The organism is Streptomyces sp. KL109B (assembly GCF_030766935.1).
Taxonomy (GTDB): Bacteria; Actinomycetota; Actinomycetes; order Streptomycetales; family Streptomycetaceae; genus Streptomyces.
The window spans coordinates 157,046-214,716 of record NZ_JASERL010000005.1; the positions used below are offsets into that span (position 1 = coordinate 157,046).

General features: G+C 71.4%; 44 protein-coding genes and 2 pseudogenes (2 of these 46 running past the window's edge). 24 read left to right on the forward strand and 22 right to left on the reverse strand.

Going from position 1 to position 57,671, the window contains the following annotated elements:
* Positions 1-1,406, reverse strand: partial view of a carbohydrate binding domain-containing protein gene (locus tag RBJ65_RS18855; RefSeq protein ID WP_306317628.1) — the 5' end (the start) only. Its footprint begins 1,525 nt before the window's first position; 1,406 of the gene's 2,931 nt are visible here — the first part of the coding sequence; it begins with the start codon at positions 1,404-1,406; its stop codon lies off the left edge, out of view.
* A 210-nt stretch (positions 1,407-1,616) separates the two neighbouring features.
* Positions 1,617-6,920 carry a pullulanase-type alpha-1,6-glucosidase gene (pulA, locus tag RBJ65_RS18860; protein WP_372341202.1) on the reverse strand — a complete coding sequence of 1,768 codons (5,304 nt, stop codon included), beginning with the start codon at positions 6,918-6,920 and terminating at the stop codon, positions 1,617-1,619.
* 171 nt (positions 6,921-7,091) lie between these two features.
* On the opposite strand from pulA, the gene RBJ65_RS18865 reads away from it, so the two are divergent.
* Positions 7,092-8,495, forward strand: coding sequence for an alpha-amylase family protein (locus tag RBJ65_RS18865; protein WP_306317352.1), 1,404 nt, complete (start codon positions 7,092-7,094; stop codon positions 8,493-8,495).
* A 57-nt stretch (positions 8,496-8,552) separates the two neighbouring features.
* Here the strand turns inward: RBJ65_RS18865 and RBJ65_RS18870 are convergent, their stop codons facing one another.
* The 4 genes from RBJ65_RS18870 to RBJ65_RS18885 all read right to left on the reverse strand — a co-directional run bounded on the left by RBJ65_RS18870 (position 8,553) and on the right by RBJ65_RS18885 (position 13,579).
* Positions 8,553-10,217 carry a glycoside hydrolase family 13 protein gene (locus RBJ65_RS18870; protein WP_306317353.1) on the reverse strand — a complete coding sequence of 555 codons (1,665 nt, stop codon included), beginning with the start codon at positions 10,215-10,217 and terminating at the stop codon, positions 8,553-8,555.
* Between the two features lie 24 nt (positions 10,218-10,241).
* A complete protein-coding gene (locus tag RBJ65_RS18875; protein ID WP_306317354.1) occupies positions 10,242-11,171 on the reverse strand; it encodes a sugar ABC transporter permease in 930 nt (309 codons plus the stop codon).
* Positions 11,172-11,190: 19 nt separating this feature from the next.
* Positions 11,191-12,183 (reverse strand): carbohydrate ABC transporter permease, encoded by a 993-nt coding sequence (locus RBJ65_RS18880; protein ID WP_306317355.1) that lies wholly within the window; start codon positions 12,181-12,183, stop codon positions 11,191-11,193.
* A 121-nt stretch (positions 12,184-12,304) separates the two neighbouring features.
* A complete protein-coding gene (locus tag RBJ65_RS18885; protein ID WP_306317356.1) occupies positions 12,305-13,579 on the reverse strand; it encodes an extracellular solute-binding protein in 1,275 nt (424 codons plus the stop codon).
* Between the two features lie 263 nt (positions 13,580-13,842).
* On the opposite strand from RBJ65_RS18885, the gene RBJ65_RS18890 reads away from it, so the two are divergent.
* The 6 genes from RBJ65_RS18890 to RBJ65_RS18915 all read left to right on the forward strand — a co-directional run bounded on the left by RBJ65_RS18890 (position 13,843) and on the right by RBJ65_RS18915 (position 20,814).
* Positions 13,843-14,928, forward strand: coding sequence for a LacI family DNA-binding transcriptional regulator (locus RBJ65_RS18890; protein ID WP_306317357.1), 1,086 nt, complete (start codon positions 13,843-13,845; stop codon positions 14,926-14,928).
* 625 nt (positions 14,929-15,553) lie between these two features.
* Positions 15,554-16,750, forward strand: coding sequence for a hypothetical protein (locus RBJ65_RS18895; RefSeq protein WP_306317358.1), 1,197 nt, complete (start codon positions 15,554-15,556; stop codon positions 16,748-16,750).
* The gene (locus tag RBJ65_RS18900) at positions 16,747-18,954 is read left to right on the forward strand and encodes a tetratricopeptide repeat protein (protein WP_306317359.1); all 2,208 of its coding nucleotides are present in this window, start codon (positions 16,747-16,749) and stop codon (positions 18,952-18,954) included. The genes RBJ65_RS18895 and RBJ65_RS18900 overlap by 4 nt, the downstream gene beginning before the upstream one ends.
* Entirely contained in the window at positions 18,951-19,526 is a 576-nt protein-coding gene (locus tag RBJ65_RS18905; RefSeq protein ID WP_306317360.1) for a flavin reductase family protein, read from the forward strand. The genes RBJ65_RS18900 and RBJ65_RS18905 overlap by 4 nt, the downstream gene beginning before the upstream one ends.
* 53 nt (positions 19,527-19,579) lie before the next feature.
* The gene (locus RBJ65_RS18910; protein WP_306317361.1) at positions 19,580-20,065 is read left to right on the forward strand and encodes an Lrp/AsnC family transcriptional regulator; all 486 of its coding nucleotides are present in this window, start codon (positions 19,580-19,582) and stop codon (positions 20,063-20,065) included.
* Between the two features lie 32 nt (positions 20,066-20,097).
* A complete protein-coding gene (locus RBJ65_RS18915; RefSeq protein WP_306317362.1) occupies positions 20,098-20,814 on the forward strand; it encodes an HAD family phosphatase in 717 nt (238 codons plus the stop codon).
* Here RBJ65_RS18915 and RBJ65_RS18920 read toward each other — a convergent pair.
* Together RBJ65_RS18920 and RBJ65_RS18925 are read right to left on the reverse strand one after the other, a co-directional pair.
* On the reverse strand, positions 20,762-22,444 hold the full coding sequence (locus tag RBJ65_RS18920; protein ID WP_306317363.1) for an AMP-binding protein: 1,683 nt from the start codon (positions 22,442-22,444) through the stop codon (positions 20,762-20,764). The genes RBJ65_RS18915 and RBJ65_RS18920 overlap by 53 nt on opposite strands.
* An 11-nt stretch (positions 22,445-22,455) precedes the next feature.
* Entirely contained in the window at positions 22,456-23,151 is a 696-nt protein-coding gene (locus RBJ65_RS18925; protein ID WP_306317364.1) for a TetR/AcrR family transcriptional regulator, read from the reverse strand.
* A 39-nt stretch (positions 23,152-23,190) separates the two neighbouring features.
* Here RBJ65_RS18925 and RBJ65_RS18930 point away from each other — a divergent pair, with 39 nt between their 5' ends.
* Positions 23,191-26,418 (forward strand): carboxyl transferase domain-containing protein, encoded by a 3,228-nt coding sequence (locus RBJ65_RS18930; protein WP_306317365.1) that lies wholly within the window; start codon positions 23,191-23,193, stop codon positions 26,416-26,418.
* Between the two features lie 29 nt (positions 26,419-26,447).
* Entirely contained in the window at positions 26,448-27,431 is a 984-nt protein-coding gene (locus tag RBJ65_RS18935; RefSeq protein WP_306317366.1) for a Ppx/GppA family phosphatase, read from the forward strand.
* Positions 27,432-27,604: 173 nt separating this feature from the next.
* Here the strand turns inward: RBJ65_RS18935 and RBJ65_RS18940 are convergent, their stop codons facing one another.
* The 3 genes from RBJ65_RS18940 to RBJ65_RS18950 all read right to left on the reverse strand — a co-directional run bounded on the left by RBJ65_RS18940 (position 27,605) and on the right by RBJ65_RS18950 (position 29,767).
* Entirely contained in the window at positions 27,605-28,651 is a 1,047-nt protein-coding gene (locus RBJ65_RS18940; protein WP_306317367.1) for an LLM class flavin-dependent oxidoreductase, read from the reverse strand.
* Positions 28,651-29,163 (reverse strand): SRPBCC family protein, encoded by a 513-nt coding sequence (locus RBJ65_RS18945; RefSeq protein WP_306317368.1) that lies wholly within the window; start codon positions 29,161-29,163, stop codon positions 28,651-28,653. Before RBJ65_RS18945 ends, RBJ65_RS18940 begins: the two co-directional genes overlap by 1 nt.
* 106 nt (positions 29,164-29,269) lie before the next feature.
* The gene (locus RBJ65_RS18950) at positions 29,270-29,767 is read right to left on the reverse strand and encodes a helix-turn-helix domain-containing protein (RefSeq protein WP_306317369.1); all 498 of its coding nucleotides are present in this window, start codon (positions 29,765-29,767) and stop codon (positions 29,270-29,272) included.
* A 168-nt stretch (positions 29,768-29,935) separates the two neighbouring features.
* Here RBJ65_RS18950 and RBJ65_RS18955 point away from each other — a divergent pair, with 168 nt between their 5' ends.
* The 6 genes from RBJ65_RS18955 to RBJ65_RS18980 all read left to right on the forward strand — a co-directional run bounded on the left by RBJ65_RS18955 (position 29,936) and on the right by RBJ65_RS18980 (position 37,201).
* Positions 29,936-30,793 (forward strand): MoxR family ATPase, encoded by an 858-nt coding sequence (locus tag RBJ65_RS18955; RefSeq protein ID WP_306317370.1) that lies wholly within the window; start codon positions 29,936-29,938, stop codon positions 30,791-30,793.
* A complete protein-coding gene (locus RBJ65_RS18960; RefSeq protein WP_306317371.1) occupies positions 30,790-32,142 on the forward strand; it encodes a VWA domain-containing protein in 1,353 nt (450 codons plus the stop codon). Before RBJ65_RS18955 ends, RBJ65_RS18960 begins: the two co-directional genes overlap by 4 nt.
* A gap of 38 nt (positions 32,143-32,180) precedes the next feature.
* Entirely contained in the window at positions 32,181-33,251 is a 1,071-nt protein-coding gene (locus RBJ65_RS18965) for an acyltransferase family protein (protein WP_306317372.1), read from the forward strand.
* A 171-nt stretch (positions 33,252-33,422) separates the two neighbouring features.
* Complete coding sequence (locus tag RBJ65_RS18970) at positions 33,423-34,793, forward strand: uracil-xanthine permease family protein (protein ID WP_306317373.1); 1,371 nt, start codon at positions 33,423-33,425, stop codon at positions 34,791-34,793.
* The gene (locus RBJ65_RS18975; RefSeq protein WP_306317374.1) at positions 34,790-36,124 is read left to right on the forward strand and encodes an amidohydrolase family protein; all 1,335 of its coding nucleotides are present in this window, start codon (positions 34,790-34,792) and stop codon (positions 36,122-36,124) included. Before RBJ65_RS18970 ends, RBJ65_RS18975 begins: the two co-directional genes overlap by 4 nt.
* Positions 36,125-36,220: 96 nt before the next feature.
* The gene (locus RBJ65_RS18980; protein WP_306317375.1) at positions 36,221-37,201 is read left to right on the forward strand and encodes an isopenicillin N synthase family oxygenase; all 981 of its coding nucleotides are present in this window, start codon (positions 36,221-36,223) and stop codon (positions 37,199-37,201) included.
* A gap of 21 nt (positions 37,202-37,222) precedes the next feature.
* Here the strand turns inward: RBJ65_RS18980 and RBJ65_RS18985 are convergent, their stop codons facing one another.
* Positions 37,223-38,737 (reverse strand): aminotransferase class I/II-fold pyridoxal phosphate-dependent enzyme, encoded by a 1,515-nt coding sequence (locus tag RBJ65_RS18985; protein WP_306317376.1) that lies wholly within the window; start codon positions 38,735-38,737, stop codon positions 37,223-37,225.
* Positions 38,738-38,761: 24 nt separating this feature from the next.
* Between RBJ65_RS18985 and RBJ65_RS18990 the strand changes: the two are divergent.
* The 3 genes and pseudogenes from RBJ65_RS18990 to RBJ65_RS19000 all read left to right on the forward strand — a co-directional run.
* Positions 38,762-39,484: pseudogene (locus RBJ65_RS18990) on the forward strand (catalase-related domain-containing protein); the annotation flags it as partial.
* 108 nt (positions 39,485-39,592) lie between these two features.
* Positions 39,593-39,957, forward strand: a pseudogene (locus tag RBJ65_RS18995) (FAD-dependent oxidoreductase); the annotation flags it as partial.
* Positions 39,958-40,019: 62 nt separating this feature from the next.
* A complete protein-coding gene (locus RBJ65_RS19000; protein WP_306317377.1) occupies positions 40,020-41,006 on the forward strand; it encodes a YihY/virulence factor BrkB family protein in 987 nt (328 codons plus the stop codon).
* 117 nt (positions 41,007-41,123) lie between these two features.
* Here RBJ65_RS19000 and RBJ65_RS19005 read toward each other — a convergent pair whose 3' ends face one another.
* Genes RBJ65_RS19005 through RBJ65_RS19020 form a run of 4 tightly spaced genes read right to left on the reverse strand, consistent with a single transcriptional unit; the run spans position 41,124 to position 45,979 of the window.
* Positions 41,124-42,239 carry an XdhC/CoxI family protein gene (locus RBJ65_RS19005; protein WP_306317378.1) on the reverse strand — a complete coding sequence of 372 codons (1,116 nt, stop codon included), beginning with the start codon at positions 42,237-42,239 and terminating at the stop codon, positions 41,124-41,126.
* A complete protein-coding gene (locus RBJ65_RS19010; protein WP_306317379.1) occupies positions 42,232-44,364 on the reverse strand; it encodes a xanthine dehydrogenase family protein molybdopterin-binding subunit in 2,133 nt (710 codons plus the stop codon). The genes RBJ65_RS19005 and RBJ65_RS19010 overlap by 8 nt, the downstream gene beginning before the upstream one ends.
* Positions 44,361-45,383: a xanthine dehydrogenase family protein subunit M gene (locus RBJ65_RS19015; RefSeq protein WP_306317380.1), complete on the reverse strand. Its 1,023-nt coding sequence runs from the start codon at positions 45,381-45,383 to the stop codon at positions 44,361-44,363. The genes RBJ65_RS19010 and RBJ65_RS19015 overlap by 4 nt, the downstream gene beginning before the upstream one ends.
* On the reverse strand, positions 45,380-45,979 hold the full coding sequence (locus tag RBJ65_RS19020) for a (2Fe-2S)-binding protein (RefSeq protein WP_306317381.1): 600 nt from the start codon (positions 45,977-45,979) through the stop codon (positions 45,380-45,382). The genes RBJ65_RS19015 and RBJ65_RS19020 overlap by 4 nt, the downstream gene beginning before the upstream one ends.
* 222 nt (positions 45,980-46,201) lie before the next feature.
* Here RBJ65_RS19020 and RBJ65_RS19025 point away from each other — a divergent pair, with 222 nt between their 5' ends.
* On the forward strand, positions 46,202-46,816 hold the full coding sequence (locus RBJ65_RS19025) for a TetR/AcrR family transcriptional regulator (protein ID WP_306317382.1): 615 nt from the start codon (positions 46,202-46,204) through the stop codon (positions 46,814-46,816).
* A 197-nt stretch (positions 46,817-47,013) separates the two neighbouring features.
* On the opposite strand, the gene RBJ65_RS19030 is transcribed toward RBJ65_RS19025, so the two are convergent.
* Positions 47,014-47,766, reverse strand: a complete 753-nt coding sequence (locus RBJ65_RS19030) for a LysR substrate-binding domain-containing protein (RefSeq protein WP_306317383.1) — start codon at positions 47,764-47,766, stop codon at positions 47,014-47,016.
* Between the two features lie 59 nt (positions 47,767-47,825).
* Here RBJ65_RS19030 and RBJ65_RS19035 point away from each other — a divergent pair, with 59 nt between their 5' ends.
* The gene (locus tag RBJ65_RS19035) at positions 47,826-48,245 is read left to right on the forward strand and encodes a DUF5997 family protein (RefSeq protein WP_306317384.1); all 420 of its coding nucleotides are present in this window, start codon (positions 47,826-47,828) and stop codon (positions 48,243-48,245) included.
* A 171-nt stretch (positions 48,246-48,416) separates the two neighbouring features.
* On the opposite strand, the gene RBJ65_RS19040 is transcribed toward RBJ65_RS19035, so the two are convergent.
* Both RBJ65_RS19040 and RBJ65_RS19045 read right to left on the reverse strand, forming a co-directional pair.
* Positions 48,417-49,721, reverse strand: a complete 1,305-nt coding sequence (locus RBJ65_RS19040; RefSeq protein WP_306317385.1) for an MFS transporter — start codon at positions 49,719-49,721, stop codon at positions 48,417-48,419.
* Positions 49,718-50,302, reverse strand: a complete 585-nt coding sequence (locus tag RBJ65_RS19045; protein ID WP_306317386.1) for an XRE family transcriptional regulator — start codon at positions 50,300-50,302, stop codon at positions 49,718-49,720. Before RBJ65_RS19045 ends, RBJ65_RS19040 begins: the two co-directional genes overlap by 4 nt.
* Here RBJ65_RS19045 and RBJ65_RS19050 point away from each other — a divergent pair.
* Positions 50,301-50,822, forward strand: coding sequence for a GNAT family N-acetyltransferase (locus tag RBJ65_RS19050; RefSeq protein WP_306317387.1), 522 nt, complete (start codon positions 50,301-50,303; stop codon positions 50,820-50,822). The two genes, RBJ65_RS19045 and RBJ65_RS19050, sit on opposite strands and share 2 nt — an antisense overlap.
* 90 nt (positions 50,823-50,912) lie before the next feature.
* Here RBJ65_RS19050 and RBJ65_RS19055 read toward each other — a convergent pair whose 3' ends face one another.
* Positions 50,913-51,305, reverse strand: coding sequence for an ANTAR domain-containing protein (locus RBJ65_RS19055; protein ID WP_372341203.1), 393 nt, complete (start codon positions 51,303-51,305; stop codon positions 50,913-50,915).
* 216 nt (positions 51,306-51,521) lie between these two features.
* On the opposite strand from RBJ65_RS19055, the gene RBJ65_RS19060 reads away from it, so the two are divergent.
* The gene (locus RBJ65_RS19060; protein ID WP_306317388.1) at positions 51,522-52,478 is read left to right on the forward strand and encodes a helix-turn-helix transcriptional regulator; all 957 of its coding nucleotides are present in this window, start codon (positions 51,522-51,524) and stop codon (positions 52,476-52,478) included.
* A gap of 220 nt (positions 52,479-52,698) precedes the next feature.
* Complete coding sequence (locus tag RBJ65_RS19065) at positions 52,699-54,300, forward strand: carbohydrate-binding protein (RefSeq protein ID WP_306317389.1); 1,602 nt, start codon at positions 52,699-52,701, stop codon at positions 54,298-54,300.
* 43 nt (positions 54,301-54,343) lie between these two features.
* Here RBJ65_RS19065 and RBJ65_RS19070 read toward each other — a convergent pair whose 3' ends face one another.
* Positions 54,344-54,808, reverse strand: coding sequence for a Crp/Fnr family transcriptional regulator (locus tag RBJ65_RS19070; RefSeq protein ID WP_306317391.1), 465 nt, complete (start codon positions 54,806-54,808; stop codon positions 54,344-54,346).
* A 170-nt stretch (positions 54,809-54,978) separates the two neighbouring features.
* Here RBJ65_RS19070 and RBJ65_RS19075 point away from each other — a divergent pair, with 170 nt between their 5' ends.
* Positions 54,979-57,360 carry a phosphoketolase gene (locus RBJ65_RS19075; protein ID WP_306317392.1) on the forward strand — a complete coding sequence of 794 codons (2,382 nt, stop codon included), beginning with the start codon at positions 54,979-54,981 and terminating at the stop codon, positions 57,358-57,360.
* Between the two features lie 18 nt (positions 57,361-57,378).
* On the opposite strand, the gene RBJ65_RS19080 is transcribed toward RBJ65_RS19075, so the two are convergent.
* On the reverse strand, positions 57,379-57,671 hold the 3' end of the coding sequence (locus RBJ65_RS19080; protein WP_306317393.1) for a response regulator transcription factor. The gene runs 394 nt beyond the window's last position; only the last 293 of its 687 coding nucleotides appear in the window; its start codon lies beyond the right edge, outside the window — the gene reads right to left on this strand; its stop codon occupies positions 57,379-57,381.

A 57,671-nucleotide genomic window follows, 5' to 3' on the forward strand; every position in this document is an offset into this window, starting at 1 on the left:
ACGGTGGGGGTGAACAGGCCCTTGGCGCCCCAGCGCGAGGAGTGGTTGTAGACGACGTCCTGGTAGATCTTCATGCCCTTGGCGTGCGCGGCGTCGATGAGGTCCTGGTAGGAGGCGCCGGCGGATTCGAGGCGCGGGTCGACCTTGTAGAAGTCGTAGCCGTGATAGCCGTGGTAGTCGTAGTCGGAGCGGTTGAGGACGACCGGGGTGATCCAGACGGCGGACATGCCGAGGCCCTTGATGTAGTCGAGCTTGTCGACCAGGCCCTTGAAGTCGCCGCGGAACATGGGGTCGTTATTCGCTTCGTTGCCGGTCTTCTTGTGCTGGCTGCCGCCCCGGTTGTTGCTGCTGTCACCGTCGTAGAAGCGGGCGGTGAGCACGAAGTAGACGGGGTCCTTGCGGGGGTCGCCGCCGAGCGGAGTACCTGTCGTCTGGGCCGGCTTCTCGCCGGTGGTGGCCCTGGCCTCGGCGCTCGCGGTCGATGTGTTCCCTGCGGCGTCGAGTGCCTTCACCGTGTACGTGTATGTGGTCTTCTCCTCAAGTCCCGTGTCGGAGTACACGGTTGAGGTGACGGGGATGACGGCCGCGCCCTTCGTGCCTCCGGTGCGGGTGACCTGGTAGCCGGTGACACCCGTGTCGTCGGTGGCGGCGTCCCAGGTGAGGACGGTGGCGGTGCCGGTCGCCGTGGCCTTGACGTTCTTGGGCGCTGAGGGCGCGGTGGTGTCGGGGGCGGTGGCCGCGCACGGGTCCTTGGCGGACTTGGTGGCCGTGCCGCCCTTGACGGTGTTGAGGCCCTGGCCGAGCTGGTAGTTGGCGCCCTTGTTGTTGTCCCAGGTGCCGTTGCCGTTGTTGAAGGTGGCCTGCCAGGTCGTCGCCGCACCGAGGTCGACGGTCCGCTTCACCCACCCCGTGCACGCGGCCTCCATGCCGACGCCCGGGGCGGTGGTCCAGGAGCCGCCGGTCGGCGCCCAATGCAGGTTTGTCACCGGCCAGTTGATGGTGGTCGTGTCGTAGTAGACGGTGGCGGAGTTGCCCTCGGCGGGCGGGGTGTCGGCGCACGGGTCGCTGTGGGCCACGACGCCGTCCTTGACCGTGATCAGCCCTGTGCCCAGCTGGTAGTTGCGGCCCCCGTTGTTGTCCCAGGTGCCGTTGCCGTTGTTGAAGGTGGCCTGCCAGGTCGTCGCCGTACCGAGGTCGACGGTCTTCTTCACCCACCCGGTGCACGCGGCGTCCATGGTGACGCCGGGCACGGTGGTCCAGGAGCCGCCGCTGGGGGCCCAATGCAGCTTGTACGTCGACCAGTTGGTACTGGTCGTGGAGTAGTAGACGGTCGCCGTGTTGGCGGCGGCGTCGGCGGCGCGCGCCGTCGAGGTGCCCAATGGGGCGCCGGGCAGGAGGGTCACCACGAGTGCGGCGATCAGGGAGAGCACCGCGACCGCCGGATTGCTGCGCGGTCCGCGGCGCGTGCTTCTTCGTAAGAACAGGGAGCGGCTCAAGGTGACTCCTCGGTCGGGGCCGCGATGGTGTGTGCGGCCGGAAGGGGGTGGAGCGCGTCCGGCCGCCCCCTCGTGCTCCTGACAGGGGACGGCCGGACGGGTGGGTGGACGGGGTTCCGGTCAGCGGGTGAAGACCGCGACCGAGCGGGCGGGCACCTCGAAGGTGCCGGAACTCCTGTCGTACGTGGACGACTTGACGGCCCCGTCCGCGCCCTCGGCCTGCACCGGGTGCAGCCGGTAGCCCGCACCGGACGCCGCGGCGACCGTCTGCTTCTGCCGCTGCGGTGTCGCGTTGAACACGATCACGAGGTCGCCGAGGCGCATGGTGACGACGCCGGGTGTCTCGTCCTTGCCGGCGAGCGGGAAGGAGAGTTCCCGCTGGACCTGCGCGGACGTGGACAGGTGGAAGGCGGGCTCGGCGGTGCGGATCTTCAGGAGGTCCTGGTACGCGGCCGTGGTCCGCTCGATGTCCGGGCAGCCGGGCACCTTCACCGACGCCAACAGGGGCTTCGCATACGGCCACTTGGCCTTGTTGTCGGCGGCCATCGGCAGCCCGCGCCCGAAGCCGTTGCCGTCCCGGCAGTCCCAGTGGATCGCGTTGAACCAGTCGCCGCTGTCGAACGAGTTGCGGTCGAGGGACTTCGAGCGCAGCAGGTCGGTGCCCGCCTGTGAGAGTGCCGGCCCCTGGGAGAGCGCCGCCGTCGCCATGGCCAGGACCTGCATGCGCGAGCGGTCCGCCGTGCTCGTCGACGCGGGCAGCTTGTACGTCAGCGCGTCGTACAGCGACTCGTTGTCGTGCGCGTCGGCGTAGGCGAGGGCGTCGCCGGGGGCGTCCGCGTACCCGGCGGGCGCGCCGTTGTAGTCGACGTCGGAGCCCTTGACCTCACGTCCGCCGGTGTCGGTGAAGCGGTAGTCGGCGAGGTTGCCCGACAGGCCCACCTTGAGGAGGTCCTGGTAGTGCAGGAGGCGGGCCTTCTGTTCGGCGGAAGTACCGTTCGCCTTGGAGGAGTTGGGGTCGGTGTAGAGGCCGGAGGCGAAGCCCTGGACGCCCGGGTCCTCGTCGAACGGGGAGCCGCCGCGCACCGCGTCGCGCGCCCGGTCGGAGAACGTGGCGATGCCGGTGCCCGCCATGTTCTTCTGCGTGGCCTGCTCGAAGCGGGCGTCGTCGGCGACCTCGCCGAAGTTCCAGCCCTCCCCATAGAGGATGATCTTCTTGCCGTCGACGCCGTCCTTGTCGAGGGTGAGCGCGTCGAGGGCCTTGCGGACGGCGAGGATGTTGGCCTTCGGGTGGTGTCCCATGAGGTCGAAGCGGAAGCCGTCGACCTTGTACTCCTTCGCCCAGGTGACGATCGAGTCGACGACGAGCTTGCCCATCATGGTGTTCTCGGGCGCCGTGTTGGAGCAGCAGGTGGAGTCGGCCACCGAGCCGTCGGCCATGAGCCGCTGGTAGTAGCCGGGCACGATGCGGTCCAGGACGGACGTCTTGTCCTGTCCGGCGGCCGCCGTGTGGTTGTAGACGACGTCCATGACGACCCGCAGCCCGTCCTCGTTCAGCGACTTGACCATCTGCCGGAACTCGACGGTGCGCCGGGTGCCGTCGGGGTCGCTCGCGTACGAGCCCTCGGGGACGGTGTAGTGGTACGGGTCGTAGCCCCAGTTGTAGGCGTCCTTGCCGGCCGCTTTGCCGACGCACTCCTGCTGCTTGTCGCTGTCGGGCGCGTAGGACTTCAAGTCGCAGCCGGGGGTGGCCTGTTCGGACTTATTCTCCGGGATCGTCGCGATGTCGAAGGCCGGGAGGAGGTGCACGTAGGACGTGCCGGACTTCGCGAGCGCGCGCAGGTGCTTCGTCCCGTCGGTGTTGTGGTCGGTGAAGGCGTTGTACGTTCCCCGGTCCTTCGCCGGTGTCGTGCCGTCCTCCGCCGAGAAGTCCCGGACGTGGAGTTCCTGGATCTGCGCGTCCTTCATGGGTACGGCCTTGGGCTTGGTGAGGCCCGACCAGCCGTGCGGGGCGAGGGACTTGTCGGCGAGGTCGACGACGAGGCTGCGCTCCGAGTTCGCGGTGAGTGCCACGGAGTACGGGTCGGTGACCTTGTTCGTGACGAGTCTCTGGACGCTGGGAGCCCACACCTGCACGGCGTACCGGTACTCCTCGCCGCGCCACGCCGCCGCGACCCCGGTGGCGGACCAGACACCCGTCCGGTCGTCGCGGCGCATGGGCACCGTCTTCCCGCCGAGTTCGAGGGACACGTCGCGGGCGGTCGGCGCCCACACCGAAAGTGTCACCTTGCCGTCCTTGAACACCGGTCCCAGGGTGGCCTTTTCGGCGGCGTCACCGTACTCGGCGTCGAGGGCGCCCGCCGTCTGCACGCCGGTCGCCGCAAGGAGCGCCCCGTTCGCGGCCCGCTGTGTGGCGACGAGCTGTCCGCGCAGCGCGTCCCGCACCCGGTCGCGGTCGCGCGGGTCGACGGTGAACGCCGGATAGTCCTTCAGGTGCGGGTACTTGGCCTTCTGCGCGTCGCTGAGCGCGCCGGGGTCGAGGCGCAGCCAGTGGCCCTCGCTGCTGAGCGCGCCGTCATCGACTTCGATCCCGCCTTCCGGCGCGTACACGAGTTGCTGGCTGGTGGCGGCGGTGGCCTTCACCTTCCAGACGACGGTGTCGGAGTCGATCCACTGCGCCTCGGACTTCGCCAGGTCGAGGTCCGTGCCCGAACCCACCGAGGGGAGAAGGTAGTTGGTGTCTCCGGAGTTGAGCCACACCTCCTTGCCGTAGGTGGCGAAGTCGAGGGAGCGGTCGGTGGGGATGTCCTTCTCGTCGCCCTTGTGGAGGATGTAGCCGAGGGAGGTCGCGCCGTCGGCGAGGGGTACCTCGAAGGTCAGGCCGTACGCGTCCTCGCCCGTCGGCTGCAGCGGCTTGGACCAGTCGGTGGGGTTGGCGGCGCCGGTCCAGGTGTGCAGGCCCCAGCCGTCGTAGTCGCCGTCGGGGCGGTGCACGTGGATGACGGCCTTCTTCGCGTCCTGCGGCGGGTAGGCGCCGTCGGGCCTGCTCGTGGCCTGCGCGTCCTTGCCCTGCTCGACCCAGACCTCGCCGGTCTTCCCGAGGTCGATGGTGCGTTGCGGCCCTTCCGCCGTTCCGGACTTCTCGACCGTGTACGTCACCGAGCTCGCGCCGTCGGGCACCTTCACCCAGGCGAAGGCGCCGTAGGCGTCCCGGCCGACGAACTTGGCTGTCTGGTCACCGGACTTGAGGGTCCAGCCGTCGTAATCGCCGTCCGCCCGCTTGTAGTGGACGACCGCGTGGTCGCGGTCCACGGCGGTCGGCTTCTCGGGCGCGGGCGGCTGCCCCGCCGTCGTGTCGGCGAGGGCGCTCGCGGTGCGTCCGGCGCGGTCCACCACAACTGCCTTGTACCGCAGGGCTGTTCCGGCCGACACCGTGTCCGGGACGGCTTGCGTCATCTTGTACGGTGCGTGGTCGACGGAGCCGAGGGTGCGCCATTTGCCGTTGCCCACCTGGGCGGCGAAGACGACGCGGGCGGACGATGTGTCGCCCGGGTCGGCGGAGAGGGTGACGGTGCCGGTGGCTCCGGCGGCCGGGGCCTTCAGGGTCAGGGTGGGCTTCGCCGCAGGCGCGGGGAGCTTCGACTCGGCGCGCAGAACGAGCGAGGACAGGGCGGGGACGGTGACCTTGAGGCGGCCGTCCGTCGCCACCTGCGCACCCGAACTGCCGTACAGCGCCCGGAACTTGGCGGACTCGATGGGCAGCTCGACCGTCTTCGCCTCGTTCGCGTTGTTCACGGCGACGACGTACTCGCGGTCGTCGCCGGTCCGCGAGAACGCGTACACGGAGTCCTTCGCGTACAGCTCCTTCTGTGTTCCGTCGGTGAGCGCCGGGTTGTCCTTGCGGAGCTTCGCGAGCGCCGCGATCGACGTGAACAGCGGGTGCTTCGTGTCGTACGCGGAGTCGGCGTGCGTGCGATCCGTCCCCAGCTCGTCGTCGTCCAGGTAGTCGGCGACCTTCGAGCCGAACATCGCCTGGCGGGCGTCCTTGTCGCCGCCGGCGCCGGTGAAGCCCTGTTCGTCGCCGTAGTAGACGACCGGGTTGCCGCGCGACAGGAACATCAACTCGTTGGCGAGCCGGTCGCGTTGGAGGAGTTCGGCGTCGGACGCCTTCGGGTTGTCCGCCTTGAGGAAGGTGCCGAAGCGGCCCATGTCGTGGTTGCCGAGGAAGGTGACCTGCTCGTACGCGTTCGCCTTGTCGGAGGCGTACTTGTAGTCGTCGGCGAAGACCTTGGCGAGCTTGTCGGCGGGGGCGCCCTGCGAGGCGTAGGCGCGGGCCGCGTCCTGGAACGGGAAGTCGAGCGTCGCGTCGAGGCGGCCCTCGGTGACGTACGGGGAGGTGACGTCGGGGTCGGCGGAGTAGACCTCGCCGAACATGAAGAAGTCCTTACGGCCGTGCGCGGCGGCGTACTTGTCGAGCGCCGTCGCCCACTGCGTCCAGAAACCCATGTTCACGTGCTTCGTGGTGTCGATGCGGAAGCCGTCGACGGCGAAGTCCCGCACCCACTTCTCGTAGATCTTCTCCATTCCGGAGACGACCTCGGGGCGTTCGGTCCACAGGTCGTCGAGGCCGGAGAAGTCTCCGTAGGTGGTGGACTCGCCCTCCCAGGTCGAGTCACCCCGGTTGTGGTACATCGTCGGGTCGTTGAGCCACGACGGGACCATCTCGCCGGTGTTCTTGGGCGTGTACGGGAAGGAGTCCCTGTCGACCTTCGCCGAGACACCCTTGGCGTCGTCGAAGGGGCGGCCCTCGGTGTCGAGGTACGGGTAGGCGCCCTTGGGGCGGTAGCCGTACTTCTTCTCCGCGTAGTCGACGGTGTCGGCGGTGTGGTTCGTGATGACGTCGAAGAAGACCTTCATGCCCTTGGCGTGCGCCTTGGAGATCAGGGTCTTGAGGTCGGCGTTGCTGCCGAAGTGCGGGTCGACCTGCGTGAAGTCGGTGATCCAGTAGCCGTGGTAGCCGGCCGACGCGTCCTTGCCCTCGCCCTGTACCGGCTTGTTCTTGAAGATCGGGGCCAGCCAGATGGCCGTCGTGCCGAGGTCCTTGATGTAGTCCAGGCGGTTCGTCAGACCCTTGAGGTCGCCGCCCTGGTAGAAGCCCTTGTCCGTCGGGTCGTAGCCGGTCGCGAGGCGTGAACCGGTGAGCCCGCCCTGGTCGTTGGCGGCGTCGCCGTTGGCGAAGCGGTCCGGGAGCACGAAGTAGAACTGCTCGCGTGTCATGTCGTGGCGGGCCGGTTCGGCCGCGAGTTTCGCGTCCGAGGGCGGCGGGGGCGGCTCGGCGGCGCGGGCTGCCAGCGGCTGGGCGAGGGTCACGAGGAGGGCTGCGGCCGCGGAGTACGCGGCGGCCCGTCTGCACGGTATGCGGCTCACGGCGCGACCGTAGCGTTGCCGCAACCCGTCTGCAAGAGTTGCGAAAGATGAAGAAAGAATTTTCAACTGGCCATTGACGGGGCCTCCTTGACTGCCCCACGCTCACTGCGCGCCACCCGAAAACCGGCCGCCCCACACACTCGGCCGGAACCCCACATCGAGGAGCCGCACATGCCCCCCATGCGCTACACCGCTCTACCGCTGGCCGTGGCCGCGCTGAGTCTGGGCGGGGTGTTCGCCCCCACGTTCACCCCGTCCGCCTCCGCCGCCGACACCGGCACCCCCAACGGCGACGTCATCGCCAACTTGTGGGAGTGGAACTGGACTTCGGTCGCCAAGGAGTGCACCGACACCCTCGACCCGGCGGGCTACGGCGCCGTCCAGGTCGCCCCGCCCCAGGAGTCCCTGAAGCAGGCGGACCACTACTGGTGGGACGTCTACCAGCCGTACTCGTACAAGCTCGACAGCCGTTTCGGCAGCGCGAGCGACTTCAAGTCCATGGTCGACAGCTGCCATTCGGCCGGCATCGAGGTGTACACGGACGCCGTCATCAACCACACGTCCGCCCAGCCCGGCACCGGATACGCGGGCACCACCCTGTCCAACAAGTACGACAGCGCGGACTACGACCCGGCCGACAGCGACGACTGCACCAAGACGATCTCCAACTGGTCGGATCAGCACGAGGTCCAGCACTGCGAGCTGCTCGGCATGCCCGACCTCGACACATCAGAGGCGGGCGTCCGCGAGAAGATCACGGGCTTCCTCAACAAGCAGATCGACCTCGGAGTCGACGGCTTCCGCGTCGACGCCGCGAAGCACATCGAGACCGCCGACATGAACGCCATCGTGGGCGCCCTCAACAAGACGAGCGCGGGCAAGGCCCCGTACATCACACAGGAGGTGTATCCCGGCAACCCGCCCGCCACCGGTGACTACTACGGCAACGGCTCCGTCCTGGACTTCACGTACGCCGCCGCCATGAAGTCGCAGTTCGGTGGCGGTGACATCGCCAACCTCAAGTCGTTCGGGTCGAGTTGGGGTCTCGCCGACGAGGAGCACTCCAACTCCTTCGTCACCAACCACGACACCGAGCGCAACGGCTACACGCTGTCCTACAAGGACGGCGCGACCGCCACCCTCGCCAATGTCTTCCAACTGGCGCGCGGCTACGGCCGTCCCACGGTGTACGCGGCGTGGAAGTTCGACCAGAGCGACCAGGCCCCGCCGAGCGACGGCGGCGGCATGGTCACCGACACGGACTGCTCGGGCGCCTGGTCCTGCCTCGACCGGGACGCCGCGGTCACCGGGATGGTGGGCTGGCACAACAAGGCGGCCGGCGAGGCGGTGGCGGACTGGCAGTCACCCGCCGCCAACGTGATCGGCTTCGGCCGCGGCGACGTGGGCTTCGTCGCGATCAACAACTCGTCCGCCGCGAACACCCACACGTACACGACGAGCGTGCCCGACGGCACGTACAAGAACGTCGTGGGTGACGGCGAGGTGACCGTCTCAGGCGGCAAGGCGGAGCTGACGGTGCCTGCGAAGGGCGCGGTGGCGTTCCACACGGCGTAGCGGGGACGGACAGAGGGGCGGCGCCCGGTCGGGTGCCGCCCCTCACGCACGTGCGGGTCAGGCGGTCGTCCACCACACCGTGGTGTCGGCCGGCAGGTCCACGTGGCCGCCGTCCGGCTCGACCGCGGCCGATGACAGGAGTACGTCGCCGGGGACCGGAATGCGGACCGCCGCGCCCGTCGTGTTCACCGTGCAGGCGAAGCCGGGACGCTCGAAGTGCAGCACCCCCTGCGGGGCGTCGCCGTGCCACTTCACGCCGTCGCCCGCGCCGAGGCCCGGCGTGGAGCGGCGCAGCGCGAGCGCCGAGCGGTACATCTCAAGGGTCGACTCCGGGTCGCCGGTCTGCGCCTCGACGCTGAGCGCGCCCCACGTGTCGGGCTGCGGGAGCCAGCTGCCGCCGTCGCCGAAGCCGTACGAGGATCCTGTGCGGGTCCACGGGATCGGGACGCGGCAGCCGTCGCGGAAGCCGTCCTGCCCGGCGCCCCGGAAGTACGCGGGGTCCTGGCGCACCTCGTCGGGGAGGTCGGTGACGTCGGGAAGGCCGAGTTCCTCGCCCTGGTAGAGGTAGGCGGAGCCGGGCAGGGCGAGCATCAGAAGGGTGGCGGCGCGGGCGCGGCGCAGGCCGAGCGCGCGGTCGCCGGGTGTGCGGATCTGGGTGCCGAGGCCCGGCGGATTGGCGTAGCGGGTGGTGTGCCGGGTGACGTCATGATTGGACAGCACCCAGGTGGCGGGGGCGCCGACGGGGCGCATCGCGTCGAGGGAGCTGTCGATGATCTCGCGAAGACCTTCCGCGTCCCAAGGGGCGCCCAGGTACTGGAAGTTGAAGGCCTGGTGGAGTTCGTCGGGGCGGACGTAGTTCGCCGTGCGCTCGACGGTCGGGGTCCATGCCTCGGCGACGAAGATTCGCTCGCCGTCGTACTCGTCGAGGATCAGGCGCCACGAGCGGTAGATCTCGTGCACGCCGTCCTGGTCGAAGAACGGCATGACGTCGTTGCCGAGGAGCTTCAGCTGGTCGGCGCCGCCGAGGTCCGGCAGCCCCTCCGCCTTGACGAGGCCGTGGGCGACGTCGACGCGGAAGCCGTCGACTCCCATGTCGAGCCAGAAGCGCAGGATGGAGCGGAACTCGTCGGCGACCGCCGGGTGTTCCCAGTTGAGGTCGGGCTGCTCGGGGGCGAAGAGGTGCAGGTACCACTCACCGTCGGGGAGCCGGGTCCAGGCGGGGCCGCCGAAGATGGACTCCCAGTCGTTGGGCGGGAGTTCGCCCTCAGCGCCCTTGCCGGGGCGGAAGTGGTAGCGGTCGCGGAGCGGGGAGCCGGGCCCGTCGGCGACGGCGCGCTTGAACCACTCGTGCTGGTCGGAGGAGTGGTTGGGCACGAGGTCGACGATGACGCGCAGGTCGAGGGCGTGCGCGTCGCGGATCACGGCGTCGGCGTCGAGGAGGGTGCCGTACATCGGGTCGACGGCCCGGTAGTCGGCGACGTCGTAGCCGCCGTCGGCCTGCGGCGAGGCGTAGAACGGGGACAGCCACACCGCGTCCACGCCCAACTCGCGCAGATGCGGGAGGCGTTGGCGGATGCCTTCGAGGTCGCCGGTGCCGTCGCCGTCGCTGTCCGCGAAGCTGCGCGGATAGACCTGGTAGATGACCGCGTCCCGCCACCAGTCGGTGGTCTCGCGGGTCGTGGTGGCAGCCGTCACCGGCTGGCCCGTGGAGTGCTGGCTCATGATGTCCTTGCTGCGTAGCCGGGTTCAGCCCTTGGTTCCGCCGGCGGTCAGGCCGGTGACCAGGTGCTTCTGGACAAGGTAGAAGAAAGCGGTCACCGGGATGGCGATCAACACCGCGGTCGCCGCCATCAGATTCCACTGCGCGTCGTGTTCGCTGACGAAGCTCGAAAGGCCGATCGCGAAGGTGTACTTGGTGTCGCTGAGCATGAACGTGTTGGCGAAGGCGACCTCGGCGAACGCGGTGATGAACGCGTAGAACGCGGCGACCGCGATGCCCGGCTTGGCGAGCGGCAGGATGAGCCGCCAGAACGTGCCGAAGGGGCTGAGCCCGTCGATCCGGCCCGCCTCGTCGATATCGGCCGGGATGGTGTCGAAGTAGCCCTTCAGGAGCCAGGTGCAGTACGGCACGATCGTCGTGCAGTTGATGAGGATGAGGCCCTGGTAGGTGTCGATCAGGTTGAGCTCGGAGAAGATCTCGTAGATCGGCACGATGAGGACGGCGATCGGGAACGCCTGCGTGAGCAGCAGCATCCACATCAGCGGGCGGTAGCCGGGAAAGCGCATGCGGGAGACGGCGTAGCCGGTGGTCGCCGCGAACAGGACGCCGACGAGCGTGGTGCCGAGCGCCACGATCAGCGTCGACGCCGTCCAGCTGAAGAACTCCGTGTGCTGAACGACGTACGCGTAGTTGTCCAGCGTCGCCTTGCTGAGGATCTTGCCGGGGTGCAGATAGTCGTCCTTGTCGGGGCCGAGCGACAGGTACACCAGCCAGATGACGGGGAACAGCGCGACGAGTCCGGCGACGCTGAGGGCGCCGTGCATGAGGACCTTCGCGAGCGGGCCGCGTTCGCCGCGCCCGCGCACCGGCCGGGTGGGCTCCGCGGCGCCCGGCGCCGGGCGCTGCGCGGGGACCTGGGAGGCGGAGGGAGTCAGGGTGTTCGGCGTGGGGCTCATGGTGTCGGCTCCTGCGGCGTCAGACGGCGAGCTGCTCATTGCGCTTCAGCCAGCGGTAGTAGAAGGACGTGAAGACGGCGAGGATCGACAGGAGCAGCACTCCGTACGCGGCGGACTGCGCGAAGTCGCGTGGCTGCTGCCCGAATCCGAGCCGGTAGGCCCAGGTCACGAGGATCTGCGCGTCCGGAGCCGTGTTACCGAAGAGCAGGAAGATGATCGGGAACTGGTTGAACGTCCAGATGGTTCCCAGCAGGACGACGGTCGAGCCGACGGGCCTGAGGCCCGGCAGGGTGATGTGGCGGAAGCGCTGCCAGCCGTTCGCCCCGTCCATCTCCGCTGCCTCGTACAGCGAGCCGTCGATGGACTGCAGGCCGCCGAGCAGCGAGATCATCATGAACGGCACGCCGCACCAGGTGTTGACGAGGATCGCGGCGATCCGCTGGAACGACGGGTCCTCCAGCCACTGCGGCTGCGGCAGGTGCAGCGTGCCGAGGCTCGCGTTGATGATCCCGGAGTCGGCCAGCATGATGCGCCACGCGAAGACGGTGACGAACGTCGGGACGGCCCACGGCAGGATGAGGAGCAGCCGGTAGAAGGTGCGGCCGCGCAGCTTCTCGTTGAGGAGCAGCGCGAGGCCGAGGCCGATGCAGTAGTGCAGGGCGACACAGACCACGGTCCACACGATGGTCCACACGAAGTGCGACCAGAAGCGGTCGTAGGCGGAGGGGCCCCACAGGATGTCGGCGTAGTTGTCGAGGCCGATGAACTTGTAGGTGGCCTCGATGTGGTTGACGCCGATCGTGCGGGCCGAGTTGAGGCTGTTGGCGTCGGTGAGCGTCAGATAGAAGCCCCGCATCAGGGGGTAGAGGACGAGGACGCCGAGGACGACGACGACCGGGGCGATCATCGCGTACGCGTACCAGAACTTGCGGTACGAGTCCTTGAGGCGCCGCAGCGGTCCTGGGCGCTGCGCGCGCTGGGGTGCGGCCGGTCGGTCGGCGGCAAGGGTCATGCGAGGCACCTTCTGGATCGGGCTGTGGCAGGGCTGCGCCGGTTCGCGCCCTCCCCCTCTTCGGGGCACGAACCGGCCGATGGCTACCGGTGACCGGCAATGGCCGGCGGTGGCTAGCGGGTCACTTGGCGAAGCCGGGCAGCAGCTTGGCGAACGAGGTCTCCAGGCTGTTGACGCCCTTGTCCAGGGACTCCTTGCCGGTGGCGACCTTCGGCAGCTCCTCGTCCATGGGCGTCCACAGCGAGCTGTACTCGGGCAGTTCGGGGCGCGGCTGCGCGGCGCTCAGGACCTTCTGGTAGCCGGCGATACCGGGGTCGGCGGTGACTTTCGCGGTGAACGCGTCCTCGCGGGTGGGCAGCGTCGAGTTCTTCAGGGCGATCTGCTCCTGCGTCTTCGCCGACGTCATCCACTTCACGAACTTGAGCGAGGCCTCCTGGTGGGCCTTGTCCGAGCCCGCGTACACGGACAGGTTGTGGCCGCCGGTCGGGGCGCCGGGCTTGCCCGCGGAGCCGGCCGGGACGGTGGCGATGCCGAGGTTCTTCTTGTCCTTGAACGCCGAACCCTTGTAGAAGTTCGTGATCTCCCACGGGCCCTGGATGGTCGAGGCGACCTTGCCGTTCACGAACGCGTCCTGGATGTGCGCGTACGCGTCCGCCGTGGCGTCGGCCTTGTGCAGGCCCTTGCCGTTGAAGAGGCCCTGCCAGGCGGTGAGGCCCTTCTTGGCGGCGGCGGAGCCGATGGTGATCTTCTTGCCGTCGGCGTCGACGGTGTCGGTGCCCTCGCCGAACAGGAACGGCTGGGCGTAGTAGCCGGCGGTGGAGCCCCAGAAGCCGTCGGCGCCGGTCTTGGCCTTGACCTTGGCGGCGTCCTTCTTCAACTGGTCCCAGGTGGTGGGCGCTTCGGCGATGCCCGCCTTCTTGAAGAGGGCCTTGTTGTAGACGAAGGCGAGGGTGTCGGTGACGAGCGGGACGCCGTAGGTCTTGCCGTCGAACTGGGCCTGCTCGATGAGGGAGGACTGGAACTTGTCCTTGTCGGCGAGCGCCTCGGTGCCGTCGAGCGGCAGCAGATAGCTCTTCTTGGCGAAGGCCGGGGTCCAGCCGACCTCGGCGCGCAGCACGTCGGGGGCGCCCTTCGCGCCGGCCGCCGTGTCGAACTTGTTCTGCGCGTCGTCGAAGGGCACGTTGACGTACTTGACCTTGATGTCGGGGTTGGCCTCGGTGAACTGCTTGGCCAACGCCTTGTAGGTGGGCGCCTCGTTGGTGGCGTTCGACGTGTCCCACCAGGTGATGGTGACCGGGCCCGACGCCTTGTCACCGCTGTCGTCGCTTCCGCCGCAGGCCGTCGCCGCGAGGGCGAGGGACGCCACCAGCGCGGTGGCCGCAATGCCACGCCGCATGAGAACTCCTAGAGGGTTGGGCCCGACTGAGCGACGTGAACGTAACAGCGCCGCAAGCCCGTGGAAAGACCTTGCTGAAAAAATTTGCAGAGACGGCGGTGGGTTACGGGTTCGTGACCTTCAAGTCGGGGCGAGTTGCGGGTAGTTACGCACACTTACGTGGGCCTTTGTGGCGCTGCAAAGCTCTGCAAGCTCTTGCCACCGGGCGGTGGCACAGGGATCATCGGGGTGCTGTCCCCCACGAGGTGCTCACGAGGAGTGCGATGACCCAGCTGCCCGCCCAGGCCGACCGCAAGGCGGCCCCGGCTCCGCCCGCGACCGCGCGGCTCGCCGACATCGCGGCGCAGGCGGGGGTGAGCGAGGCGACGGTGAGCCGGGTCCTCAACAGCAAGCCGGGCGTCGCGTCCGCGACCCGCCAGTCCGTGCTCGCCGCGCTCGACGTGCTCGGCTACGAACGTCCGGTGCGGCTGCGCCGGCGCAGCGAGGGCCTGGTCGGCCTGATCACGCCGGAGTTGGAGAACCCGATCTTCCCGGCGCTCGCCCAGGTCATCGGGCAGGCCCTGACCCGCCAGGGGTACACGCCGGTCCTCGCGACCCAGACCCCTGGTGGCTCGACCGAGGACGAGCTGACCGAGATGCTCGTCGACCGGGGTGTCACCGGCATCATCTACGTGTCGGGGCTGCACGCCGACACCACCGCCGACATGCGGCGCTACGAGCAACTGCGGGCGCAGGGCGTGCCGTTCGTGCTCGTCGACGGGTTCTCGCCGCAGGTGCGGGCGCCGTTCATCTCGCCGGACGACCGGGCGGCCATGCAGCTGGCGGTCACCCACCTCGGCTCGCTCGGGCACACCAGGATCGGCCTGGCGCTCGGGCCGAAGCGGTTCGTGCCGGTGCAGCGGAAGATCGAGGGGTTCGTGCGGGCGATGCGCGAGCGGTTCGGGCTCGGCCCGGACGAGGTCGAGCGGGACTTCGTGCAGCACTCCCTCTACACGCTGGAGGGTGGGCAGGCCGCGGCGTCCGACCTCATGGACCGCGGGTGCACGGCGGTGGTGTGCGCGAGCGACATGATGGCGCTCGGGGCGATTCGCGCGGCGCGGCAGCGGGGCCTTGAGGTGCCGGACGACATTTCCGTGGTGGGGTTCGACGACTCGTCGTTGATCGCGTTCACGGATCCGCCGCTGACGACGGTGCGCAAGCCCGTGCAGGCGATGGGGCAGGCGGCGGTCCGTACGGTGCTTGAGGAGATCGGGGGGACGCCGGCCCCCCATACCGAGTTCGTGTTCATGCCGGAGTTGGTGGTGCGGGGGTCGACGGCGTCGGGGCCGGGGGTTGTCGGGCGGCGTTAGGTTGCGCGGCGGCGGGGGTGCGGGCGCGGGGCTCCGCCCCGGGCCCCGCTGCTCAATCGCCGCAGGGGCTTGATTGGGCCCGCTGCACTGAACAGGGGCTTAATCGGCTGAACGCTGGGCCGCCCCGCTACGTATCCTCCTGCGAGCCCGGGCGCATCGGGCTGTTACGGGGGCCGTGCGGGAGGTACGGGTGGTGCGTCGGCCGGAGACGGTGCACCCGATTCGATCTCTTCTTTTCGTTTCGTAAGCGAACTCTGCTTTCTCTTTTCCCCGTGCCAGGAGTGCCGCTCCCCCCTGCCCGAAAACGGGCCGAAAAGTGGTTTTGAAAATTATTTCCGGACGTTTCCGTTCCCGGTTGACATGCCCTAATTCGCATGCCAAAGCTTGCTTCAGCACAGCGATTCCGGAATTCGCCCGACCACCGATGATCCGGAAAGGGGGGAAACACCATGAAGAAGATTTCTGTTCGCAAGGCAGGGCCCATCCGTCTGACCACGGCCTGCTACTACCTCTGCGGCGACGCCGCGTAATGCGCCTCCCCGGCCGGGGTCGGACTGCCTCCGGGGTCCGGCCCCGGCCACCTTCGCCCCACCAACTCCCCGTCTCTCACAAGGGGGTGTGCCGGATGAACGGCACCGTTCGGCTGCACCGGCTCACGATGGTCGCCGACACCGAAGGCGTGATGGTCGGCCGGCCCGACACCGGTTCGTACGCGGTGTTCCCCGAGGAGGGGGCGCAGGCGCTGCGGATGCTCCTCGACGGGGCGCCCGTCGATGCGGTCGGCGACTGGTACGAGCGCACCACGGGTGATCCGCTCGACACCGACGACTTCCTGGAAACCCTGGACGAGCTGGGGTTTCTGCGCATCGGCGAACCGCTGGCCGAGCAGCGGCCGGTGCGCTGGCAGGGGCTCGGCAGGGCCCTTTTCTCGTGGCCCGCCTGGCTCGCGTACGGCGCCCTGGTGGCGGCCGCGGTGACCATGATGGTGCGGGATCCGGGGCTTCGGCCCTCGTACCACCAGGTGTTCTTCACGCACTATCTGACGCTGATCCCGCTGAGCGTCTTCGCGCTGGCGCTGCCGTGCATCGTCGTGCACGAGGCGTTCCACGCGCTCGCCGGGCGGCGGCTGGGGCTGCCGTCCACGCTCGGGATCGGGCGCAGGCTCTACTACCTGGTCGCCGAGACCAGGCTCGATTCGCTGCTCAGCGTGGAGCGCCGGAAACGCTATCTGGTTTTCTGCGCGGGCATGTTGGCAGATGTGGTCCTGCTGTGCGGGTTCACGCTGCTTTCCGTCGCGCTTGACACAAACGCAATTCCGTCCTGGATTCACAAACTCTGCCTTGCTGTCGCCTTCACCTGTGTCCTGCGTCTCATCTGGCAATTGTTGTTCTATTTGGAGACGGACATCTATTACGTGGTGACGACGGCCACCGGATGCACGGATCTGCAGAATGCGACGCGGTTCCGGCTGCGCTCCGGGTTCCGCAGGGCGCTGCGGCTCGCGCCGCCCGTCGCGGACACCGAGTGGTCGGGGCGCGACCGCGCCGCGACCCGCTGGTACGCGCCGCTGCTGTTCGCCGGGTACGGGTTCTCGCTGGCCTCGCTCGCCTGGGCCGGGATCCCGACCGCCGTGCACTTCTGGACGACGGTCGCCGACCGGCTCGGCGCGCCGGACACCCCGTTCTGGGACCTGGTCGACGCGGCGGGCTTTCTGCTGCTGTCCGGGCTGCAGATCGGCCTGCTCGTCCACGTCACGCTGCGGGACCGGCGCGCCCGGACCCGCAACCGCCGCCCCACCTCACCGGAAGAAGCCCTGACATGACACATCTGTCACCCACCCTGTCGACGCGTCACTGGTGGCTCGACGCCACCGCGGACACCACCGCCGCCGAGTCGCCGCCGTCCCCTTCCCTTGAGGTGCGCTGCCACCGCCGGTTACGCGGCCCGTTCACCGCCGCGCACTACCTGCTGCACCAGGCCGTGCCGCAACTCGTCGAGCGGGACCGCGAGTTGGTGGCGTCCGCGCGGGCCACCGAGGTGGAGTCGATCGCGCCGGAGCTGATGAAGATCGTGCCGACGCCGCCGCAGACCCTCACCAATCTCGCCGACGCCAAGGAGCGCACCCGCTTCTACCCGGCGCCCCGGGCGCTGCGCATCGCGCACGGCGTGGCCGAACTCCTCATGGACTGGGCCAGGACGGCGCACCCGCGCGGACTCACCCTCTCCTTCCGTGGCCTGGACGAGGCCGATCCCACGGACCGCGACCTGGTGGCCGTGCTGCTGCGGCGCTGCGATCCCGCCACCCTGACCGTGGTCGTGGACGGCGCGGGGGCGGCCGACGACCTGCTCGGCAGGGCGCTCGCCGCGCACACCCGACGAGTGTCCCGACTGCCCTACGTGGACGCCGCGTTGCTGCCGGACGAGGACCTCGCGCAGGCCTACATCGACTCCGACGGCACGAGCGACGACGCCCGCCTGCTGCGCGCCTACGTGGCGCTGCCCGCCGACGAGCGGGCCCGCCGGCACACGGCTCGCGCCGCGCTGCTCGCCGAGCGGGACGAGCCGACGCTGCGGCTCGGCGCGATCCCGTACCACCTGGAGCACGGCGAGGACCCGAGGGGCGCGGGCGTCGACGCGATCGTGCAAGCCGTCAACGGCTGCTTCAACAAGGGGTTCTACGAGGCCGTGATCGACCTCGCCGAACGCGGCCGTGAACTGCTCGCGGGCTCCGCGCCCGACCGTACGTACTGGAACCTGACGCACAAGATCGGTGCCTGCCTCTGCTATCTGGGGCGCGGCGTGGACGCGTTCGCGTACTTCGAGGAGATGCGGCGCGGTTCGACATCGGCCGACGTCCACATGGGGACCGCGTACCTCAACGCCATGCTGTACACCCGGTTCCTGCCGAAGGAGCTGCACGACGAGGATCTGGCGCTCGCCTGGGTGAACACGGCGATCGCGATCGCCGACGTGCACCCGGACCCGCACAAGCGGATCCTGGTGCGGGCTTTCATGCGCAACGCGCGGGCCCTGGTCGAGCTGCACCGCGGCAACGCCGACGGCTCGCTCGCCCTGGTCGACGAGGCGATGGAGATCACCGACGCGGACTTCGGCCCGGACGAGCAACTCCTGCACCGCTCCGTGCTGTTGTACAACCGGGCGCAGGTGCGCGGCGCGCGCGGCGACCACACCGGCTCGCTCGCCGATTACGACGAGGTGATCCGCCGCGACCCGGACTACGGCGACTACTACTTCGAGCGGGCCGCCCAGCACCGCGCCCTCGGCCACCCCCACGAGTCGCTCGCCGACTACGCGGCGGCGATCCGGCTCACCCCGCCGTTCTACGAGGCGCACTTCAACCGGGCCGACCTGCTGCGGGAGTTGGGCGACGACGCGGGCGCGCTGCGCGACCTGGACTACGCCCTGTCCGTCGAGCCGGACCACGTCGACTCGCTGCTGCACCGCGCTGAACTGTCCCTGGAGCGCGGCGACTTCGACCGGGCCCGCGCGGACATCGACCACGGCCTCGCGCTGGCGCCCGGCAGCCCGCAACTCCTCGCGGCACGGGGCGCGTTGCACGCGGAGCTGGGCGATGTGCGCGCCGCGTACGAGAGTTACTCGGCAGCGCTCAACGCGGACCAGGGCTGCCTCGCCGCCTGGGTGAACCGGGCCGTCCTCGCCTTCGAGACGGGCAAGGCCGCCGACGCCGTCGACGACCTGAACTCGGCGCTCGCGCTCGCGGACGACGCCGAGCTGCGGGCCAACCGGGCCATGGCGCTGCAGTCGCTCGGCGAACACGAGCGCGCGACGGCCGACCTGAACCACGCGATGGCCTCGGCGGACGGCACCCCCGACCCCGAACTCCTCTACCTGCGCGGGGTCAGCCGCTTCGCGCTCGACGACGCGGACGGCGCGCTCACGGACTGGCGCGCGCACCTGGCCGCGTACGAGGCGGGAACCACGTCGCCGCACGCCGAGGAGATCAACGCCCGCGCCGGGGCCGCGCTGCGGGAGGGTGCCGCGTGACCGCCGAGGCGACGAGGGCGGCGCTGACCGGTGCGACCGCGCGCGGCGAGCCGACGGCGGTGACGCTCCCGCCGGCCCGCTCCGACCTCGTGCGGTCCGCGCTGCGGCGGCACGCCAAGGGGGTCGCCGTCGTCACCGTCGGCGGGGAGCGGCCCGCCGGGTTCTGTGTCACGTCGCTGGCCTCGCTCTCCCTCGACCCGCCGCTGATGTCGTTCACGGTGGGCCTGCGGTCGAGTTCGTGGGAGGCGGTGCGGGACGCGACGTGGGTGATGGTGCAGTTGCTCGCGGCCGGTCAGGAGGAGGTGGCGCGGGTCTTCGCGGGCCCGCGCCACGCGCGTTTCGGGCCCCGCACCCCCTGGCACCGTGACGCGCTCGGCCTGCCCGCCCTGGACGGCGTACTGGCCCGGTTCGTCCTCGCGCCGGTCAGCATGCGCCCGGTGGGCGACCACGCGCTGGTGATCGGGCTCGTGGTGCGGGCGGACCGGGCCGCGGACGCGGGGCCACTGGTGCACCACGAGGGGACGTTCGTGGACCTCCCCGGGCCATTGGGGACGACGGGGCCGGATCACTGAGCCATTGGTACAGTCGGCGTCCGGCACCCGCGCCACCGAAGGAGTCGCCCGCCATGGCCGTGGACCAGCTCGACACCCGTATCCTGCGGCTCCTGTTGGAACAGCCCCGCACCAGCATGCGCGAGTACGCCCGCATCCTCGGCGTCGCCCGGGGCACCCTCCAGGCCCGGCTCGACCGGATGGAACGGGACGGTGTCATCACGGGTGTGCAGCCGTCCCTGTCCCCCGCCGCCCTCGGCCACCCTGTCCTCGCCTTCGTGCACATCGAGGTCACGCAGGGCCACCTGGGGGACGTCGGGGACGGTCTCGCCGGGGTGCCGGAGATCATCGAGGCGTACTCCACCACCGGCGGCGGCGACCTCCTCGCCCGCGTCGCGGCCCGCGACGCCGAGCACCTGGAGGACCTGATCCAGCAGCTCAACCGGCTGCCCGGCGTGGTCCGCACCCGCACCGAGGTGGCGCTGCGCGAGCGCGTCCCGCACCGGGTGCTGCCGCTGGTCGAGGCGATCGGGAAGGCGGCCGGGCAGCCGCGCGGATGATCGGCCGACGCCGGTCCTGCATCCTGGGTCACATGAGCGACGCGAACCACCCCTCGTACCAGTTCGGCGACACCGCGGTCGTCTTCGACCTCGACGGCACCCTCGTCGACAGCGAGCCGAACTACTTCAAGGCCTCCCTCGGCACCCTCGCCCGGCAGGGCGTCACCGACTTCACGTGGGCCGACCACGAGACGTACGTCGGCATCTCCACGCTGGAGACCATCGGCATCTGGAAGCGGAAGTACGGCATCGACGCACCGGACGACGAGCTCCTTGAGGAGATGAACGCCCGCTATCTGGAGCTCGCGCGCGCCGAGACCCATGTCTTCCCGCAGATGCGGCTGTTCGTCGAGCGGCTGCACGCGGCCGGCGTCCCGATGATCGTCGCCTCGGGCTCGTCCCCTGAGGCCATCGACGCGATCCTCACCGGTACGGGCCTCGGGGCGCAGCTCCCGCTGTACGTCTCGGCGGACGAGGTGGAGCGCGGAAAGCCCGCGCCGGACGTGTTCCTGGAGGCGGCGCGCCGGCTCGGCGCGAAGGCCGGGCACTGTGTGGTCCTGGAGGACGCGGCGCCGGGCGCCGCCGCCGCGCACGCGGCCGGCATGCGCTGCATCGCGCTGCCGTATGTCGCGGCGCAGGCGGACGACCCGGCGTTCACCACGGCGGACCTGCTGTTCAAGGGCGGTCAGGAGGAGTTCACGGCGCGGGCCGCGTGCGAGTGGCTCGAACGCTCAGCTCCGTCTTCCTGATCTTCCCGGTGGGGGTGAGCGGCAGCTCGTCGAGGATCTCGACGACGTTCGGCACCTTGTACGTCGCCATGTTCTGGGCCGCCCACTCCTTGAGGCCGTCCCCGGTGAGGGTGGCTCCGGGGACGGTGCGCGCGAAGGCGTAGGGCCGCTGCCCGGCCTCCGGGTCCTCGACCGCGACGACCGCGGCGGCGAGCACGTCGGGGTGCTGGGCGAGCAGTGTCTCGACCTCCGTCGGGAAGACACTCATCCCCTTCACCTTGATCATGTCCTTGTCGCGGCCCAGGTAGTGCAGACACCCCTCCTCGTCGAGGGCGCCGATGTCACCGGTGTGCAGCCAGCCGTCGCGCAGCGCGCTCGCGGTGGCATCGGGCGCCCGCCAGTACCGGGTGAGCACGGACGGCCCGCGCACCACGATCTCTCCGCGCTCCCCCAGCGGCAGCGGCTCCCCGGTCGCGAAGTCGACGACCATGAAGTCCGTTCCCGGCACGGGCAGTCCGCAGAACACCGGGTCGCTCAGCAGGTCCCGGTCGCCGTCCTGGAAGCCGAGTGTGTTGGTGTCACTGGTGTGTGTCTCGGTCATCCCGTACGAGGCCTCGCGCAGCACACTGTGCTCGCCGACGGCCGCCTTCCAGCGGGCGCGCAGGGAGGGCGTGAGCTTGCGGACGAAGGAGACGGTGAGCGGGGACGACAGGCTGGTCAGGTCGTGGCGGGCGAAGTCGGGGTGGTCGAGGAGTTCGAGGTAGTTCTCGACGGTGCCCGCCATGGTGGTCGCGCCGTGTGTCTCGATGGCGTCGAGCACCTCGGCCGCGTTCCAGCGGGTGAGCAGGACGCTGGTGCCGCCGGAGACGAGCGGGGCGAGGATGCCGAGGTTCTCCCCCGCTATCCAGAAGATCGGCAGGTAGCAGACCGATACGATGCCGCGCGCCCGCTCCTCGTCCGTGGGCATCCGGCCGTTGTCGATGGCGGTGGCCGTGTAGACCATGTGCCGCTGGGTGTGCTCGCAGCCCTTGGGCAGTCCGGTGGTGCCGCCCGTGTAGTTGAGGGCGGCGAGCGCGTCGAGGTCGTCGGCAATGGGCTCGTGGCGGGCGTGGGCGACGGCCCGCGGCCAGTCCGCGTCGGCGAGGACGGTGCGTACGGGGGTGTCTTCGCGCACCTCGTCGAGGGCGCGGCGCAGGGTGTCCTGGGTGACGACCAACTCCGGCCCGGCGTCGGTGAGTTCGTGCCGAAGTTCTGCCGCGCGGAACATCGGGTTCACCGGTACGTGTACGGCTCCGATGCGCAGCACGGCGAGGAGGGCGACGACGAAGCGGGCGCCGTTGGGGAGGAACACACCGACGCGGTCGCCGGGCCGCACCCCGTTCTCCACCATCCATCCCGCCAACCGGGCGCTCTGGTCGTCGAGTTGGTGGTAGCTGAGCGTCTCCGCCGCCGTGACGATCGCGGGCCGGTCCGGGGTGCGGGCGGCCTGCCGGGCGATGTGGCCTGGCAGTGTCGACTCACCGGCCTCGTGGCGGGTTTCGGACGGCTGGCGGCCCGACCTGGACTTGGCCTGACGGGCGCGCAGGTCGTGCAGATGGGCCTCGACGGCTGTACTGACTGTGCTGGCTGTACTGGCTGTGCTGGTGGACAACGTGCGGCTCCCTACTGCTGAGGTGCTGCTCCAATACCGGTGCCGGTGCCGGTCCCGATACCGGTGCCGATACCGGTGCCGGTCCCGATTCCGAGGAGGTGCAGGTACATGGCGGTCACGTCGTCGACCGCCCGCTCGTACGCCGCCGGGTCCTCGGCCACGAGCCGCGCGAACTCGACGCTCATGCCGCCGACGGCCCGGGACAGGGTGAGCGGGTCGACGACCGGGCGCGCCCTGCCCTCGGCCGCGACCCGGCGTACGTAGCGGCCGGCGCGGCGGACCGGACGCTCGCGGATCTCCTCCCACAGGGCGCGCACCTCGGCGTCGCCCCGCGCCTGCTGTTCGAGGAGGACGAGCAGCGGGAGGTGGCGTGCGTACGCGGAGATGAACGCGGCCGTGGAGGCGCGCGCCACCGCCGCCACGTCGTCCGTGTCCACACCGGGCACGTCCTGTGCGGCGAGGAACGCGTCCCGTACCCGCCCCGCGAGCACCCGGAACACCTCTTCCTTCGACGCGAAGTAGACGTAGAACCCGGCGCGTGACACCTCGGCCCGCGCGGTGATGTCCGCGATGGTCGTCGGCCCGTAGCCGAGCCGCCCGAAGACGTGTTCCGCCGCGTCGAGCAGCCGTCCGCGCGCCGGGGCGTCGGTGCGGTCGCGTGCGGTGCGGACGGACCATTGCTGCTGGGTCTGCTGACTGCGTGCCACAGCGCCAGAGTATTGACGTTGACGTCAGTGTCAATGAGCATGACGGAATCCGAGCCTGGAACCGAATCCGACTTCCCGGAGGGGCACATGGGGTCTGCCGCCGTACTCGTCGCCAACCGTGGGGAGATCGCCGTACGGGTGTTGCGCGCCGCCGCCGAACTCGGCCTTCGTGCCGTGGCCGTGCACGAGCCGGGCGACGAGGCGCATCTGCCGTGGGCCGACGAGTCCGTGCCGTTGGCGGCGGGTGGGTACCTCGACGCGGAGGCGTTGGTGGCCGCCGCGCGCCGGAGCGGCTGTACGTATCTCCACCCCGGTTACGGCTTCCTCAGCGAGTCCGCCGTGCTGGCGGGGCGGTGCGCGGAGGCGGGGGTCACGTTCGTGGGTCCGGCGCCGGAGGTGCTCGACCTGTTCGGGGACAAGGCACGCGCGCGTGCGCTCGCCGTGGCGGCCGGGGTGCCGGTGCTGCCGGGGACGGCGGGTGACACCACGCTGGAGGAGGCGCGGGCGTTCCTCGCGGAAGGGGCCGAAGGGGTCGAAGAGCCGGTGATGGTGAAGGCCGTGGGCGGGGGCGGCGGGCGCGGGATGCGGGTCGTACGGGACGCGGCGGAGCTCGACGAGGCGTGGGAGCGGTGTCGCTCGGAGGCGCAACAGACCTTCGGGCGCGGCGAGTTGTACGTGGAGCGGCTGTGGGAGGGCGCGCGCCACATCGAGGTGCAGGTGGTCGGTGACGGTGACTCGGTGAGCCATCTGTGGGAGCGGGACTGCAGTGCGCAGCGCCGCCACCAGAAGCTCGTGGAGATCGCTCCGGCGCCCGGCCTCGACGCGGCCCTGCGCGGCCGTCTCGTCGACGCCGCCCTGCGGCTGGCCCGCGACACGCGCTACGCGGGGGTCGGCACGGTCGAATTCCTGGTGCGGGGCGAGGAGTTCGTGTTCATGGAGGCCAATCCGCGCCTTCAGGTGGAGCACACCGTGACGGAGGAGGTGACGGGTGTCGACCTCGTCGCGGCGCAGCTGCGGATCGCGGCGGGTGACACCCTCGCCGATCTGGGGCTCGCCGGGGAGCCGCCGGCGCCGCGCGGGTTCGCCGTGCAGCTGCGGGTGAACGCGGAGGTCACGGCGCCGGACGGGACGGTGCGGCCGTCGGCGGGGCGGATCACGCGACTCGATGTGCCGACGGGACCAGGGGTGCGCGTGGACACCGCCGTCCGCACGGGTACGGAGCTGGGCACGCGGTACGACTCGCTGCTCGCCAAGGTGGTCGCGCACGCGGCGGCCGGGGACTTCGCGGTGGCGTGCGCGCGGGCGAGGCGGGCGCTCGACGAGTTCGTGGTGGAGGGCCCCGCGACGGGAATTCCCTTGCTGAGCCGCCTGATTGGCCACCCCGGCTTCACGGCGGGCGGCTTCGACACCGGGTTCGTGGAGCGGCATCTCGCGGAGCTTGCGCCACCCGCCGCCGCGCCGGAGGGTGGCTCCAAGGAACCAGGTACGGTGACGGCGCCCATGGCGGGGACGGTCGTGTCGGTGGACGCCGAGCCCGGTCGGCTCGTCGCCGCCGGTGCCACGTTGCTGGTCCTGGAAGCCATGAAGATGGAGCACGTGGTGCGCGCCGAGGAGGCGGGTGTCGTGCGTTCCGTACGGGCCGGTGTCGGTGAAACCGTCGCGGAGGGCGCCGAGTTGGTGCTCCTCGACGTGACGGAGGGCGGCGCCGAGCTCGCGGGCACGGAAGCCGAGGTCGATCTCGACGCGATCCGTCCCGACCTCGCCGAGTCCGTCGCCCGGCACGCCTTCGGCCTCGACGAGAACCGCCCCGAGGCCGTCGCCAAGCGGCACGCGACCGGCCTGCGTACGGCCCGCGAGAACATCGCGGAGCTGTGCGACCCGGGCACCTTCGAGGAGTTCGGGGCGCTCGCCATCGCCGCGCAGCGGCAGCGGCGGACCACCGACGAGCTGATCCGCGCGACGCCCGCCGACGGCATGGTCACCGGCACGGGGCGCGTCGGCGGGACACCGGCCGTCGTCATGTCCTACGACTACACGGTCCTCGCGGGGACGCAGGGCCACAACAACCACCGCAAGACGGACCGCATGCTGCAACTCGCCGAGCGGCGCGGGCTGCCCGTCGTGCTGTTCGCGGAGGGCGGTGGCGGGCGGCCCGGTGACACCGACACATCGTCCATCGCGGGCCTCGATGTCATGACGTTCCATCAGATGGCGCGGCTGAGCGGGCGTGTGCCGCTGGTGGGTGTCGCCTCGGGGCGCTGCTTCGCGGGGAACGCGGCGCTGCTCGGCTGCTGCGACGTGGTGATCGCGACGCCGGAGGCGAACATCGGGATGGGCGGCCCGGCGATGATCGAGGGCGGCGGCCTCGGGGTGTACCGGCCGGAGGAGGTCGGCCCGCTGTCGGTGCAGGTGCCGAACGGAGTGGTGGACCTGCCGGTCGCCGACGAGGCGGAGGCGGTGCGGGCGGCGCGCGCCTACCTCTCGTACTTCCAGGGCCCACACGGGAGTTGGGAGGCGCCGGACCAGCGGCTGCTGCGGCACGCGGTGCCGGAGAACCGGCGGCGCGCGTACGACATCCATACGGCGATCGAGGGCCTCGCGGACGTCGGCTCGGTGCTTGAGCTGCGGCGCGGGTTCGGCGTCGGGGTGATCACGGCGCTGGTCCGGATCGAGGGGCGGCCGATGGGGCTCGTCGCCAACAACCCCGGGCACCTGGGTGGCGCCGTCGACCGGGACGCCGCCGACAAGGCCGCGCGGTTCCTGCGCAAGTGCGAGGCGTTCGGCCTCCCCGTCGTCTCGCTGTGCGACACCCCGGGGTTCATGGTGGGCCCGGACGCCGAACGCACCGCCACGGTCAAGCAGTTCGCCGAGCTGTTCATCGCGGGCGCGCAGCTGACCGTGCCGTTGGTGTGTGTCGTGCTGCGCAAGGCGTACGGGCTCGGGGCGATGGCCATGATGGGCGGTTCGACGCGGGCGCCGCTGGGGACGGCGGCGTGGCCGAGCGGCGAGTTCGGCGGGATGGGGCTTGAGGGCGCGGTGCGACTCGGCTACCGGCGGGAGCTGGCGGCGATCGCCGATCCGGCGGAGCGGGAGCGGGCCTTCGAGGCGCGGGTCGCGGAGCTGTACGAGCACGGGAAGGCGTTGAACGCGGCAGCGGCGTTGGAGATCGACGCGGTCATCGACCCGGCGGAGTCCCGGAGTTGGATCGTTTCGGCGCTCGACGGGCCGGGCTCGACGGCGTCCGTGGCGTACGCACCCGCGCATTGATGCGCTCCGCGACGGGTACTCGGACGATCATGCGTATTAGTGTGGTGGATGTCGGTTCGAACACGGTGCGGCTCGCGATCGCGGACGCGCGCGACGGGGCGCCGCTGCCGGTGCACACGGCCAAGCGGCGGTTACGGCTCGCGGAGTTGGTCGACCGCGACCGCAGACTGGGGCCGCCCGCCGTGGAGCGGTTGGTCGAGGCGGTGCGGGCGGCCGTCGCGGAGGCCGAACGCTGGGGCAGCGACGAACCGTTCGCGTTCGCCACGGCCATCGTCCGGGACGCGCCGAACCGGGACGAGGTGCTCGACGCCGTCGAGGCGGGTACCGGGGTGCGGTTGCGGGTGCTGCCGGGTGAGGTGGAGGCCGAGCTGACGTTTCTCGCGGCGCGGCGCTGGATGGGGTGGCGGGCCGGGCCGCTCGGCGTCCTCGACATCGGGGGCGGCTCGCTCGAAGTGGCCTTCGGGCGGGGCCGGTTGCCGGAGTTCGCGATTTCGCTGCCGCTCGGGGCGGGGCGGCTCACGCGGGAGCATCTGCCGGGGGACGGGGTGCCGCCGTCGGAGAAGGAGCTGAAGGCGTTGCGGCGGCATGTGCGGCATCAGTTGCGGGATGTCGCGGCGCGGATCCGTTGGGAGGGGCCGCTGACGGCTGCCGCCACGTCTCGTACGTTCACGCAGTTGGCGCGGTTGTGCGGGGCGGCGCCGGGGCGGCACGGGCCGTTCGTTCCTCGGCGGTTGAGCCGGAAGGCGTTGGGGGTGGCGGTGGCGGAGCTGGCGGTGTTGCCGGCGGAGCGGAGGGCGGAGTTGCCGGGGATTTCGGCGCCGCGCGCCGCGCAGTCCCTGGCGGGGGCGTTGGTGGGGCATACGGCGATGAAGTTGATGGGGATGCGGGAGCTCACGGTGTGTCCGTGGGCGATCCGCGAGGGCATTCTGCTGCGCCGCATCGAGGGCGACCCGGGCTGGGCCCCACCGGGGCTCCGTCCCGCACCCCGCTGCTCAATCGCCGCAGGGGCTTGATGTGTCGACGCAACCCGCCCCGACGGCCCCACCGCACGGGGCTCCGCCCCGGCCCCCGCTGCTCAATCGCCGCAGAGGCTTGAACGTGGCCGCCACCGCCTTGGGCAATCTGCCGCCTTGGGCGGCAGGGTGGGCAAGGCGGCCCCCGGTGCCGGGTGCTCAGGGCGGAGGCGTCACCCCGTTTCCCGGACCAGGGCCACGGCTCGGGCCAAGGTGTTCAGGCGGGCGTGAAGCGTGTCGCCCGCCGGGTACAACCGCACCGTGTCCACCCCGGCGTCCCGCCACACCCTCAACCTCTCCCGCACCATGCCCTCCGTACCAATAAGCGTCGTCGCGAGCACCATGTCGTCCGTGACCAGCAACGCCGCCCCGTCCCGGTCCCCCGCCTGCCACCGCTCCCGCACCGCCGCCGCGACCTCCGCCCACCCCTGCCTGCTGTACGCCCGGTTGTAGAAATTGGTCGTGGCGGAGCCCATCCCACCGAGGCTGAACGCGAGTTCCTTCTTCCGGCTGCCCACGACGGCGGCCAGCGTCTCCTCGTCCTCGACGAAGTTCACCTCCGCGCCCTGACAGACGTCGAGGTCACCCCTCGTCCGCCCGGCCGCCGCGAGCCCCGCGTCGAGGTGGTCGAAGTACGCCTCCTTAGCGCCCTCCGGGACGAAGCTCGTACCCAGCCACCCGTCGGCGACCTCCCCGGTCAGCCGCAGCATCTTCGGTGACAACGTGGCCAGGTAGATGGGGAGTTCATGTTCCGCGCGCATCGAAAGGCGCATGGGTCGGGCGTCCCCACCCGGCAACGGCAGCGTGAACTCCCGGCCCTCGTAGGCGATCTTCTCGCCCGTCATCGCCATCCGCACGATCTCGACGGTCTCCCGCATCCGCCCCAGCGGCCGCGCGAACGGCACCCCGTGCAGCCCCTCGATCACCTGCGGCCCGGACGGCCCGAGCCCCAGCAGGAAGCGGCCTTCGGAGATGTTGGACAGCGTGATCGCCGCGCGGGCGATCGCGGCGGGCGTGCGCGTGGCGAGCTGGATGATGCCGGAGCCGAGCAGCATCCGCTCCGTGCGCGCCGCCAAGTAGCCGAGCGCGGAAGGCGCTTCGGAGCCCCACGCCTCGGCCACCCAGCAGATGTCGAGGCCCAGCTTCTCCGCCTCGGTGACGAAGTCGACGGTCTCCCGCCAGTTCCCGCCGGACGCCTCGACGGTGGTGGAGGTGCGCATCAGTGCCCCGCCCCCTCGGCCAGGGCCTTGAGCCCGTCGAGCGTCGCGTCGATGCTCCGCTCCCACTCCCCGAGCCGTACGTGGACGATCTTCTGCTCCTTCTCCGGCATCCGGTCGATGGCGTACGAGAGGCCGGAGCGCCCCGGCCCCATCCGCGCCCACTGCGTGAGCACCGTCGATCCGCCCTCACCCGCCTCCAGCGTGAACCGCCATACGGCACTGGGCTGTTCGACGTCCCCCACCGCCCACGCGAAGACCCGGCCCTCCTCGCGCTCGACGACGTACGACGTGGTCTCCCACGCCCCGAACGCCTCGTGCCGGTTGCGTCCGACGAAGCGGGCGCCGACGCCGCGCGACCCGTCCAGCCAGTCGGCCGACTGGAGTTCGGCGCTGAAGCGCGGCATGAGGCCGATGTCCGTCACCAGCTCCCAGACCCGGCCCGGCGGCGCCGCGATCGTGCGCCGCGCCTCGACCGTCGGTGTGTCCGCGTACCGCGCGCCCGTCCACTCCACCGTGCTCCACCTCTCCGTAGAACCGCCTGTGACCACGAGAGTTTCGTAGATGGACTCACTGCGTCAAGAGCAACAAGCGATCCGTGCCGACGGATTCGACGCGTGTTCAGCGCGTGAAGCGCTCCGCGATCTCCGGCCGCCGAGCGAGCTTCTCCGGATAGCCGGGCCCCATCCGGGCCCGCGTGTCATCGGCGGTCATCGGCTCCCCGCAGTGCCCGCACACCACGGCGGCCTCGCCCTCGTGGCCGCACCGGTCGTGCTCGAAGACGACGGGCGCGCCCTCGTCCCCGGACAGCCAGCGGTTGCCCCATGCGTTCATGGCGGCGAGGACGCCGAAGAAGTCGCGGCCCTTCTCCGTGAGCACGTAGTCGTGCCGTACGGGGGCGGTGTCGTAGGCGCGCTTCTCCATCAGGCCCGCCTCGACGAGGCGGCGCAGCCGCTCCGCGAGCGTCGTCCGCGCGATGCCCAGCTCCTGCTGGAACACGTCGAAGCGGGTGATCCCGTAGAACGCCTCGCGCAGCACGAGCGGCGTCCACCAGTCGCCCAGGAGGTCCATGGTGCGGGCGATGGAGCAGGGCCAGTCGGCAAAGGATGTGCGCCTCATGACCGTCAGGATACGGAGGCGGCGCGAGTGCGTCCGCAGACGAGACGGAGGAGGTCGCGGCGGGCACCGGTCGGAGTGACGTTCGCCATGAAGCCCGCGCGCCCATTGTGGGAGGACCGCCCGCATGATCACCTGAAAGGACGCCAACGCACCGAGCAGGAGGCCCCGTTGTTCGCTTCAGTGGACGAAGTCACCACGCGCCTGGCCGAGACCGGCTATCTGGCCTCGCCCGCCGTGGCGACCACCGTCTTCCTGGCCGCGAGGCTCGGCAAGCCGCTGCTCGTCGAGGGGCCCGCGGGCGTCGGCAAGACGGAGCTGGCGAAGGCGGTCGCGGAGATCAGTGACGCGCGCCTGATCCGGCTCCAGTGCTACGAGGGTGTCGACGAGAGCCGCGCGCTCTACGAGTGGAACCACGCCAAGCAGCTGCTGCGCATCACGGCGGGCCGCGACGAGACCTGGGACCAGACCCGCACCGACATCTTCAGCGAGGAGTTCCTCCTCTCCCGCCCGCTGCTCACCGCGATCCGCGGCGACGACGCGAAGGTCCTGCTCATCGACGAGATGGACAAGGCGGACGTGGAGGTGGAGGGCCTGCTGCTCGAAGTGCTCTCCGACTTCCAGGTGACGGTTCCGGAGCTGGGCACCATCGCCGCCACCCAGCACCCCTTCGTCGTCCTCACCTCCAACGCGAGCCGTGAGCTGTCCGAGGCGCTGCGCCGCCGCTGCCTCTTCCTCCACATCGGCTTCCCGGAGGAGGAGTTGGAGCGCCGCATCGTGGCCCTGAAGGTGCCCGAGCTCGACTCCGTGCTCGCCGAGTCCCTCGTACGGGTCGTGGGCGCGCTGCGCGCCATGGATCTGCGCAAGGTGCCCTCGGTGGCGGAGACCGTGGACTGGGCGCGCACGCTGCTCGCGCTCGGCGCGGACCGCCTGGACGAGGAGGTCGTACGGGCGTCCCTCGGCGTCGTACTGAAGCATCAGGAGGACGTGAACACGGCGACGGCCAAGCTCGACCTGGACGCGGTGTGAGCGCCGAGCCTTCGGTCACCGACCGCGTCACCTCCCTCGTACGGGCGCTGCGCGCGCACGGCATCCGGATCGGTACCGGCGAGAGCGTGGACGCCGCGCAGGCGGTCGCCGCGCTCGGCCTCGACAGCCGGGACCATCTGCGGGAGGGCCTGGCGTCCGCGCTGCTGCACGACCACGGGCAGCGCGCGGTCTTCGACCCGGTCTTCGACGTGTACTTCCCGCGCGCGGTGGGTGCGCCGGGGGCCACTGCCGGCGACCGGGACAGTCTGCGCGAGCGGCTGACCGAGGCACTCGCCACGAACGACCGCGCGGCGATCGCCCGCCTCGCGGCCGAGGCGCTTGACGCGCTGGGCGGCTACGACGCGAACGGCTGGTCCTCGCAGCAGACCCTGAACCGGCTGCGTCCGCAGACCCTCCTCGCCCCCGCCATGTCGGCCATCCGGGCCGGCGGCAGCGGCCAGTCCGGGGCGTTCACCGACCGGATCGAGGCGGACGAGGTCCGCCGCCGCATCGAGGAGTTCCGCGAAGGGGTGCGCGGCGAGGCCCGCCGCAGGGTCGCGGAGGCCCGCAACCGTGACGAGCTGGCGCGCCGCATGCCGGTGCAGACGCCCGACCGCACCGTGTTCCTCTACGCGGACAAGGCCCAGCTCGCCGAATTGCGCCGCACCGTCCACCCCTTGGCGCGCAAGCTGGCGACCCGGCTCGCGGCCCGCAGGCGGCGCGCGGCCCGCGGCCGCATCGACCTGCGCCGCACGCTGCGCGGTTCGCTGTCCACGGGCGGCGTCCCGATGCGCCCCGTCCTGCGCAAGCGCCGCCCGTCGCGTCCGGAGCTGGTGCTCCTGTGTGATGTGTCGGGCTCGGTGGCCGGGTTCGCGAACTTCACGATGCTGCTGGTCCAGGCCCTGCACGACCAGTTCAGCAAGATCCGTGTCTTCGCCTTCGTGAACCGGATCGACGAGGTCACCGACCTCATCGCGCACGGCGCCGCCGACGCGGACGGGCTCGGCGCCCGGATCTCCTCCGAGGCGACGCTGACCGGCTGGCACGGCAGCAGCGACTACGGCACGGCGCTCGGCGAGTTCGTCGAGCGCTACGAGTCCGCCGTCGGCCCCCGCAGCACCGTCTTCGTCCTCGGCGACGCCCGCAACAACCAGCAGAGCCCCAACCTCCCGGCGCTGCGCCGCGTCGCCCGCGCCGCCCGCCGCACGTACTGGCTCAACCCGGAACCCCGCTCCCAGTGGGACACGGGCGACTCGGCGGCGGCCACGTACGCGGAGGTCGTGCCCATGCACGAGTGCCGCAACGCGCGGCAGCTGAGCGCGCTGGTGGGGCGCCTGCTGCCCGTATAGCGTGGCCGAAAGGTGCCACGACCGGGACGGAGGCCTCGATGCAGGCCGCGATGAAGGCCGTGCCGAAGGCGGACGGCCGCGACGCGTTCTTCGACAACGCGAAGTACCTGGCGATCGTCCTCGTCGCGCTCGGTCACGCCTGGGAGCCGCTGCGCGGGGACAGCCGCGCGGCGTCCGCGCTCTACTTCACGGTCTATACGTTCCACATGCCGGCCTTCATCGTGATCTCCGGCTACTTCTCGCGCTCCTGGGACGCCGGCCCGCGACGGATGAAACGCCTCGTCACGGGCGTGCTCGTGCCGTACGTGATCTTCGAGATCGCGTACACCTTCTTCAAGCGCACGGTCGGCGACGACCCGGACTACCCGATCACCCTGCTCGACCCCTGGTATCTGACCTGGTTCCTGATCGCGCTGTTCATCTGGCGCGTCACCACCCCACTGTGGAAGATCATCCGCGCTCCGCTGCCACTGTCCCTCGCCATCGCCGTGCTCGCCGCCGTCTCCCCCGACATCGGCGACGACCTCGACCTCCAGCGGGTGCTGCAGTTCCTGCCGTTCTTCGTGCTGGGCCTGTGCCTGCGGCCGGAGCACTTCAGCCTGGTGCGGCGCCGCGAGGCCCGGATCATCGCCGTGCCGGTGTTCGCGAGCGCGCTGCTCGTGGCGTACTGGGCGGCGCCGCGGATGACCGCCGCCTGGTTCTACCGCCGCGACAGCGCGCAGGAACTGGGGGCGCCTGGCTGGACGGGCGCGGTGATGACGCTCGCCCTGTTCGGCTGCTCGGTGATCCTGATGGCCTGCTTCTTCGCGTGGGTTCCGGGCCGCCGCATGTGGTGCACGGCGCTCGGCGCGGGCACCCTGTACGGCTATCTGCTGCACGGCTTCCTGGCGAAGGGCTCGCGCTACTGGGGCTGGTACGACCACCACTGGATCCACACGCCGCTCGGTGAGATCACCGTCACCGTGATCGCGGCGACCGTCATCACGGTGCTGTGCACCCGGCCCGTGCGATGGCTGTTCCACTGGGCCATGGAGCCCGAGATGAAGTGGGCCTTCAAACCGGAGCCCGAACGCTCCGACAGCGGCGGCCGCCAGGAGACCCGTACATAGGAAACCGGGCCACTCGGGTACGTCGCGGTTTCCTCGGCGCAACGCCGCGGAAACACCTCCTCCCTAGCGTCCCCCTCACACCGGTCATGGCTGCAACGGCCGGTGTGCGCCCGGTGGTTGACGTACACCGGCGCTAACCAGCCGTCTTCCACCGAGCTGTGAGGAGGAACGATGGCTGTCGCCGAGCATGAGCATGCCGTCGCGCCCGCGGAGCGCGAAGCCCCGCACCCCGTCGACGTACGACCACCGCTGCGCCGGCTGGTGCCGCTGAGCCTGCAGCATCTGCTCGTCGCCTACGCGGGCATGGCCACCATGCCGCTGCTGGTGGGCACCGCACTGCACCTGCCCGAGGACCGGATCCGGCTGCTGATCAGCGCGAACCTGCTGGTCAGCGGGATCGCGACGGTGTTGCAGTCGATGGGCGTGAAGTGGTTCGGGGCGCGGCTGCCGATCGTCATGGGGTCGACGTTCACCGCGATCACCCCGGCCATTCTCATCGGCGAGGAGCACGGGCTCGCCGCGGTCTTCGGAGCCACCCTCGTGTCCGGGCTCGTGACGGTCGCCCTCGCGCCCTGGTTCGGGCGGTGGCTGCACCTGTTTCCGCCGCTGGTGACCGGGACCGTCATCGCGGTGATCGGGTTCTCCCTGGTGCCGTCGGCGGCCGGGCTCGTCGCGGGTGACGGGGACGGCGGTACCGGTGGCCGCGGGCTCGTGCTCGCGGCGGTGACGGTGCTGCTCGTCGTCCTCGTGGAACGGCTCGCGCCGCCCGCGCTCGCCCGGTTCTCGGTGCTCGTCGCGATGGCCGCGGGGACGCTGCTCGCGCTGCCGCTCGGCCTCTTCGACGGCGCGGCGGTCACCGACGCGCGCGCCGTGACGGCCCCCGATCCGACCGCGTTCGGGGCGCCCACGTTCCTCGTGCCGGCGATCGCGGCGATGCTCGTCGTGCAGCTCGTGAACATGGTGGAGTCCGTCGGCGACACCCTCGCGGTCGGCCAGATCGTCGGCCGCGGCGACGACGCTCCCACCGTCGTACGGGCGCTGCGCGCGGACGGCGCCGCCACCGTGCTGTCCGGGGCCCTCACCTCCTTCCCCGTCGTGACGTTCGGGCAGTCGGTGGGTCTGGTGAGCGTGACACGGGTGAAGAGCCGTCATGTCGTGGCGCTGTCCGGTGTGTTGATGGTGGTGCTCGCGTTCGTGCCGGTGCTCGGGGCGGCCGTCGCCGCCGTGCCGGGACCGGTGCTCGGCGGAGTGTCGCTCGTCATGTTCGGGACCGTGGGAGCGGTCGGGCTCCGCATCCTGGCGCGCGCCGAGCTGACCGAGCCGCGCAATCTCCTGACCGTCGCGCTCGCCTTCGCGCTCGGCATGATCCCGGTCGGCGCGCCGGACTTCTACGCGCCGCTCCCCTCGTACGTACGCACCGTCCTGGACAGCGGCATCGCGGTCACCGGGATCGTGGCGTTCCTGCTCAACCTGCTGTTCCACCACGCGCCCCGCCGCACGTCCCAGCACACGTCCCGCCCGCGGAAGGAAGTCACCCGATGACACACGACGTCGACGTGATCACGGATGTGACGGTGTTCAGCGGCGGGCGCTGGCTGCCGGGAACGGACGTCCACCTGGCGGACGGACGCGTGACGGCCCTCGTACCACACGGTGAACTCCCCTACGGCAGCCGCGTGTTGGACGGCTCCGGCGGACACCTCACCGCCGGCCTCGTGAACACTCACACCCACCTCTTCCAGGCCGGTCTGCGCGGCATCGGCGAGGGGCTCGGACTGCTCGCGTGGCTGAGCGCCGTCGGCGAGGAGGCGGCGCTGCTCACCCCCGAGCGGGCCTACGCGACCGCTGCCGCCGCGGCTGCCGAGGCGCTGCGCTCCGGCACCACCACGCTCGTCGAGCACATGTGGCCGCACCCCTCGCCCGAGGTGCACGACGCGGTGCTGCGGGCACTCAAGGACAGCGGTGTGCGGGCGGTGCTGTGCCGGGGCGTCGCCGACCGGGTGGACCGAAGCCGCAAGTGGGGCTTCGATCCCCGCCTGACGCAGCCGCTCAAGGAGGCGCTCGCGCACACCGACGAACTGATCGCCGCGGCACACGGCAGCCGGGTGGACATCGGCGTGGCCGTGCCCAATCCGCGGTGCCTGACGCCGGACGGAATGGCCGAGGTACGCGCGTACGCCGACGAACGCGCCCTGCCCGTCTCACTGCACCTCCTCGAAACCACCACGGACGACTCGATGTGCCGTGAGCACACGGGAGTCGGCGCCGTCGAGTATCTGGAGCGCGCCGGGTTCCTGTGGGAGCGGCTGCTCGCCGTGCACTGCGTGGAGCTGGACGCGGCGGGCCGCGCGACGCTCGCCGAGCACGGTGTCGGTGTCTCGTACAACCCGCTCAGCAACATGCGGCTCGGCAGCGGCATCGCCCCCGTGCCCGCGATGCTGGAGGCGGGCCTGGACGTCGGCCTCGGCGTCGACGGGGCCGCGAGCAATGACACGCAGGACATCCTGGAGGCGCTGCGGATCGGCGCGTATCTGCAACGGGCGGCGCACCGCAAGGCCGAACTGTTCGGCTTCCCCGAGATGTTCGCGCTGGCGGCGGGCGGCGCGAACCGGGTGCTCGGCCTGGAGGAGAACGTGGACGGCGGCATCCGCGTCGGCCTGCGCGCCGACCTCGTCCTGCACCGCTTCGACCGCGACTACGCCTGCCTTCCCGTACGTGACCCGGGGGCGACGCTGCTGACGTGCGCGGGCAGCAGGACGGTGGCGGCGGTGCTGGTCGACGGCGAGGTACTGGTCCGCGACGGCGAACACGTCCACCTCCCGTCCCAGGAACTGGCGGCGAACCTCGCGCATTCACGCCACTACGGCGACTGAGCAGGCCTTTCAAGCCCCTGCGGCGATTGAGCAGCGGGGCCCGGGGCAGAGCCCCGCGACCGCAACCACGAGTCACCTCAAGGAGCGACACCCGCAATGAACACGTACACCCTCGACGAACTGGCCAAGGAAACCCGCATGGGCGGCGCCGGAACGGAGACCGCCGCCCGCGAGATCCGCCGCATCGACCTCACCGACTTCGACACCCGCAAGGCGGAGATCACCGAGGAGTTGTGGTCCGCCGCGACGGACATCGGCTTCTTCCAGCTCGTCAACCACGGCATCGAACAGGACACCGTGGACGGCGCGTTCGCCGACGCCGCCCGCTTCTTCGCGCTGCCGGAGCACACCAAGGCCCGGCACGCCCTGAAGAAGGGCCTCAACTCCGGCTGGGAGTCCATGACTCAGGTACGCCCGTCGATCGGTACGCCGGACCAGAAGGAGTCGTACCAGCTGACCCGCCCGCACATGGAAGGACTGTGGCCGGACGACGCGCTGCCGGAGTTCCGGGAGCGCACGCTCGCCTTCGAGGCACGCTGCCGCGAACTCGCGATGCGCGTACTCGGCTGCTTCGCCGACAAGTTGGGCCTGCCCGAGGGCTTCTTCGCACGGGCCCACGACCCGGCGAGCGCGCAGTACCAGTCGACGCTGCGGATGCTGCACTACTTCGCCGTGCCCGAGGACGCCGAGATCCCGGCGGACGTGTGGCGGGCGGGCGCGCACACCGACTTCGACTGCCTCACCCTGCTGTTCCAGCGGGACGGGCAGGGCGGCCTGCAGGTGTGTCCGGGGAAGGAGGCCGAGGCGCAGGAGTGGACACCGGTCGAGCCCGCCGACTCCGTCATCACCTGCAACATCGGTGACATGCTGACGCGTTGGAGCGACGACCGCCTGCCGTCGAACTTCCACCGGGTGAGGTCCCCGGGCCCCGGCGACGACCGCTCCGCCCGCTACAGCATCGCGTTCTTCGCGCAGGCGGACCGTGACGTGCTGATCGAGGGACCGCGGCACCGCTACCCGCCGATCACCGCCGCCGACTACATCCAGCAACGGATCGCAGCCAACTTCACCAACTAGGGCCCGCGCCCGGCGTCAACATCACGCTCGTCGGCGGGAGTTCGCGGCGACGACGCGGATCGTCCGCAGGGACGGGTCCGCCGGGTCCGGCACGTTCATGCCCGCGTCGACGCCGGTGCGCAGATACGCGATCACGGGCTCGGCCAGCCGCTCCCCCGGCAGCACCGTCGGGATGCCCGGCGGGTACGGGGTGGCCATCTCGGCGGCGATCCGTCCGGCGGCGCGTTCCAGGGGGATCTCCTCGGTCGGCCCGAAGTAGGCGTCGCGCGGCAACATGGCCTGCTCCAGGCGGAGTTCGGCGGGTTTCGGCACCGCCACCCGCGGGGCGTCGCGCAGTTCGGCGCGGTGCTCGACGACGTCCCGCAGTCCGTCGAGGAGCGCGGCGAGCGTCGCCGGGGAGTCGGCGTGGGTGAGCTGGGCGCCGACTCTGCGGTGGTCGGCGATGTGCAGATCGAGGGCGCGGTGGGCGCGCAACCAGTCGGCGACGCGGTAGCCGCTCGTGTCGAGGTCCGCGACGTCGATGAGGACGGGCAGCGGGTCGAGGTCGTACCCGAGGCCCGGGCCGGTGAGGGCCTCGCGCCCGTACACGTGCAGCCCTTCGATGGCGTCGATGGCCCGCCGCGCCTCCTTCGCCAGGTCGAGGGCGTCGCCGAGGAGTTCGCGGCCGTGCAGCCGCATCTGGCGGCGCCAGGCGTCGAGGCCCGCGTAGATCAGGACCGAGGGGCTGGTGGTGCCGAGCAGGTCGGCGCGGGAGGTGAGGGTGGCCGGGTCGATGAGGTCGCCGCGCAGATGGCACACCGAGCCCTGCTCCAGGCCGCTGCCCATCTTGTGGATGCTGGTGACACACACGTCGGCGCCCGCGTCCATCGCCCACGCCGGAAGGCCGGGGTGGAAGGGCAGGTGCGCGCCCCACGCCTCGTCGACGATCAGCGGCCTGCCGCGGGCGTGGCACACCTCGGCGAGCCGGGTGAGGTCGGCGCAGGTCCCGTACGGGGTGGGGCTCGTGACGAGCGCTCCGCGCGCGTCCGGGTGGCGGTCGAAGGCCTCCTCGTACGCCTGCGGGGACGGCGGGTGCGCGAGGCCCCGCTCGGCGTCCCACCCCGGTTCGACCCACACGGGGTCGATGCCGCACAGGATCAGCCCGCTCACCACGGACTTGTGGGCGTCACGGCCGATGAGCAGCCGCTCGCCGGGGCCCGCGACGCTCAGCGTCGCGGCCTTCACCGACAGGGAGCTGCCGCACGTGGTGAAGAAGGTGTGGTCGGCGTGGACCGCGTCGGCCATCAGCTCCTCGGCGCGCAGCAGCACGTGTCCGCGGGTCCTGCGGTCGTCGAGCCCGCCGGACGCGAGCACGTCCGAGTGGAACACGGCGTCGCCCAGCACTCTCCTGGCCTGCTCGTCGGCGCCGCGAGCCTGCTTGTGGCCGGGCGGCGTGAAGGCGAGCCGGCCGTGCGAACGGTAGGAGTCGAGGGCTTCGAGGACGGGGGCGACGGTGTGGTCCATGGCGACCGGGTACCGGGCATCGGCCCAGTTCATGCCTGCTCCCGTCTCGGGCATGAGGGGCGCTGCCCGGGGTACTCCGCGCCAGGTGACCGATCGGCCCGCTCCGGCCACTCGACCCGGCGCCGCAGCCCCAGCTTCCAGGATCACTACAGCCAGCCGGCGCTGTTCTGGCACAGCATGGCGGACCGGGAGAAGGAGCACATCGTCGCGGCGTTCCGCTTCGAGCTCGGCGAGCTCGGCGAGCTCGGCAAGGTGAACGCGCTCGCGGTGCGCTCCCGCACCGTCGACGAACTCACGTATGTGAACACGGAGTTGGCGCAGCGGGTCGCGCGGGGCGTCGGCGTCCCGGTGCCGGACGGCGGCCGGGAACCCGGCCCGTACAAGTCGTCCTCGCCCGCGCTCAGCCTGGAGGCGCAGCGCGGCGACGGTTCGATCCGGACGCGGCGGATCGCGGTCCTGGTGACGGACGGCGTGGACGCGGCGCAGGTGACGTCGGCGCAGGTGACGTCGGCGCGCGAGGCGCTCGCGGCCGAGGGCGCGGTCGTCGAGGCGATCGCCCCGGCGGACCGCTCGGTCACCGGCTCCGACGGCACGGAGTACCGGGTCGACCGGGCGCTGCCCACGGTCGCCGCGGCGCTGTACGACGCGGTGCTCGTGCCGGCCGACCAGGGCGTCGTGACGGACACGGCGCCGGGCGCGGCCGGGGACGAGTTCCTCCGCGGGTTCACCCGGGCCGTGGCCGAGCACCGGCACCGGGACCGCGCCCCGGTCCGGTTGTGACGGTTCGCACCGGTTCTGTCGTCCGTCTTCGGTACCCCTTGCACGAGGCACCGTCCGGGCGCCCCGGACACGACGCTTGATCAGCCCGTTCAGGGGGACTCGTGCGCCATGACCGAGAGCACATCCGTACGCGGCTCGTACTGGATCGAGTCCGCTCCGGGGCGCCCCTTCCCGCCCCTGGAGCGGGACGTGAACGTGGACGTCGCCGTGATCGGCGCCGGTATCGCAGGGCTGAGCACCGCGTGGGAGCTGACGCGGTGCGGGCTGAGCGTGGCCGTCCTGGAGGCGGGCCGGATCGCCGAGGGGGGGGCAGCGGCCACACGTCGGCCAAGCTGTCCGCGCTGCACACGCTGGTGTACGAACGGTTGCGGCGCAGTCGTGGCGCCGAGGCCGCCCGGCTGTACGCACGCTCCCAGACGCAGGCCGTGGAGCACGCCGTCGAGGTGTCCGAACTCATCGGCGTGGACTGCGAGTTGAGGGACGACCATGACCGACGACAAGCGCCACGAGCACGAGACGGACCAGGAGGAGGCCCATGGCGACGACTCGTGAGCCGGGCGGGGAACCGAAGGAGCCCACGGACCTCTCGGCCGGCTCGTGGTGGGCGGTGCTGCGCCGCACCGCCAAGGAGTCCATCGACGACGACCTGCGGGACCGGGCGGCCACCCTGACGTACTACGGCGTCCTCTCGCTCTTCCCGGCGCTGCTCGTCCTGGTGTCGCTGCTCGGCGTGGTCGGCGAACGCGCCACGGAAAGCCTCCTGAACAGCTTCCGGCACCTCACACCCGGCCCGGTGCGCGACCTGCTCAACGACGCCGTACAGCAGTTGCAGGACAGCGGCGGGGCGAGCGGGGTCGTCGCGGCGGTGAGCCTGCTGACCGCGATCTGGTCGGCCTCCGCGTACGTCGGCGCGTTCATCCGCACCGCGAACGCCGTCTACGACCTGCCGGAGGGCCGTCCCGCGTGGAAGCTGACGCCGCTGCGGCTCGCGCTGACGGTGGCGCTGATGGTGCTGCTGGCGGCGAGCGCGGTGATCGTCGTGTTCACGGGGCCGCTCGCGCGCCGCGCCGGTGACGCGCTCGGGGTGGGCGACGCGGCGCTGCTGACGTGGAACATCGCGAAGTGGCCGGTGCTCCTCGTCCTGGTGGTCCTGACGGTGGCGCTGCTGTTCTGGCGCGCCCCCAACGTCCGCGGCCCCGGCTTCCGCTGGCTCAGCCCCGGCAGCCTGCTCGCCGTGCTGCTGTGGCTGCTGACCTCCGGCGGATTCGCCCTGTACGTCGCCGGATTCGGCTCGTACAACAAGACGTACGGCACCCTCGCCGGCGCCGTCATCTTCCTGGTCTGGCTGTGGCTGTCGAACCTGGCGGTGCTGCTCGGCCTGGAATTCGACGCGGAACTGGCCCGCCAACGCGCCATCACCGCCGGCCACCCCGAGTCCGAGGAACCCTACGTAAAACCCCGCGACACCCGAAAGTGGCCCCACCAATCAGGCCCTCACCCATCAAGCCCCCGCGACGATTGAGCGCCACAATCCGGACCAGCGCAACAAATCAAGCCCCCGCGGCGATTGAGCGGCGGGGTCCGGGGCAGAGCCCCGGGGCCGCAACCCCGTCGCCGCCCGCACAGACCCCGAGCCCACTCACACGCCCCGGTGAATCGCCCCCTCCCCCACCCGGAGGGGAACCCCACTGCCACCCCGCCGCGCAGCGACAATCTCCGCCCCAATGGACACCGCCGTCTCCTCCGGCGTCCGCCCCCCGATATCCAGCCCTATAGGGGACCGCAACCGCTCCAACTCCCCTTCACTCAGCCCCACTTCACGCAACCGCTCCATCCGGTCGTCATGCGTACGCCGCGACCCCATCGCCCCGACGTACGCGACCGGCAGCCGCAACGCCACCTCCAGCAGCGGCACATCGAACTTGGCGTCGTGCGTGAGGACGCACAGGACCGTGCGCTCGTCCGTGGCCGTCGAACGGAGGTAGCGGTCGGGCCACTCCACGACGACCTCGTCCGCCTCCGGGAAACGGGTGGGCGTGGCGAAGACGCCGCGCGCGTCGCACAGCGTGACGTGGAAGCCGAGCAGCTTGCCGACCTTGACGAGCGCGCCCGCGAAGTCCACCGCGCCGAACACGATCATCCGCGCGGGCGGCACGCTCGACTCCACGAACAGGGTGACATCGCCCTCACAGCGCGCCTTGCTCTGCGGCACCTCGCACAGCCCGGTGCGCCCGAGGTCGAGGTGGGCGCGGGCCTGCGCCGCGAGCCCCGCGTCGTCACCGGACGCGAGCGACCCTTCGTACGAGCCGTCGGCCCGGATCATCAACAGGCGGGCAGCGGCCGGGAGTTCACCGGGCCCGTCCAGGACCCGCGCCAGCGCCACCGCCTCGCCGCGCGCCGCGACATCGAGCGCGGCCACCACCGTCGTACGGGACGGCGAGTCGAGGCGCACCGGTTCGACGCGCACCTCGATCTCGCCGCCGCACGTGAGGCCCACGGCGAACGCGTCGTCGTCGCTGTACCCGAACCGTTCGCGCGCCGGCACCCCGTCCTCCAGGGTCCGCACGCACAGTTCGTACACCGCGCCCTCGACACACCCTCCGGACACCGAGCCGATGACCTCGCCCGCGGTGTCGACGGCGAGGGCCGCGCCGGGCGGCCGGGGCGCGCTGCCGCTCACCGATACGACGGTGGCGACGGCGAACTCCCGGCCCTGCGCGGCCCATTCGCTGAGCTGGGATGCGAGATCAAGCATTGTCGCGCCGTGCCTCCGCGAGCAGCACCCGGTCGGGGCGCAGCGGCAGATCGCGGTGCCGGACGCCGGTGGCGTGCCACACGGCGTTGCCGATCGCGGCGGCCGTGCCGACGATGCCGATCTCGCCGACGCCCTTGATGCCGACGGGGTCGTCCGGGTCGGTGTCGTCGACCCAGTGCGCCTCGACGACCGGCACGTCCGCGTTGGCGGAGAAGTGGTAGCCGGCGAAGTCGGCGCCGACGTGCCCGCCGTCCGCCGCGTCCCGCACGGCCTCCTCGTGCAGCGCCATGGAGATGCCCCACGTCATGCCGCCCACCAACTGGCTGCGCGCGGTGAGGGGGTTGATGATGCGGCCCGCGGAGAAGACACCGAGGAGGCGGCGCACCCGCACCTCACCACTGGTCACGTCGACGGCGACCTCGGCGAACTGGGCGCCGTACGAGTAGCGCTCCTTCTGCGCGAGGGCGCCGACCAGTTCGGTGGTGTCGGAGCGGACGGTGAGTCCCTCGGCGGGGATCTCGGCGGTCGGGGTGACGCGCTCGCGCAGTTCGCGGCTGGCCGCCATCACGGCCCAGCCCCACGAGCGGGTACCCATGGAGCCGCCCGAGAGCCACGCCTCGCCGAAGTCGCTGTCGGCGATCCGCACCCGCACCAGGCCCTGGTCGACGCCGAGTTCGTCGGCGGCGATCTGGGTGAGCGCGGTACGAGCCCCTGTACCGACGTCGGCCGCCGTGATGCGGACGGTGAACGTACCGTCCTGTTCGGCGGTGACGGAGGCCGTGGACGGGGCGACTCCGGACGGGAAGGAGCAGGCGGCGACGCCCGTGCCGAGGAGCCAGCGGCCCTCGCGGCGCACGCGCGGGCGCGGGTCACGGCCCTCCCAGCCGAAGCGGCGCGCCCCCTCCTCGTAACACCCGAGGAGGTTGCGGCTGCTGAAGGGGAGTCCGGAGACCGGCCCGACGTCCGGCTCGTTGCGCACGCGCAGCGCGACCGGATCCATGCCGAGCTTCTCGGCGAGTTCGTCGAGCGCGGACTCCACGGCGTAACTGCCGGGGGCCTCGCCGGGCGCCCGGACGAACCCCGGGGTCGGCAGGTCGACGGGCACCACGCGGTTCACGGAGTGGTGCGCGTCGGAGGCGTACATCACGCGCGCGTACCCGGCGCTCGCCTCGACGAACTCGCGGATGTTGGACGTCAGGGACTGTGCGTCGTGGCCGAGCGCGCGAAGCCGCCCGTCGGTGTCGGCGCCGAGCCGCACCCGCTGCGTGGTGGGGCTGCGGTAGGTGGTCAGCGCGAAGACCTGACGGCGCGTCATGGCGAGCCGGACCGGGCGCTGGAGCTGGGTCGCGGCCATCACGGCGGCGATGTGGTGCGCCGCCACGAGCTTGCCGCCGAAGGCGCCGCCGACGTGTTCGGAGCGCACGCGCACGGCGGACGGATCGAGCGAAAAGACCTGCGCGAGCTGGTCGGCGACCGCCTTGCTGCCCTGGTTGGCGTCGTACACCTCCAGGCGCCCTTCGTCCCAGCGCACGGTGACCGCGTGCGGCTCCATGGCGCTGTGGTGTGTCTCGGGGGTGGTGTAGCGCTGGTCCACGACGGCGGCGGAGGCGGCGAGTTCGGCCTCCAGGTCGCCCTTGACGGCCTCCGAGCCCTCGGGGGTGTAGGTGCCGGGGCGGTCCGCCTCGAAGGCGATGTCGTGCGGCTCGGTGTCGTACTCGACGACGAGCGCCTCGGCGGCCTCGCGGGCCTGCTCCGAGGTCTCGGCGAGGACGAGCGCGACGGGCCAGCCGGCGTGATGCACCCGGTCGTGCTGGAAGACGTGGAGAATGCCGTCGGGCGGGCCCATCAGCGTGAGGTAGTCGGTGTTGACGCGGGGCGCGTTGCCGTGGTGCAGGACGGCGAGGACGCCGGGCATGGCGCGTACGGCCTCGTCGCCGACGGAGCGGATCCGGCCGCGCGCCACGGTGGACAGCACGAGCCAGCCGTGCGCGAGGTCGGTGAACGGGAACTCGCCCGCGTACCGGGCGGCGCCCGTGACCTTCTCGCGGCCCTCGACCCGGCTGCGCCCGACGCCGGCCGAGTCCGCCCGCGCCGAGCCTGCGGATGTGGTGGTGGTCGTCGTCATCGGGTGACCTCCGGGGCGGGTGCGGTTCCGCTGAGTTCGGTCTCGCTGAGTTCGGTCAGCATCGCCACGATCAGATTGCGCATGAGTGGCACCTTGTACGTGCTGTCGGGCAGCGGCTTCGCCGCCGCGAGCTCCGCGTCGGCGGCGGCCGCGAACGCCGCGCCGTCCGCGGCCTTCCCGATCAGCGCGGCCTCCGCGGCACGGGCCCGCCAAGGCCGCGAGGCCACGGCGCCGAGCGCGATCCGGGCGTCCCGTACGACACCGTCCTGTACGTCGACGGCGGCGGCGACGGAGCCGATGGCGAAGGCGTACGAGGCGCGCTCGCGGACCTTGCGGTACTTGGAGTTCGCCGCGACGGGCGCGGGCGGCAGGGTGACGGCGGTGATGAGCGCGCCGGCCGGAAGCCCGGTCTCCAGGTGCGGGGTGTCACCGACGGGCCGATAGAAGTCGCCGAGCGCGAGTTCGCCCCGCCCCTCGGCGGTTTCGTACTCCACGACGGCGTCGAAGGCGGCGAGCGCGACACCCATGTCGGACGGGTGCACGGCCACGCAGTGCTCGCTCGCGCCGAGGATCGCGTGGTTGCGGTGTTCTCCCTCGACAGCCGGGCAACCGCTCCCCGGCACCCGCTTGTTGCACGGCTTGCTGACGTCGGTGAAGTAGCCGCAGCGGGTGCGCTGCAGCAGATTCCCGCCGACGGTCGCCATGTTGCGCAGCTGCCCCGAGGCCCCGGCAAGCACGGCCTGTGCCAACGCCGGGTAGCGACGCCGCACTTCAGGATGGGCGGCAAGGTCGCTATTGGTCACAGTGGCCCCGATCCGCAGCCCACCGTCGGCGGTCACCTCGATCTCACCCAACGGCAGCTCCCGCACATCGACGAGCCGCGCGGGCCGCTCCACGCCGCTCTTCATCAGGTCGACGAGATTGGTGCCACCGCCGAGGAAACGGGCCTCGGGGTCGGCGCCGAGCACGGCGACGGCACCCGGCACATCGGCCGCCCGCTCATATCCGAACTCCCTCACGCCACAGTCTCCTTCGCGTTCGCGTCCGCGTCGCCGCCCGCCCGCGCGGCGGCCTGGGTGACGGCCCGCACGATCGAGACGTACGCGCCGCAGCGGCACAGATTCCCGCTCATCCGCTCCCGGATCTCCTCCGGGCTCAGCGGCGCCGGACCCGCCTCGGGCCGTACGTCGCCGGTGGCCGCGGACGGCCAGCCCGCGGCGTGCTCCTCCAGGACGCCGAGCGCCGAACAGATCTGGCCGGGCGTGCAGTAGCCGCACTGGTACCCGTCCAGCTCGACGAACGCCTCCTGCACCGGGTGCAGTTCGCCGTCCGGGCCCGCGACGCCCTCGATGGTGGTGACCTCGCGGCCCTCGGCGGCGACCGCGAACTGCAGACAGGCCACGGTCCTGCGCCCGTCGACCAGCACCGTGCAGGCGCCGCACTGCCCCTGGTCGCAGCCCTTCTTCGTACCGGTCATGTCGAGCCGCTCGCGCAGGGCGTCGAGCAGCGTGGTGCGGTGGTCGACGGGCAGCGTGTGCTTCTCCCCGTTGATGTTCAAGGTGACGACGCTTGACGTAGCGGACACGGTCGTGCCGCCGATGTCAGCTGGGGGCATGGGTGCAGCCTTCTTTCGCGTGTCTGATGCGTGGAGAATCGGCGCTGTACGAGGGTGAGTGGCAGACCGGACCCGCGTGCGGTCCGAGGTCCGCAGCCACTAGGGTGTGGTGACCCTAACCGGACAGCTGTCCGTTCTACGGGACACGAACGTAGTGGACAACTGTCCGCCTAGCAAGGAGTATTCCCCGCCACGGTCGGAAGTCGAAGGAGGAGAAGTCGCATGGGGCACCCGAAGAAATCGGCCGCGCTGCGCTCGGACGCGCAGCGCAACCGCGACCGCATCCTCGAAGTAGCTCTGGCCGAACTGACCCGCGCCGCGGACACCCCGCTCAGCGCGATCGCGAAGAAGGCGGGCGTCGGGCAGGGCACGTTCTACCGCAATTTCCCCAGCCGCGAGGCGCTCGTCCTCGAGGTGTACCGCTACGAGGTGGAACAAGTCGCCGACGCGGCCCGCGAGTTGCTGTGCTGCCGCCCGCCGGAGCTGGCGCTGCGCGAGTGGATGGACCGCCTCGCCCAGTACGCGATGGCGAAGGCGGGCCTCGCGGACGCGCTGCTCGAAGCGACGAGCGCGCGCGGCACGATGAAGCAACTGGCCCACGGCCCCCTCACCGAGGCGGTCACCCGCCTCCTGGAGGCGAACGAAAAGGCCGGCACCATCCGCCCCGGCGTCACCGCGGACGACTTCATGCTGGCGATCGCGGGCCTCTGGATGATCGACCCCCACGGCCCCTGGCAGACCCGCGCGGGCCGCCTCCTGGACCTGGTCATGTCCGGCTTGCGGGCGGACGCCCCCGAATCAAGCCCCTGCGGCAATTCAAGCCCCTGCGGCGATTGAGCAGCGGGCAATTCAAGCCGCTCCATCGATCGAGGCCCGGGCAATTCAAGCCGCTCCATCGATCGAGGCCCGGGCAATTCAAGCCGCTCCATCGATCGGAGCGCAGGCAATTCAAGCCCCTGCGGCGATTGAGCAGCGGGGTCCGGGGCGGAGCCCCGTGACCGGGGAGCGGCCGACCGCAACAGCAGACCGGCTCCTCAGGAACGCCTCCGCGGCTTACCCCGCCCACCCTTCGGCTTCGACTTCGGCGCGGGCCGCCCCCGCCCCGCACCGGACGCCGCCGCCTTCTTCCTCCCCTGGTCCGCCCGGACGGGCTCCCGCGTACGCCCACGCGAACTGTTCACCGTCCGCCCCCGCACGATGCCGATGAAGTCCTCGACCTGATCCGTGGTCCGCTCCTCGGGCCACGCGAGCGCGACCTGCGACTCCGGCGCGTCGGCCACAGGCCGATACGTGAGGTCACGCCGGTGGTGCAGCCGGGCAAGCGACATCGGCACGACCAGCAGCCCCACCCCCGCCGCGACCAACGCGATGGCGTCACCCGTGGTGGCAGGGCGCTCGAAGGCCGGCTGCCCTGGCGGCCGCTCCCAGCCGAGTACGTCGTCGAGAGGGTGCTGCACGATCTCGTCGGCGAGGTCGTCGAGCGTGACCTCTTCCGCCGCGGTGACCACGTGCTCCTTCGGGACCACGACCACGGTCTTCTCCGTGTAGAGCGGGATCGCGCTGAAGTACGTCCGGTCCACGGGCAGCCGCACGAGTCCGGCGTCCGCATCGCCACGACGCAGCACATCCGCGGCCTCGGCCGCCGTCACCTGCGCGAGCTCCAGCGGTACGTCCGGCATCCGCTCACGCCAGATCCGCACCCACTTGGCGGGCGTGGCCCCGGGAACGTAGGCCAGCCGGAAGCCGGGGCCCGGGGGCGGTGCGGGGGTCTGTTGCGAGCCTGTCACGCCGCCAAGGTTACCCGCCGTGGTCGGCGCGGCCCGCGGCGATCGATACCCTTGACCTCATGAGTTCGCAGCAGAGCACCCAGACCATGAAGCCCGCGACCGCGGCGAAGAAGCTGGGTGTGTACCTCGAGGCCACGCCCGCCGAGTTCCAGGAGGGTGTCGTCACGCGCGCCGAGCTGACCGCGCTGCAGGCGGAGCCGCCGCAGTGGCTGGTCGACCTGCGCGCGAACGGTCCGCACCCGCGTCCCGTGGTGGCGCAGAAGCTGGGTGTCTCGATTTCGGGCCTGGCGCGTGGTGGTGTCACAGAGGCGCTGACCACGGAGCAGATCGAGGCGCTGAAGGCGGAGAACCCGGAGTGGTTGCAGGCCGAGCGGGCCACGCAGGCGGATGTCCGTAAGGAGAACGTCCGGGTGAAGAAGTTGCATGCCGAGCAGGCGGCGAAGCGGGCGCGGCGGGCGGCGGAGGCCGACGAGGCCTGACGGTACCCCGTCCGGGGCGGGCCTGCCCGGGCCTACGCCACGGGGCTCCGCCCCGGACCCCGCTGCTCAATCGCCGCAGGGGCTCAATTTGGCCCACCGCCCGGACCGGCCACCCCGGACCCACGCCACGGGGCTCCGCCCCGGACCCCGCTGCTCAATCGCCGCAGGGGCTCAATTTGGCCCACCGCCCAGTCGACGCAACAGCCTGACTTGCCCCGCCGCTCTATCCCCGCAGGGGCTCGCTACGACGGCACCTGACTCCCCCACGGGACGCGGTCGGCGGAAAGCCAGCGCTCCCGCCACGACCAGCGCCGCACACACCACCCCGCTCGCCGCACCCCACCCACCCACCGAAACCAGCGGAGCGCCCAGCGCCGCGCCCGTCGCGCCCGCGAGGAAGTAGAGCAGCAGGTAGACCCCGCTGAGGCTGCCGCTGCGGGGCGGGTCGATGGACAGGACGCGGGTCTGGTTCGCGGCCTGGGCCGTGAAGCAGCCCGCGTCGACCAGCGCGAGGCCGGTGGCCGTGACCACGGGCCGGTCGAGCCCGGTGCACAGCAGCGCCGCCCCGGCCACCGCCACCCCCATGCTCCCGGCGATCACCGCCCTCGGTGAGTACCGGTCCCCCAGCCGCCCCGCCACCGGAAGCGCCGCGAAGCCCAGCGCCCCGGCGAGGCTGTAGAGGCCGATCGCCCCGGCGTCGAGCCCGTACGGCGGCTGCGCGAGCCGCACCGTGAGCGCTACCCAGACGAGGCTGAAGGCCAGGTACCACAGGCTCCCGTTCAGCACCGCGAGCCGCAGGGTGCGATGGCGCCGCAACAGCCCGGGCAGGGCGGCGAGAGTGCCGAGATAACCACCCGCCCCTGCCCCCGCCTCGACACCCGCACCCGCACCGGCACCGGCACCGGCACCGCCGCCTCCCTCAGGCCGCTCCCCCGGCAGCCGCCACCACGCCCCCGCCCCGCACACCACCACGAGCCCCGCGAACGCGAGCAGCATCCCCCGCCACCCGAACGCGTCCGCGAGCGCCCCGCCGACGAGCCGGCTGAGCAGGATTCCGGCCGACATCCCGGCGGCCACCGTCGCCACCGCCGCCCCGCGCCGCTCCTCCGGCACCCCGCGCCCCGCGATCGTGGACGCCATCGCGCTCACGCTCGCCCCCGCGCCCACCAGCACGTACGCGAGGATCAGCACCCCGAGCCCGGGGGCGCCTGCGGCGAGCAGCAGGCCCGAGGTCAGCAGCGCGAGCTGGCCCGCCACGAGTCGGCGCGGCGCCGCCCGGTCCGCGAGCGGCAGCAGGAACGCGAATCCGCCGATGCATCCGGCGAGCGCGGCCGTCGTCAGCAGTCCGACGGCGGAGGCGGAGGTGCCGGTGTCCCGGGCGACGTCGCCGAGCGCCGGCTGGATCGCGTAATTGTTGGCGAGCGCCACCCCGGCCGTCGCGGCCAGCACGGCGACGCCGCCTCGCGGCAGCCTCACGGCGCCTCCGCGCGCACCAGCACCACCGCGTAACGGCAGTCCCGTTCCGTGGAGTTGGCGAAGACGCACGCGGTCGGCGGGCCCAGTTCGACGGTGTCGCCCGCGTCGAGCTCGTGCACGGTCTCGCCCTCGTGGAAGGTGAGATGTCCTTCGAGGACCCAGATGATCTGGCGGTGGAACGCGAACGCGGCGGCGGGGTAAGGGACTTCGGCCCCGGCCGGGAGCCGGATCTCCGCCACCTCCGCGGGGAAGCCGGGCCCGGACACCTGCCGTCGCGCGTATCCGGTCTCCGGGTCGTGCCACCGCGCCGCCGCGTCCGCCCGACGGACCCGTTCCTCGGCCGAGCCCGCGCCGGGCGACTCGGGGTCGAGGAGCGTGGCCACGCTCAGCCGGAACGCCGCCGACAGCCTGCCGAGGATCACCGCGCTCGGGCTGCTCTCGCCGCGCTCGATCCGGTGGATCATCGCCCGCGACACCCCGGACTCCTCGGCCAGCTCGGCGAGGGTCCAGCGGCGCCGGTCCCGCTCTGCGCGGATCCGGGCTCCGATGCGCTCCACCAGGGGGTCTACGATGTTGGACATGAATCCACGATACGAGACTCGGGCGCCGGCGGTGAAGGTCCGCCCGGCTCACGAGGACGATCTGGACGCCGTCCTCGCCATCCGCAATCACGCCATCGAGCACGGCACGGCGCTGTGGACCGACACTCCGCAGTCCCGTGAGGAGGGCGCGGCCTGGCTGGGCGCGCACGTCGAGCGCGGTGCGGCGTACGTGGCCGAGCTGGGTGGCGAGGTCGTCGGGTTCGGGGTCTACGGGCCGTGGAAGGCGTACTCGGGCTTTCGGCACACGGTCGAGAACTCGGTGTACGTCGGCGAGGGGCACCACGGCGGCGGGATCGGTTCCGCTCTGCTGGGGACGCTCGTCGAATCGGCCACGGACGCGGGCCTGCACGTCATGATCGCCGGGATCGAGGCGGGCAACGCGGCCTCGATCCGGCTGCACGAGCGGCACGGTTTCGAGCACGCGGGCACCGTGCGCGAGGTGGGGACGAAGTTCGGCCGGTGGCTCGATCTGACGCTGATGCGGCGGCAGTTGAGCTGACCGCCGCCGCACCTCCCCAGGTACCCCTCCCAGGGTCAGTCGACGGCCGTTCCCTCCAGTTCGACCAGCTGACCGGGCACCGCGAGGCGTTCACCCGTCCCGGCGGTGCTCCGGCCCGGGGCGCAGCACGGCGTAGCGATCGACGGCCCGGCGCAGTTCGAGCCGCTCCCGCTCGGGCGGGGGGTCGCCGCCGTCGGCGAACGTCAGGATGTGCTCTGCCACGAGGCGCAGCTTGACGTTGGCGCGCTGCGACACGTCGCGCAGCACCCGCCACGCGTCCTCGGGCGGGATCCTGCCGAGCACGACGACGACGCCGATGGCCTGGTCGACCACGGCGTGCGACGTCACGGCCCGCTTCAGCTGGGCGTTCTCGGCGCGCAGGCGGGCGTTCTCCTCGCGCAGGCGGGCGTTCTCCTCGGCGAGGCCATCGCCGGAGGGCAGGACGGGACCGGATGCGGGGTCGAGAGCGGCCAGGACCTCCACCTTTCCACGACTTCGGCCGGCACCACCGGCCCGAACTCGCCATCCTCACCCGCGTCACGCACCACCGCAGCACACGGAACGAAGCCTCGTGCCCGCCGTCGTCCAGGAAACGAAACGCGCCATCCCGCGCGCACCTTCCACGTTCCCTGTGGCAAGCACCGCGCCACAACTCGTAGGCTGACGGCACCGGGCGGATTCACTGGGAGCGCGGCGCACATGGACACCCTGCACTTCGACAGCAGCGACATCGAGGTCACCGAGGATTTCCTCAGTCGCAATTACGCGCGTATGCGCATCGACAACGGCACGGCCGACACCAGCAGGATGCGGATCCGGCGGGACGCGATGCCGGGGGTGACCGTCGACGAAATCGCTCTCGACTTCGACATGCGGTACTCGGCGACACCACTGTGGAAGATCTGTCTGTGCCTCGTCCACGAGGGCACCATCGACAACCGGGCCTTCGGCGATGCGGAGGACACCTTCGGCCCCGGCGACATGGTGCACCTCACCCCGCCCGAACTGCCTTACGAGGGGCGGGTCCGCGGCGCGCGCTACAACATCACGATGCTCGATCCGGAGCTGCTGACCCAGGTCGCGGCCGCCGCCCCGGGAGCCGCGCGGGGCCCGGTCCGGCTTCTCGGCCACCGGCCCGTCTCCGCCGCCGCGGCCCGGCACCTGAAGCGGGCCATCGCCCATGTCCGCGACGAGGTGCTGGCCGATCCCGCCGTCGCCGCCCAGCCGTTGGTGACCTCGACCGCGACCCAGTACCTGGCCGCGAGCGTGCTGGCCGCGTTCCCGAACACCGCGTTCACCCGGCCCACCGCGACGGACCGGCACGACTCCCACTCCGCCACCCTGCGCCGCGCGATCGCCCACATCGAGGCACACGCGCAGGAGCCCCTCACGGTGGCCGAGATCGCGGCGGCGTCCCATGTCACCGTCCGGGCGCTGCAGTACGCGTTCCGGCGGCATCTGGACACCACGCCGCTGGCGTACCTGCGCCAGGTCCGACTGGCGTACGCGCACGACGAGTTGCGGGACGCCATCCCGGCGACCGCGACGGTCACCGAGATCGCCGGGCGCTGGGGCTTCCACCACGTCGGCCGCTTCGCGGCGCTCTACCGGGAGGCGTACGGGCGCAGCCCGCTGCACACGCTGACCGGCGCCTGAGGGCTGCCGCGGCCCGAACCTCCCACGGTGATTCCGTGTCGGCTGCATTCATATGGGCGAACAACGATCACATACATAGCCGTTGACGCGGGTACGGCGCCCGCTCTACCGTCACCGACGACCGCCCGTAGAAAGGGCTTTCCCGCCCCGATTATGGCGCCTCCGCACGTCCTGTTCACGGATTCGAACCCGTCACGTTCACGCATCTGGAGAACGCACGATGACATCGAGAGCCGCGAGACCCCTCGTCACCCTTGCCTCGGCCGGCCTGCTGGCCGGCTCGCTCGTCGCCCTGTCCGGCACCTCGGCCCAGGCCGCGACCACCCGCTACCAGGCCGAGACCTCCCCGGCCGTCTGCACCGGCGTCGTCGAGACCGAATGGTCCGGCTACACCGGCAGCGGCTACTGCAATTCCACCAACGCGACCGGCGCGTATGCCCAGTTCACCGTCGACTCGCCCGCCGCGGGCACGGCGACCCTGAGCATCCGGTACGCGAACGGCACCACCGCCACCCGCGCCACGGACATCCTCGTGGGCGGCACGAAGGCGGCCTCGACGACCTTCGCGGGCACCGGCGCCTGGACGACCTGGGCCACCAAGACCGTCACGGTCCCGGTGAGCGCGGGCAGCAACACCATCCGGCTGAACCCGACCACCTCCGACGGGCTGCCGAACGTGGACTACGTGGACGTCGACGCGCCGACGGGCGACGGCACCACTCCCCCGCCCACCAGCGGCGCCCTGTACGTCTCGCCGAACGGCAGCGACGGCGCGGCCGGCACCGAGTCCGCGCCGACCACGCTGACCTCGGCGATCAGCCGGATCGCGGCGGGCGGCACCATCTACCTGCGCGGCGGCACGTACGCGTACTCCTCGACGGTCACCATCCCCGAGGGCAAGAACGGCACCTCGTCCGCCCGCACCACGCTCGCCGCCTACCCGGGCGAGAAGCCGGTGCTCAACTTCTCGGCGCAGAGCGAGAGTTCGAGCAACCGGGGGCTCCAGCTGTTCGCCTCGTACTGGCGGGTCAGCGGGCTCGTCGTGGAGCGCGCCGGGGACAACGGCATCTACGTCGGCGGCAGCAACAACGTCATCGAGCGGACCGTGACCCGCTACAACCGTGACACCGGGCTGCAGTTGGGGCGCATCGCGTCCACCACCCCGCAGTCGCAGTGGCCGGCGAACAACCTGATCGTGAGCGCGGAGTCGCACGACAACGCCGACTCGGACGGCGAGGACGCCGACGGGTTCGCCGCGAAGCTCACCACGGGCTCCGGGAACGTGTTCCGGTACGCCGTCTCGCACAACAACATCGACGACGGCTGGGACCTCTACACCAAGACCGACACCGGCCCCATCGGCCCCGTCACCATCGAGGACTCCCTCTCGTACAACAACGGCACGCTGAGCAACGGCACCGTGAACGCGAACGGCGACCGCAACGGGTACAAGCTCGGCGGCGAGGACATCAAGGTCAACCACATCGTCAAGCGCTCCATCGCCTACAAGAACGGCAAGCACGGGTTCACGTACAACAGCAATCCGGGCTCGATGGCCGTGTCGAACAACCTGAGCATCGACAACCCGCAGCGCAACTTCGCCTGGGACGAGGGCACTTCGGTGTTCCGCTCCAACACCTCGTGCCGGTTCTCGGTCTCCGGGTCGAACGACAAGACCGTGGGCGACGCGGACTCCACGAACCAGTTCTGGACGGGGACGAACGGCTCCCGCTGCGCCAACTACAGCGGCGCGCTCGGCTGGTCGTACGCGTCGGACGGCAAGCTCGTCGTGACCCTCGGCGGCAGGACGGTCAGCCTGTAGCCGATCCTGGCATCCCCCCGGCCTCCCGCGCTGTTCACGCAGGTCAGCGCGGGAGGCCGCTGCCGTGCGGTGCGTACAGGTCGAGGAGGCGGGTGCGGGCGGCGAGCAGCCGGTGCGCGAGCACCCGGCCCACCCACAGGGTCACGGACCGGCCCAGTTCGGCGTCGGCGGCGCACAGGGAGCGGACGGCCGCGGCGTCGAACTCGTGGGCGCGGACCGGGGTGACGGCCTCGGCGCCGAGCTGCCACACGTGCGGCGGGAACAGCCAGGACCAGCCGACGAGTTCGCCGAAGCCGAGGGTCTCGATGACGGCGGGCCTGCGGCCCGGGACGTGCAGGTCGAGGGCGACCGTGCCGGACCTGATGATCCAGAAGCGGTCGGCGCGCCCGCCCTCGTCGAAGAGGCGGGCGTCCTGGGCGAGGTTCACGTGCCTGGCCAGCCGCATGAGCCGCTCGTAGTGCTCGGCCGGCAGGGCATGGGTCATACGGGGGGTTGTCGTGGCGATCACGGCCCGGCCTCCTTCGGCATCGTCCTCACCACGAGCCTGCGCCGCACGCCGCTTTCCCGCCCTGGGCCGAACGTCCCGGCACGATGGCCACAAGGACTCTTCGGGCGCGGCCGGGCCCACGGCAGACTGGCCGCGCCGGGAACCACGCCGCCGTCACCGCTGGAGCTGCCATGGCGAAGGAACCGTCCAAGCACAAGGCGTTGTCCAAGCAGCAGGTCGCCGCGCTCGACGCGCACTGGCGCGCCGCCAACTATCTCGCGGCGGGCCAGATCTACCTTCTCGACAACCCCCTGCTCACCGAGCCGCTCGCCGCCGAACACATCAAGCCGCGGCTGCTCGGACACTGGGGCACCTCCCCCGGGCTCAATCTCGTGCACACCCACCTCAACCGTGTCATCAAGGAGCGCGGGCAGGACGCGCTGTGCGTGTGGGGTCCCGGGCACGGCGGGCCCGCCGTGCTGGCCAACGCGTGGCTTGAGGGGACGTACACGCGGACCTATCCGGACGTCACGCGCGACGCGGCAGGGATGGGACGCCTTTTCAAGCGGTTCTCCTTCCCCGGCGGGGTGCCGAGCCATGTCGCGCCCGAGACCCCCGGCTCGATCCACGAGGGCGGCGAACTCGGCTACTCCCTCGCGCACGCCTACGGCGCCGCCCTCGACAACCCGGACCTGCTGGTCGCCTGCGTGATCGGCGACGGCGAGGCGGAGACCGGGCCGCTGGCCGCGTCCTGGCACGCGAACAAGTTCCTCGACCCGGTGCACGACGGCGCGGTCCTGCCGATCCTGCACCTCAACGGCTACAAGATCGCCAACCCGACGGCGCTCTCCCGCATCCCCGACGCCGAACTCGACGCGCTGCTGCGCGGCTACGGACACGACCCCCTACACGTCACGGGCGGTGAACCGGCGCGCGTGCACCGGGAGTTGGCGCGCGCCATGGACCAGGCCCTGGACCGCGTCGCCCGCATCCAGCGCGAGGCCCGTGCGGGCAACCGCACCGAGCGGCCGCACTGGCCGGTCATCGTGCTGCGCACCCCGAAGGGCTGGACGGGCCCGGCGTCCGTGGACGGCGAGCCCGTCGAGGGAACGTGGCGCTCCCACCAGGTGCCGCTCGCGAGCGTCCGCGAAAACCCGGACCACCTGCGGCAGTTGGAGGCGTGGCTGCGCTCCTACCGGCCCGAGGAACTCTTCGACGCCGACGGTCGGCCGAGCGAGCAGGTCCTCGCGTACGTTCCCGAGGGCGCGCGGCGGCTCGGCGCCACGCCGCACGCGAACGGCGGTCTTCGCACCCGCGCGCTGCCGATCGCCCCGCTGGAGCGGTTCGCCGTCCCCGTCGACAAGCCGGGCACGACGCTGCACGAGCCGACCCGGGTGCTCGGCGGGCTGCTCGCGCAGGTGATGCGGGACACCGCGGACCGCCGCGACTTCCGCATCGTCGGCCCCGACGAGACGGCGTCCAACCGTCTGGAGGCCGTCTTCGACGCCACCGGAAAGGCGTGGCAGGCGGGCACGCTCGGCACGGACGAGCACCTGGCGCGCGACGGCCGGGTGATGGAGGTGCTGTCCGAACACCTCTGCCAGGGCTGGCTTGAGGGCTACAACCTCACCGGCAGGCACGGCCTGTTCTCCTGCTACGAGGCGTTCGTGCACATCGTCGACTCGATGGTCAACCAGCACATCAAGTGGCTGAAGACTTCCCGGGAGTTGGCGTGGCGGGCCCCGGTGCCCTCGCTCAACTACCTGCTGACCTCGCACGTCTGGCGCCAGGACCACAACGGCTTCTCGCACCAGGACCCCGGATTCGTCGACCACGTCCTCAACAAGAGCCCCGACGTCGTACGGGTGTATCTGCCGCCGGACGCCAACACGCTCCTTTCGGTGGCCGAGCACGTGCTGCACAGCAGGGACTACGTCAATGTCGTGGTGGCCGGGAAGCAGCCGTGCTTCGACTGGCTGTCCCTGGACGCGGCCCGCGCCCACTGCGCGCGCGGCGCCGGGATCTGGGACTGGGCCGGTACGGAGGACGGCGACCGCGAGCCGGACGTCGTGCTCGCGTGCGCGGGGGACGTGCCTACGCAGGAAGTCCTCGCCGCGGCTGCCCTGTTGCGCGCGCATCTGCCGGAGCTGGCGGTGCGGGTCGTGAACGTCGTCGACATGACGCGGCTGCTGCCGAAGGACGAACACCCGCACGGGATGCCGGACTTCGAGTACGACGCGCTGTTCACGGCCGACCGGCCGGTGATCTTCGCGTACCACGGCTACCCCTGGCTGATCCACCGGCTCGCGTACCGTCGCACCGGCCATGCCCATCTGCACGTACGCGGCTACAAGGAGTCGGGAACCACGACCACGCCGTTCGACATGGTGGTGCGCAACGACCTCGACCGGTACCGGCTCGTCATGGATGTCGTCGACCGGGTGCCGGGGCTCGGGGTGCGGGCCGCGGCGGTCCGGCAGACGATGGCCGACGCGCGCACCCGGCACGCCGCCTGGATCCGGGAGCACGGGACCGACCTGCCGGAGGTCGCGAACTGGTCGTGGGCCGGGTGAATGTGACGGTACGTGGGGTCAGCGGTCCTCGCGGGGGCGTTCGCGGGTCTGGGTCGCGATGACGGCGGCCTGGATCCGGCGCTCCACGCCGAGCTTCGCGAGGAGCCGGGAGATGTGGTTCTTCACCGTCTTCTCCGCCAGGTAGAGACGGCGGCCGATCTGCCGGTTGGTGAGCCCCTCGCCGATCAACTCCAGGATCTCCCGCTCCCGTTCGGTGAGCCCTCCGAGCACGTCGGGCTGCGCCGCCTTGGTGGCCTCGCCGCGCAGCCGGGCCATGAGGCGGGTGGTGGCCCTCGGGTCGAGCAGCGACT

Excerpts from the sequence above, each read along its gene's own strand:
- RBJ65_RS18970 (WP_306317373.1), top strand. The coding sequence starts at position 33,423 with ATGGCTGTCGCCGAGCATGAGCATGCCGTCGCGCCCGCGGAGCGCGAA.
- RBJ65_RS19005 (WP_306317378.1), bottom strand. The coding sequence starts at position 42,239 with ATGCTTGATCTCGCATCCCAGCTCAGCGAATGGGCCGCGCAGGGCCGG.
- RBJ65_RS18980 (WP_306317375.1), top strand. The coding sequence starts at position 36,221 with ATGAACACGTACACCCTCGACGAACTGGCCAAGGAAACCCGCATGGGC.
- RBJ65_RS19035 (WP_306317384.1), top strand. The coding sequence starts at position 47,826 with ATGAGTTCGCAGCAGAGCACCCAGACCATGAAGCCCGCGACCGCGGCG.
- RBJ65_RS19000 (WP_306317377.1), top strand. The coding sequence starts at position 40,020 with ATGGCGACGACTCGTGAGCCGGGCGGGGAACCGAAGGAGCCCACGGAC.
- RBJ65_RS18915 (WP_306317362.1), top strand. The coding sequence starts at position 20,098 with ATGAGCGACGCGAACCACCCCTCGTACCAGTTCGGCGACACCGCGGTC.
- RBJ65_RS19075 (WP_306317392.1), top strand. The coding sequence starts at position 54,979 with ATGGCGAAGGAACCGTCCAAGCACAAGGCGTTGTCCAAGCAGCAGGTC.
- RBJ65_RS19025 (WP_306317382.1), top strand. The coding sequence starts at position 46,202 with ATGGGGCACCCGAAGAAATCGGCCGCGCTGCGCTCGGACGCGCAGCGC.
- RBJ65_RS18885 (WP_306317356.1), bottom strand. The coding sequence starts at position 13,579 with ATGCGGCGTGGCATTGCGGCCACCGCGCTGGTGGCGTCCCTCGCCCTC.
- RBJ65_RS18910 (WP_306317361.1), top strand. The coding sequence starts at position 19,580 with ATGGCCGTGGACCAGCTCGACACCCGTATCCTGCGGCTCCTGTTGGAA.
- RBJ65_RS18870 (WP_306317353.1), bottom strand. The coding sequence starts at position 10,217 with ATGAGCCAGCACTCCACGGGCCAGCCGGTGACGGCTGCCACCACGACC.
- RBJ65_RS18950 (WP_306317369.1), bottom strand. The coding sequence starts at position 29,767 with ATGAGGCGCACATCCTTTGCCGACTGGCCCTGCTCCATCGCCCGCACC.
- RBJ65_RS18875 (WP_306317354.1), bottom strand. The coding sequence starts at position 11,171 with ATGAGCCCCACGCCGAACACCCTGACTCCCTCCGCCTCCCAGGTCCCC.
- RBJ65_RS18895 (WP_306317358.1), top strand. The coding sequence starts at position 15,554 with ATGAACGGCACCGTTCGGCTGCACCGGCTCACGATGGTCGCCGACACC.
- RBJ65_RS19045 (WP_306317386.1), bottom strand. The coding sequence starts at position 50,302 with ATGTCCAACATCGTAGACCCCCTGGTGGAGCGCATCGGAGCCCGGATC.
- RBJ65_RS18900 (WP_306317359.1), top strand. The coding sequence starts at position 16,747 with ATGACACATCTGTCACCCACCCTGTCGACGCGTCACTGGTGGCTCGAC.
- RBJ65_RS18935 (WP_306317366.1), top strand. The coding sequence starts at position 26,448 with ATGCGTATTAGTGTGGTGGATGTCGGTTCGAACACGGTGCGGCTCGCG.
- RBJ65_RS18865 (WP_306317352.1), top strand. The coding sequence starts at position 7,092 with ATGCCCCCCATGCGCTACACCGCTCTACCGCTGGCCGTGGCCGCGCTG.
- RBJ65_RS19060 (WP_306317388.1), top strand. The coding sequence starts at position 51,522 with ATGGACACCCTGCACTTCGACAGCAGCGACATCGAGGTCACCGAGGAT.
- RBJ65_RS18965 (WP_306317372.1), top strand. The coding sequence starts at position 32,181 with ATGCAGGCCGCGATGAAGGCCGTGCCGAAGGCGGACGGCCGCGACGCG.
- RBJ65_RS19065 (WP_306317389.1), top strand. The coding sequence starts at position 52,699 with ATGACATCGAGAGCCGCGAGACCCCTCGTCACCCTTGCCTCGGCCGGC.
- RBJ65_RS18880 (WP_306317355.1), bottom strand. The coding sequence starts at position 12,183 with ATGACCCTTGCCGCCGACCGACCGGCCGCACCCCAGCGCGCGCAGCGC.
- RBJ65_RS18890 (WP_306317357.1), top strand. The coding sequence starts at position 13,843 with ATGACCCAGCTGCCCGCCCAGGCCGACCGCAAGGCGGCCCCGGCTCCG.
- RBJ65_RS18940 (WP_306317367.1), bottom strand. The coding sequence starts at position 28,651 with ATGCGCACCTCCACCACCGTCGAGGCGTCCGGCGGGAACTGGCGGGAG.
- RBJ65_RS19020 (WP_306317381.1), bottom strand. The coding sequence starts at position 45,979 with ATGCCCCCAGCTGACATCGGCGGCACGACCGTGTCCGCTACGTCAAGC.
- RBJ65_RS19010 (WP_306317379.1), bottom strand. The coding sequence starts at position 44,364 with ATGACGACGACCACCACCACATCCGCAGGCTCGGCGCGGGCGGACTCG.
- RBJ65_RS19050 (WP_306317387.1), top strand. The coding sequence starts at position 50,301 with ATGAATCCACGATACGAGACTCGGGCGCCGGCGGTGAAGGTCCGCCCG.
- RBJ65_RS18985 (WP_306317376.1), bottom strand. The coding sequence starts at position 38,737 with ATGAACTGGGCCGATGCCCGGTACCCGGTCGCCATGGACCACACCGTC.
- RBJ65_RS18975 (WP_306317374.1), top strand. The coding sequence starts at position 34,790 with ATGACACACGACGTCGACGTGATCACGGATGTGACGGTGTTCAGCGGC.
- RBJ65_RS18930 (WP_306317365.1), top strand. The coding sequence starts at position 23,191 with ATGACGGAATCCGAGCCTGGAACCGAATCCGACTTCCCGGAGGGGCAC.